Source organism: Luteimonas sp. GW821-FHT14E02, from assembly GCF_058803905.1.
In genome coordinates this window covers 1-56,225 of sequence record NZ_JBXAPK010000013.1, presented here as the reverse complement: position 1 = coordinate 56,225, position 56,225 = coordinate 1, and the positions used below count along the sequence as shown (strand labels likewise).

The 56,225-nt window shown below is 65.6% G+C and carries 56 protein-coding genes (1 of these 56 running past the window's edge); 27 read left to right on the top strand and 29 right to left on the bottom strand.

The window, feature by feature from the left end; all coding sequences use genetic code 11:
• Together AC1RNP_RS17740 and AC1RNP_RS17735 are read left to right on the top strand one after the other, a co-directional pair.
• Positions 1-382, top strand: the 3' end of a protein-coding gene (locus AC1RNP_RS17740) for a 5'-3' exonuclease (protein ID WP_493052625.1). The gene continues 572 nt to the left of window position 1, outside the view; 382 of the gene's 954 nt are visible here — the last part of the coding sequence; the start codon falls outside the window, past its left edge; the stop codon is at positions 380-382.
• A 31-nt stretch (positions 383-413) separates the two neighbouring features.
• The gene (locus AC1RNP_RS17735) at positions 414-959 is read left to right on the top strand and encodes an NUDIX hydrolase (protein WP_226470350.1); all 546 of its coding nucleotides are present in this window, start codon (positions 414-416) and stop codon (positions 957-959) included.
• Between the two features lie 111 nt (positions 960-1,070).
• Here the strand turns inward: AC1RNP_RS17735 and AC1RNP_RS17730 are convergent, their stop codons facing one another.
• The 4 genes from AC1RNP_RS17730 to AC1RNP_RS17715 all read right to left on the bottom strand — a co-directional run bounded on the left by AC1RNP_RS17730 (position 1,071) and on the right by AC1RNP_RS17715 (position 7,248).
• Positions 1,071-2,486, bottom strand: a complete 1,416-nt coding sequence (locus AC1RNP_RS17730; RefSeq protein WP_493052624.1) for a sugar porter family MFS transporter — start codon at positions 2,484-2,486, stop codon at positions 1,071-1,073.
• Positions 2,487-2,598: 112 nt separating this feature from the next.
• Positions 2,599-3,540: a prolyl aminopeptidase gene (gene pip, locus AC1RNP_RS17725; RefSeq protein WP_493052623.1), complete on the bottom strand. Its 942-nt coding sequence runs from the start codon at positions 3,538-3,540 to the stop codon at positions 2,599-2,601.
• Between the two features lie 145 nt (positions 3,541-3,685).
• The gene (gene prmC / locus AC1RNP_RS17720) at positions 3,686-4,537 is read right to left on the bottom strand and encodes a peptide chain release factor N(5)-glutamine methyltransferase (RefSeq protein ID WP_493052667.1); all 852 of its coding nucleotides are present in this window, start codon (positions 4,535-4,537) and stop codon (positions 3,686-3,688) included.
• Between the two features lie 14 nt (positions 4,538-4,551).
• Positions 4,552-7,248, bottom strand: a complete 2,697-nt coding sequence (locus tag AC1RNP_RS17715) for a M1 family metallopeptidase (RefSeq protein ID WP_493052622.1) — start codon at positions 7,246-7,248, stop codon at positions 4,552-4,554.
• Positions 7,249-7,715: 467 nt separating this feature from the next.
• On the opposite strand from AC1RNP_RS17715, the gene ahpC reads away from it, so the two are divergent.
• The 3 genes from ahpC (at position 7,716) to AC1RNP_RS17700 (ending at position 11,024) form a co-directional block, all read left to right on the top strand.
• Positions 7,716-8,279: an alkyl hydroperoxide reductase subunit C gene (gene ahpC, locus AC1RNP_RS17710; protein WP_226470353.1), complete on the top strand. Its 564-nt coding sequence runs from the start codon at positions 7,716-7,718 to the stop codon at positions 8,277-8,279.
• Between the two features lie 203 nt (positions 8,280-8,482).
• Positions 8,483-10,063, top strand: coding sequence for an alkyl hydroperoxide reductase subunit F (gene ahpF / locus AC1RNP_RS17705; RefSeq protein WP_493052621.1), 1,581 nt, complete (start codon positions 8,483-8,485; stop codon positions 10,061-10,063).
• Between the two features lie 28 nt (positions 10,064-10,091).
• Positions 10,092-11,024 (top strand): LysR substrate-binding domain-containing protein, encoded by a 933-nt coding sequence (locus tag AC1RNP_RS17700; protein WP_493052620.1) that lies wholly within the window; start codon positions 10,092-10,094, stop codon positions 11,022-11,024.
• A 173-nt stretch (positions 11,025-11,197) separates the two neighbouring features.
• On the opposite strand, the gene msrA is transcribed toward AC1RNP_RS17700, so the two are convergent.
• Entirely contained in the window at positions 11,198-11,848 is a 651-nt protein-coding gene (msrA, locus tag AC1RNP_RS17695) for a peptide-methionine (S)-S-oxide reductase MsrA (RefSeq protein ID WP_493052619.1), read from the bottom strand.
• 181 nt (positions 11,849-12,029) lie between these two features.
• On the opposite strand from msrA, the gene AC1RNP_RS17690 reads away from it, so the two are divergent.
• Positions 12,030-13,685, top strand: a complete 1,656-nt coding sequence (locus tag AC1RNP_RS17690; protein ID WP_493052618.1) for a peptide-N4-asparagine amidase — start codon at positions 12,030-12,032, stop codon at positions 13,683-13,685.
• A gap of 42 nt (positions 13,686-13,727) precedes the next feature.
• Here the strand turns inward: AC1RNP_RS17690 and AC1RNP_RS17685 are convergent, their stop codons facing one another.
• The gene (locus tag AC1RNP_RS17685; protein WP_493052617.1) at positions 13,728-14,651 is read right to left on the bottom strand and encodes a DMT family transporter; all 924 of its coding nucleotides are present in this window, start codon (positions 14,649-14,651) and stop codon (positions 13,728-13,730) included.
• A 134-nt stretch (positions 14,652-14,785) separates the two neighbouring features.
• Here AC1RNP_RS17685 and AC1RNP_RS17680 point away from each other — a divergent pair, with 134 nt between their 5' ends.
• From AC1RNP_RS17680 to AC1RNP_RS17660, 5 genes are all read left to right on the top strand, one after another.
• Entirely contained in the window at positions 14,786-16,567 is a 1,782-nt protein-coding gene (locus AC1RNP_RS17680; RefSeq protein WP_493052616.1) for a glutamine--tRNA ligase/YqeY domain fusion protein, read from the top strand.
• A gap of 201 nt (positions 16,568-16,768) precedes the next feature.
• A complete protein-coding gene (locus AC1RNP_RS17675) occupies positions 16,769-17,182 on the top strand; it encodes a hypothetical protein (RefSeq protein WP_493052615.1) in 414 nt (137 codons plus the stop codon).
• Complete coding sequence (locus AC1RNP_RS17670; RefSeq protein WP_493052666.1) at positions 17,182-17,757, top strand: nucleoside deaminase; 576 nt, start codon at positions 17,182-17,184, stop codon at positions 17,755-17,757. The genes AC1RNP_RS17675 and AC1RNP_RS17670 overlap by 1 nt, the downstream gene beginning before the upstream one ends.
• A 76-nt stretch (positions 17,758-17,833) precedes the next feature.
• Positions 17,834-18,910 (top strand): 23S rRNA (cytidine(2498)-2'-O)-methyltransferase RlmM, encoded by a 1,077-nt coding sequence (gene rlmM, locus AC1RNP_RS17665; protein WP_493052614.1) that lies wholly within the window; start codon positions 17,834-17,836, stop codon positions 18,908-18,910.
• A 138-nt stretch (positions 18,911-19,048) separates the two neighbouring features.
• Positions 19,049-19,444, top strand: a complete 396-nt coding sequence (locus AC1RNP_RS17660; protein ID WP_493052613.1) for an EF-hand domain-containing protein — start codon at positions 19,049-19,051, stop codon at positions 19,442-19,444.
• A gap of 148 nt (positions 19,445-19,592) precedes the next feature.
• Here the strand turns inward: AC1RNP_RS17660 and AC1RNP_RS17655 are convergent, their stop codons facing one another.
• Both AC1RNP_RS17655 and ubiH read right to left on the bottom strand, forming a co-directional pair.
• Positions 19,593-20,825 carry a UbiH/UbiF family hydroxylase gene (locus AC1RNP_RS17655; RefSeq protein ID WP_493052612.1) on the bottom strand — a complete coding sequence of 411 codons (1,233 nt, stop codon included), beginning with the start codon at positions 20,823-20,825 and terminating at the stop codon, positions 19,593-19,595.
• A gap of 101 nt (positions 20,826-20,926) precedes the next feature.
• Complete coding sequence (gene ubiH / locus AC1RNP_RS17650) at positions 20,927-22,129, bottom strand: 2-octaprenyl-6-methoxyphenyl hydroxylase (RefSeq protein WP_493052611.1); 1,203 nt, start codon at positions 22,127-22,129, stop codon at positions 20,927-20,929.
• Positions 22,130-22,211: 82 nt separating this feature from the next.
• Here ubiH and AC1RNP_RS17645 point away from each other — a divergent pair, with 82 nt between their 5' ends.
• From AC1RNP_RS17645 to AC1RNP_RS17595, 11 genes are all read left to right on the top strand, one after another.
• Positions 22,212-22,811: a hypothetical protein gene (locus AC1RNP_RS17645; protein WP_493052610.1), complete on the top strand. Its 600-nt coding sequence runs from the start codon at positions 22,212-22,214 to the stop codon at positions 22,809-22,811.
• Between the two features lie 87 nt (positions 22,812-22,898).
• Positions 22,899-23,465 carry a cob(I)yrinic acid a,c-diamide adenosyltransferase gene (locus tag AC1RNP_RS17640; RefSeq protein WP_493052609.1) on the top strand — a complete coding sequence of 189 codons (567 nt, stop codon included), beginning with the start codon at positions 22,899-22,901 and terminating at the stop codon, positions 23,463-23,465.
• Between the two features lie 59 nt (positions 23,466-23,524).
• Positions 23,525-24,436, top strand: a complete 912-nt coding sequence (locus AC1RNP_RS17635; RefSeq protein ID WP_493052608.1) for a histone deacetylase family protein — start codon at positions 23,525-23,527, stop codon at positions 24,434-24,436.
• Between the two features lie 148 nt (positions 24,437-24,584).
• Entirely contained in the window at positions 24,585-27,221 is a 2,637-nt protein-coding gene (gene lptD / locus AC1RNP_RS17630; protein ID WP_493052607.1) for an LPS assembly protein LptD, read from the top strand.
• Entirely contained in the window at positions 27,218-28,585 is a 1,368-nt protein-coding gene (locus AC1RNP_RS17625; RefSeq protein ID WP_493052606.1) for a peptidylprolyl isomerase, read from the top strand. The genes lptD and AC1RNP_RS17625 overlap by 4 nt, the downstream gene beginning before the upstream one ends.
• A gap of 4 nt (positions 28,586-28,589) precedes the next feature.
• Positions 28,590-29,558 carry a 4-hydroxythreonine-4-phosphate dehydrogenase PdxA gene (gene pdxA, locus AC1RNP_RS17620; protein WP_493052605.1) on the top strand — a complete coding sequence of 323 codons (969 nt, stop codon included), beginning with the start codon at positions 28,590-28,592 and terminating at the stop codon, positions 29,556-29,558.
• A 129-nt stretch (positions 29,559-29,687) separates the two neighbouring features.
• Complete coding sequence (locus tag AC1RNP_RS17615) at positions 29,688-30,026, top strand: tRNA-binding protein (RefSeq protein ID WP_493052604.1); 339 nt, start codon at positions 29,688-29,690, stop codon at positions 30,024-30,026.
• 4 nt (positions 30,027-30,030) lie between these two features.
• A complete protein-coding gene (gene rsmA / locus AC1RNP_RS17610; RefSeq protein WP_493052603.1) occupies positions 30,031-30,816 on the top strand; it encodes a 16S rRNA (adenine(1518)-N(6)/adenine(1519)-N(6))-dimethyltransferase RsmA in 786 nt (261 codons plus the stop codon).
• A gap of 44 nt (positions 30,817-30,860) precedes the next feature.
• Complete coding sequence (apaG, locus tag AC1RNP_RS17605) at positions 30,861-31,244, top strand: Co2+/Mg2+ efflux protein ApaG (RefSeq protein ID WP_493052602.1); 384 nt, start codon at positions 30,861-30,863, stop codon at positions 31,242-31,244.
• Between the two features lie 14 nt (positions 31,245-31,258).
• Positions 31,259-32,104, top strand: coding sequence for a symmetrical bis(5'-nucleosyl)-tetraphosphatase (locus tag AC1RNP_RS17600; protein ID WP_493052600.1), 846 nt, complete (start codon positions 31,259-31,261; stop codon positions 32,102-32,104).
• Between the two features lie 10 nt (positions 32,105-32,114).
• Positions 32,115-32,777 (top strand): DUF1287 domain-containing protein, encoded by a 663-nt coding sequence (locus AC1RNP_RS17595; protein WP_493052598.1) that lies wholly within the window; start codon positions 32,115-32,117, stop codon positions 32,775-32,777.
• Here the strand turns inward: AC1RNP_RS17595 and AC1RNP_RS17590 are convergent.
• From AC1RNP_RS17590 to AC1RNP_RS17545, 10 genes are all read right to left on the bottom strand, one after another.
• Positions 32,774-33,262 carry a dihydrofolate reductase gene (locus tag AC1RNP_RS17590; RefSeq protein ID WP_493052597.1) on the bottom strand — a complete coding sequence of 163 codons (489 nt, stop codon included), beginning with the start codon at positions 33,260-33,262 and terminating at the stop codon, positions 32,774-32,776. The two genes, AC1RNP_RS17595 and AC1RNP_RS17590, sit on opposite strands and share 4 nt — an antisense overlap.
• 10 nt (positions 33,263-33,272) lie before the next feature.
• Complete coding sequence (locus AC1RNP_RS17585; protein WP_493052595.1) at positions 33,273-34,391, bottom strand: hypothetical protein; 1,119 nt, start codon at positions 34,389-34,391, stop codon at positions 33,273-33,275.
• A 29-nt stretch (positions 34,392-34,420) separates the two neighbouring features.
• Positions 34,421-35,215: a thymidylate synthase gene (locus tag AC1RNP_RS17580; protein ID WP_493052593.1), complete on the bottom strand. Its 795-nt coding sequence runs from the start codon at positions 35,213-35,215 to the stop codon at positions 34,421-34,423.
• 7 nt (positions 35,216-35,222) lie between these two features.
• Positions 35,223-36,110, bottom strand: coding sequence for a prolipoprotein diacylglyceryl transferase (lgt, locus tag AC1RNP_RS17575; RefSeq protein ID WP_493052591.1), 888 nt, complete (start codon positions 36,108-36,110; stop codon positions 35,223-35,225).
• A gap of 115 nt (positions 36,111-36,225) precedes the next feature.
• Positions 36,226-36,720, bottom strand: coding sequence for a TPM domain-containing protein (locus AC1RNP_RS17570; protein WP_493052589.1), 495 nt, complete (start codon positions 36,718-36,720; stop codon positions 36,226-36,228).
• Entirely contained in the window at positions 36,720-37,625 is a 906-nt protein-coding gene (locus tag AC1RNP_RS17565; protein ID WP_493052587.1) for a TPM domain-containing protein, read from the bottom strand. The genes AC1RNP_RS17570 and AC1RNP_RS17565 overlap by 1 nt, the downstream gene beginning before the upstream one ends.
• Before the next feature lie 58 nt (positions 37,626-37,683).
• Entirely contained in the window at positions 37,684-38,319 is a 636-nt protein-coding gene (locus AC1RNP_RS17560; protein WP_493052586.1) for a LemA family protein, read from the bottom strand.
• A 135-nt stretch (positions 38,320-38,454) separates the two neighbouring features.
• Positions 38,455-39,204 carry a TerC family protein gene (locus AC1RNP_RS17555; RefSeq protein ID WP_493052585.1) on the bottom strand — a complete coding sequence of 250 codons (750 nt, stop codon included), beginning with the start codon at positions 39,202-39,204 and terminating at the stop codon, positions 38,455-38,457.
• Positions 39,195-39,353, bottom strand: coding sequence for a hypothetical protein (locus AC1RNP_RS17550; RefSeq protein ID WP_493052583.1), 159 nt, complete (start codon positions 39,351-39,353; stop codon positions 39,195-39,197). The genes AC1RNP_RS17555 and AC1RNP_RS17550 overlap by 10 nt, the downstream gene beginning before the upstream one ends.
• A complete protein-coding gene (locus AC1RNP_RS17545; protein ID WP_493052581.1) occupies positions 39,341-39,724 on the bottom strand; it encodes a diacylglycerol kinase in 384 nt (127 codons plus the stop codon). Before AC1RNP_RS17545 ends, AC1RNP_RS17550 begins: the two co-directional genes overlap by 13 nt.
• A 248-nt stretch (positions 39,725-39,972) precedes the next feature.
• Between AC1RNP_RS17545 and AC1RNP_RS17540 the strand changes: the two genes are divergently transcribed.
• A complete protein-coding gene (locus tag AC1RNP_RS17540; protein WP_493052580.1) occupies positions 39,973-40,683 on the top strand; it encodes an SGNH/GDSL hydrolase family protein in 711 nt (236 codons plus the stop codon).
• 73 nt (positions 40,684-40,756) lie between these two features.
• Positions 40,757-41,191, top strand: coding sequence for a hypothetical protein (locus AC1RNP_RS17535; RefSeq protein WP_493052579.1), 435 nt, complete (start codon positions 40,757-40,759; stop codon positions 41,189-41,191).
• 40 nt (positions 41,192-41,231) lie between these two features.
• Here AC1RNP_RS17535 and AC1RNP_RS17530 read toward each other — a convergent pair whose 3' ends face one another.
• Positions 41,232-42,233 carry an isoaspartyl peptidase/L-asparaginase family protein gene (locus AC1RNP_RS17530; protein WP_493052665.1) on the bottom strand — a complete coding sequence of 334 codons (1,002 nt, stop codon included), beginning with the start codon at positions 42,231-42,233 and terminating at the stop codon, positions 41,232-41,234.
• A 322-nt stretch (positions 42,234-42,555) separates the two neighbouring features.
• Here AC1RNP_RS17530 and AC1RNP_RS17525 point away from each other — a divergent pair, with 322 nt between their 5' ends.
• Entirely contained in the window at positions 42,556-45,033 is a 2,478-nt protein-coding gene (locus AC1RNP_RS17525) for a CmcI family methyltransferase (RefSeq protein ID WP_493052577.1), read from the top strand.
• Positions 45,030-45,923 (top strand): class I SAM-dependent methyltransferase, encoded by an 894-nt coding sequence (locus tag AC1RNP_RS17520; protein ID WP_493052575.1) that lies wholly within the window; start codon positions 45,030-45,032, stop codon positions 45,921-45,923. The genes AC1RNP_RS17525 and AC1RNP_RS17520 overlap by 4 nt, the downstream gene beginning before the upstream one ends.
• 82 nt (positions 45,924-46,005) lie before the next feature.
• Here AC1RNP_RS17520 and AC1RNP_RS17515 read toward each other — a convergent pair whose 3' ends face one another.
• The 6 genes from AC1RNP_RS17515 to AC1RNP_RS17490 all read right to left on the bottom strand — a co-directional run bounded on the left by AC1RNP_RS17515 (position 46,006) and on the right by AC1RNP_RS17490 (position 52,916).
• Positions 46,006-47,061: a phytanoyl-CoA dioxygenase family protein gene (locus AC1RNP_RS17515; RefSeq protein WP_493052574.1), complete on the bottom strand. Its 1,056-nt coding sequence runs from the start codon at positions 47,059-47,061 to the stop codon at positions 46,006-46,008.
• A gap of 120 nt (positions 47,062-47,181) precedes the next feature.
• Positions 47,182-48,417, bottom strand: a complete 1,236-nt coding sequence (locus AC1RNP_RS17510) for an ABC transporter permease (RefSeq protein ID WP_493052572.1) — start codon at positions 48,415-48,417, stop codon at positions 47,182-47,184.
• On the bottom strand, positions 48,414-49,130 hold the full coding sequence (locus AC1RNP_RS17505) for an ABC transporter ATP-binding protein (protein ID WP_493052571.1): 717 nt from the start codon (positions 49,128-49,130) through the stop codon (positions 48,414-48,416). The genes AC1RNP_RS17510 and AC1RNP_RS17505 overlap by 4 nt, the downstream gene beginning before the upstream one ends.
• On the bottom strand, positions 49,127-50,650 hold the full coding sequence (locus AC1RNP_RS17500; protein WP_493052569.1) for an efflux RND transporter periplasmic adaptor subunit: 1,524 nt from the start codon (positions 50,648-50,650) through the stop codon (positions 49,127-49,129). The genes AC1RNP_RS17505 and AC1RNP_RS17500 overlap by 4 nt, the downstream gene beginning before the upstream one ends.
• Positions 50,651-50,854: 204 nt before the next feature.
• Positions 50,855-52,153: a sensor histidine kinase gene (locus AC1RNP_RS17495; protein ID WP_493052568.1), complete on the bottom strand. Its 1,299-nt coding sequence runs from the start codon at positions 52,151-52,153 to the stop codon at positions 50,855-50,857.
• Positions 52,154-52,202: 49 nt separating this feature from the next.
• Positions 52,203-52,916 carry a response regulator transcription factor gene (locus AC1RNP_RS17490; RefSeq protein WP_493052567.1) on the bottom strand — a complete coding sequence of 238 codons (714 nt, stop codon included), beginning with the start codon at positions 52,914-52,916 and terminating at the stop codon, positions 52,203-52,205.
• A 196-nt stretch (positions 52,917-53,112) separates the two neighbouring features.
• On the opposite strand from AC1RNP_RS17490, the gene AC1RNP_RS17485 reads away from it, so the two are divergent.
• Complete coding sequence (locus tag AC1RNP_RS17485; protein WP_493052566.1) at positions 53,113-53,460, top strand: DMT family protein; 348 nt, start codon at positions 53,113-53,115, stop codon at positions 53,458-53,460.
• 19 nt (positions 53,461-53,479) lie between these two features.
• Here AC1RNP_RS17485 and AC1RNP_RS17480 read toward each other — a convergent pair whose 3' ends face one another.
• The 4 genes from AC1RNP_RS17480 to mazG form a co-directional block, all read right to left on the bottom strand.
• Positions 53,480-54,469, bottom strand: a complete 990-nt coding sequence (locus AC1RNP_RS17480) for an XVIPCD domain-containing protein (RefSeq protein WP_493052565.1) — start codon at positions 54,467-54,469, stop codon at positions 53,480-53,482.
• A gap of 64 nt (positions 54,470-54,533) precedes the next feature.
• Positions 54,534-54,836: an Mpo1-like protein gene (locus tag AC1RNP_RS17475; RefSeq protein ID WP_493052564.1), complete on the bottom strand. Its 303-nt coding sequence runs from the start codon at positions 54,834-54,836 to the stop codon at positions 54,534-54,536.
• Positions 54,837-54,848: 12 nt separating this feature from the next.
• On the bottom strand, positions 54,849-55,220 hold the full coding sequence (locus AC1RNP_RS17470; protein ID WP_493052563.1) for a hypothetical protein: 372 nt from the start codon (positions 55,218-55,220) through the stop codon (positions 54,849-54,851).
• Between the two features lie 48 nt (positions 55,221-55,268).
• Positions 55,269-56,096, bottom strand: a complete 828-nt coding sequence (gene mazG / locus AC1RNP_RS17465) for a nucleoside triphosphate pyrophosphohydrolase (protein ID WP_493052561.1) — start codon at positions 56,094-56,096, stop codon at positions 55,269-55,271.
• Between the last annotated feature and the right edge of the window lie 129 nt (positions 56,097-56,225).

Sequence of the window (56,225 nt, the reverse complement as noted above, 5' to 3'; positions counted from 1 at the left end):
CGTCGACAACATCCCAGGCGTCCCCGGCATCGGCGCCAAGACCGCGGCCGTGCTGCTCGCCCATTTCGGCAGCCTCGACGCCCTGCTCGAACGCATCGACGAGGTGCCGTACCTGCGGTTCCGCGGCGCCGCGCAGGCGGCGATCAAGCTGCGGCAGCATCGCGAGCAGGCATTGCTGTGCCGGCAGCTTTCCACCATCGCGCTCGATGCCCCCCTGACCGGTTTCATGCCGCCCGCTTCTGGGCCACTTTTCCTGCGTAATCAGGCCGATGCCGCCACCCTGATCGCGCTCTGCGAAGCGATGCGTTTCGGCCCGCTGACGCGCAAACGATTGCAAGCCGTGACGGACGTCGACTTAACGGCGTCATCGAATCCGTCGTAGCATCACGCAACCAAATTTTGCGCGACATCCCATGACCGACACCCCTGAAATCCTCTACCAGGGCGAATGGCTTCGCCTGGTGAAACGCGACCACTGGGAATCCTGCGAACGCACGCACGGCAAGGACGGCCTGGCCGTGCTCGTCATCGCGGTGACGCCGGATGACCACGTCCTGTTCGTCGAGCAGTACCGCGTGCCGCTCGGCGCCAGAACCATCGAGATGCCGGCCGGACTGGTCGGCGACGACGACGCCGAGGACACGCTGGAAGACGCCGCCCGCCGCGAACTGGTCGAGGAAACCGGCTGGGAGGCCGGCCGCGTCGACGTCCTGCTGATCGGCCCGACCTCGGCCGGCATGAGCAACGAGCGCATCGCCTTCGCGCGCGCCCGCGACCTGAAGAAAGTCGGCGAAGGTGGCGGCGTCGGCAGCGAGAACATCACCGTGCACAGCGTGCCGCGCGCGAGCGCGCCCGCGTGGCTGATGCGCAAGCACGCCGAAGGCTTCGAGCTGGACCTCAAGCTCTGGGCCGGACTGTGGATGATCGAGCACAATCCGGATGGATCGCCCGCGATCTGAAGCGGTTAGTGTCGCGAGTCTACCGCCGCGTTCACGTCGACGTGGGAGCGCCGGAGAAGGCCGCTCCCTGAAGTCGGAACCGTTGTCTCAACGAAGGGATGCCGGCCCTGTTCAATTGCGCATTTCTTCCAGCTCCATCCCCTTCGTTTCCCGCACAGCGGCAAGTACGAATCCGAATGAGAGCAAGGCGAACGCCGCGTACAGGCCGTAGGCGAAGCTGAGACCGATCTCGGCCAGCTGCGGGAACGTAGCGGTGATCGCGAAGTTGGCCAACCACTGCGCAGCCGCTGCCACCGCGAGCGCGATGGCGCGGATGCGGTTGGGGAACATCTCGCCGAGCAACACCCATACCACCGGCCCCCAGCTCACGCCAAAGAAGATGACGTAGAGATTGGCGGCGACGAGGGCGACAGGCCCCCACGGATGCGGCAGCTGGATGTCGGCGCCGCCGCCCGCCGCCTGCGAGAAGCACCATGCCATCACCGCCAGCGTGATCGTCATGCCGGCCGAGCCGATGACGAGCAGCGGCTTGCGGCCGATGCGATCGACCAGCGCGATCGCGACCAGCGTCACCAGCACGTTGGTGATCGAGGTGGCGACGGTGATCTTGAACGAGTCGGCTTCACTGAAGCCAACCGAATGCCACAGCGTCGACGAGTAGTAGAAAATCACGTTGATGCCGACGAACTGCTGGAACACCGACAGCAGGATGCCGATCCACACCACCGGCAGCAGTCCGCCACCTGCCTTGCGCAGATCGCTCAGGCGCGGACGATGCTCCGAACGCAGGCTGGCATCGATCTCGTCCACCTTGTGATGGAGCGCCTCGTCGTCGGATAGGCTCAGCACCTGGCGCAACACGCCGGCGGCAGCCGTCTTCTCGCCCTTCGCCACCAGATAGCGCGGCGATTCCGGAACGCGCAACACCAGCAATCCGTACACCACCGCCGGCAGCGCGGCGACGAGGAACATCCATCGCCACGCATTCAGACCGAACCACAACGGCTGCGCCGCGCCACCGGCCAGATGCGCGAGCAGCGCATCCGAAGCCAGCGCGACGAAGATGCCGAGCACGATGGCAAGCTGCTGCAACGAGCCGAGCCGTCCGCGCACGTGCGCGGGAGAGATTTCGGCGATGTATGCCGGCGCGATCACCGAGGCGATGCCCACGCCCATGCCGCCGACCAGCCGCCAGAACACCAGATCCCAGACGCCGAACACCAGCCCCGAGCCCACCGCGCTCACGGTCAACGCCACCGCCGCCACCTGCATGGTGCGCACGCGCCCCCAGCGGTCGGCGAGCGGTCCGGCATACCAGGCGCCGATGGCCGAACCCAGCAGCGCGCAAGACACCGCGAAGCCGATCAGCGTCGCGTCGAGCTTGAAATCACCGCGGATCGCGTCGACCGCGCCGTTGATGACCGCGGTATCGAAACCGAACAGGAATCCACCGAGCGCCGCGACCGCGGCGATGGCGACGACGCGAGCATTGGTCCGCGCCGGGGGCGATGTCGCAACTGCATTCACGGTGATTCTCCTACGGGCCTCGGCCCACTGAGAACGCCACCTGCGTTCGCGCCGAACGTTACCGGGTTATCGGCCGGACGTCATCGCATACGTATGCGCCGCGGGCAGGCGGTCACGCAAACCGGTCGGTCGCCCTGACCAGCGCGTCGATGTTCTCCGCCTCGAAAGCGGAATGGCCGGACGCGGATGTAATGGTCAACTGCGACTTCGGCCACGCTTTGTGCAGCTCCCAGGCGCTTTGCACCGGGCAGACCACGTCGTAGCGGCCATGCACGATGACGCCGGGGATGTCGGCGATCTTGTGCGCATCGCGCAGCAGCTGATCCTCCACCTCGAAGAAGCCGCCGTTGACGAAGTAGTGGTTCTCGATGCGGGCGAAGGCGAGCGCGAATCTGGCGTCCTCGTGTCCCGTGACGAAATCCTCATCGACGTGCAGGAAGGACGTCGCGCCCTCCCACACGCTCCAGGCGCGCGCGGCGGCCAGCCGCGCGGATTCGTCATCACTGGTCAGGCGGCGGTGGAAGGCGGAAATCAGGTCATGGCGCTCGACCGAGGGAATCGCGGCGATGTAGTGCTCCCACGCATCCGGGAACAGCCGCGACGCACCTTCCTGGTAGAACCATTCCAGCTCCCAGCGGCGCAGCATGAAGATGCCGCGCAGCACCAGCTCGGTCACGTGCTGCGGATGCGTCTGCGCGTAGGCGAGCGCCAGCGTCGATCCCCACGAGCCGCCGAACACCTGCCAGCGTCCGATGCCGAGCTTGATACGCAGCTTCTCGATGTCGGCGACCAGATCCCACGTGGTGTTGTCGACGAGATCGGCATGCGGCGTCGAACGGCCGCTGCCGCGCTGGTCGAACAGCACGATGCGGTACTTCGACGCATCGTGGAAGCGGCGCATCTTGGCGCTGCAACCCGCGCCGGGACCGCCATGCAGCAGCACCACCGGCTTGCCGTTCGGATTGCCGCATTGTTCGTAGTAGAGCGTGTGGCGATCGTCGACCTGGAGCGTTCCAGTATCATAGGGTTCGATGTCGGGGTACAGGTCGCGCATGCGGCACCTTCGATCAGGGATCGTTGAAGTGTAATGGATGGCAGGTAACGGAGGGAAAAAGCCCGAATATCTCCGGCTCGTCATTCCCGCACAGGCAAGCAATGACGCGCGGAAGAGATGTCCGCCGACTCTTTTCGCCGACGGATCAAGCGCTGATTCGCCCCAGCGTCACTCGTTCACGCCCTTCCAGATCTCGCAACGTGGCGACATCGGAGAACCCGACCGCGACCAGCAGATCGCGCACGGGCGCGCCCTGCTCGAACCCATGTTCCAGCAACAGCCATCCACCCGGCCGCAGATGCATCGGCGCGTCATGGGCGATGACGCGAATGGCATCGAGGCCGTCCGCGCCCGAAGACAGCGCGAGCTGCGGTTCGTAGCGCAGATCGCCTTCGCGCAGATGCGGATCATCTTCCGCGAGATAAGGCGGATTGCTGACGATGACATCGAATGTTTCACCGACCAGCGACGAGAACCAGTCGCCGCGACGGAATTCCACGTTGTGGATTTCGTGGCCCTGCGCATTGGCGAGCGCCAACGCCAACGCGTCTTCGCTGACGTCGATCGCGATCACGCGCGCGAGCGGGCGCTCGCTCGCCAGCGCGAGTGCGATCGCACCCGTGCCGGTGCCGAGATCGGCGATGCGCGCTTCGCGATCCGCCGGGATCCGTTCGAGCGCGGCCTCGACCAGCAATTCGGTTTCCGGGCGCGGGATCAAGGCCGAGGCGGTGGTTTCCAGTTCCAGCGTCCAGAAACCGCGTCGGCCCGTCAGATAGGCGACGGGTTCGCCGGCTTCGCGTCGCGACAGCAATGCCTGGAAGCGCTCCAGCACCGCCGCACCGATCGGATCATCGCCATGCGTGTAGAGCCAGGCGCGATCGTAGGCACGCGCCCGGTCATGACCGCGCAGCGCGTGCAACAACAACAGCTCCACCTCGGCGGGCTCGATGCGTGCACGCGCTTCGCGCAGGCAGGCGGTGATCGTCGGCGTCGCGATGTGCCCGCCCTCGTTTACTTGCCCGCGAACGTCGGCGCCTTGCCGGCGCGCGCGTCCACCTGCGCGGCGCAAAGCTGCACCGCCTCGATGGCCTGCGTCAACGCACGCGGGCCGCCTTCGATGGTTTCCATGCGCTTGGCGAACTTGGTCTGCAATTCCTGCGCCTCGTCGCGGCTGCACATGCCCATCGCGTAGAGATCGAGCAGACGCGCGCCCGCCGGCGCCAGCTTGGCTTCCAGTGTCTTGAAATTGCCGTCAAGCCACTGCCGCAGCGCGACGCGGGTTTCGGGCTTCTCGCCCTGGCCCATGAGAATGTCGGGAATCTCGTTCCTGCGCAGCAAGCCTTGCTCGAGCGCCAGCGTGCGTGCGCGTTCGGCCAGCTGCGGATCACGCGAGCTGCCGAGCGCGGCGGCCAGATCGCCGCGCAGTTCGGGATCCTGTGTCGCGCGCAGATGCTGCTCGGCGGAATCGAACGCCGCTTTGCCGCCGTCCTGCACCGCCACGGTGATGGCGAGGCCGCGGATGTCGCGCGGCGCGGCATCGGGCTTCAGCTTGCCGTCGCCGTCCAGGCCGAGCACGGCACGCCCTTGCGTGGCGAGCTGCTTGCGCACCGCCGCATCGTCGAGCGTGCGCGCGAAGAAGCCGATCAGTCGGCTGCGCAGGATGCGGGTATCGTCGGCTTCCTTGCTCTGGAACGTCGTTCCCAGCTTCTCCAGGCGCGGCCGGTAGATCTCGGCGATACCGGCACGGAACGCCTTGCGCGAAGCCTCGTCCTGGAACAGGTACTCGTCCATCCACCTGACCTCGCCCATGCCCGTCGTCACCGTCTGGCGCACGTCGGCGTTCGCGAACTGCGGCAGCGTCTTGACCAGATCGCTCGGCGTGAGGTCGCCCGCGTCGTAAGCGGCGATGGCCGAGTCGGCGAACATGCGCTGCTCGCGTTGATCGAGCTTCGCGAAGGCGCCGGACAGCGCCTGCTGCAGTTTCGGCGCGAGCGAGAAACGGTAGTAGCCATCGCCGTGTGCGTTCGGCATCACCCAAGTCGGGCAGCTTTGCGCGCGCTCGAGTTCGACGCGCGTCTGCGCCTCGGTCACCAGCGTGCATTCCTCGCGCACGGCCTTGCCGTCGGCGTAGCGCACGCACAGGGGAATGCCCCATGTCTGGTCACGGCTCGCGCTCGAACCGAGCGGCAGGTAGCGCTGCTGCTGCACCGTGATCGCGGGCTTGCCATCGCCGCAGGCCAGATCGATCTTCACGAACGGCACGCCTGGCTGATCGATGAAGCTGGTGAAAGCCTTGGCGACGCGCTCGGGTTCCTTGCTCTGTTCGGCCACCGACTGGATCAGCTCCGCGCTGGTGGCGTTGCCGCGCGCATGCGCCTGCAGGTAGTTGCGCACGCCATCGCGGAATTTGTCCTCGCCGATGTAGTGCTCGAACATGCCGAGTGTGGCCGCGCCCTTCTGATAAGTGATGCCGTCGAACGCGGACTGGATGTCGGTGAAATCCTTGATCGGCTCGTGGATGCGGCGCGTGGTGGCGAGCCGGTCGGCGTCCATGGCTTCGATCACGCCCTCCAGCAGATCACGATCGATGTGCGATTCCGGCCGGAGCTGGCCGTGGATCTTGTTGCCCATCCAAGTGGCGAAACCTTCGTTGAGCCAGATGTCGTCCCACCAGCGCATCGTCACTAGATCGCCGAACCACTGGTGCGCGAGTTCGTGCGCGCTGACGCCCCAGTAGGCCTGCAGCAGTCTCGCGCTGGAATTCTCGTCCGGGAACATCAGCACGTCGCGATAGACGATCAGCCCGGCGTTCTCCATCGCACCCGCCCAGAAATCCGGCGCGGCGACATTGTCGAGCTTGTCGAACGGATACGGGATGCCGAAATAATCCTCCAGCCCCTTCACGATCGCCGGCGTGTGCTTGAGCGAATACGCCATGCGCGCGCCCTGTCCCTTCGCGGCGATGCCGCGCAGCTTCAGCGGCGTGGTGCGCGAGCCATTGGGCGCGATGTCGGGACCGACGGGAACATCCCAGGGACCGACCGCGAAGGCGATCAGATAGCTCGGCAAGGCTTCGGTGCGGCGGAATGTCACCTTCTTCCAGCCATCAGCCAACTGCTCGGTCTTCTCTTCGGCCGTGTTCGCGACGGCGACGTCGTCCTTCGGCACGATCAACGTGATGTCCCACGGCTGCTTGAAGCTCGGCTCGTCGAATCCGGGGAACGTGTTGCGCGCGCCCAGTGGTTCCATCTGCGTGACCACGTAGTCGCTGTCGTCCGGCTTGACGCGGTAGGCGCCTTGCAATTCACCGAAGGGAGCGTCGTATGCAATCTCGATGGTCGCCTTGCCGGCCGGAATCTTTTCGCCCGCGCTGAGCTTGAGCACACCGGAAACGTCGGCGTTCTCCGTCTTCAGCGCGATGCGCTTGCCATCGGCGAGCACTGCCTCGGCCTTGTCGATCTTCAGATCGCGGCCGTGCATCCAGATCGTGTCGGTTGCTTCCGCCACGTTCGCTTCGATGCGGGTCTTGCCGCTGAAGCGTTGCTGTTTCGGATCGAGCTTGAGTTCCAGCTGCACCAGCGACGGCACCACCGTGCGTGGCAGCGGTCCCTTGGGCACCTGATCGGCGGCATGGGCGATGCCGGCGCAAGCCAGCAATGCACTCGTCAACGAACTGATTCGGAACGTCTTGCTGCGAAGCGGGTGCATGGGCTGGCCTCGGCCGGAAAAAGCGCGAGCGTACGTCGGACGAGGGGATGCGGCATGTGTCGTTAGTTACATCGCATCCGCATCGTGGACTGCATGACCCGATCACGCCATGCATCAGCCGCACATCCTCTTTGTCGCTTCGCTCCTCAACATCCAACAGGTCTGCGAAGCAGGCATGTCGACAAACAGCGGCATTGCGATCGACCGCGATCAGGGTTCGGCCCGCGTGGCACGCCCGCGCCCTTCGACGCGCCACCTCGCGCGAATAGGGCCCGGCCGGGCGGTTCAGCCCTTGCCCCGGGCCGAATGTGCGAAAGCACATCCCGATTGTATCAATAGGCAAAACCTATTGATAGTATATCTACTATCAATTTCACATATCGATAGGCGCCGCCTAAGCTACTTCAACGCCGCGGCCAGACCCGCTGCCTCTCCCTCCCCCTTCACCCACCTGTAAAGGAACCTCGATGTCCCTGATCAATACCGAAGTGCAGCCGTTCAAGGCCACCGCCTACCACAACGGCGAGTTCGTCGAAGTCACCGATGCCTCGCTGAAGGGCAAGTGGTCCGTGTTCGTGTTCTACCCGGCCGACTTCACCTTCGTCTGCCCGACCGAGCTGGAAGACCTCGCCGACCATTACGACGAGTTCAAGAAGCTCGACGTCGAGGTCTACGGCGTTTCCACCGACACCCATTTCGCCCACAAGGCTTGGCATGACACCTCCGACGCGATCGGCAAGGTGAAGTATCCGCTGGTCGGCGATCCCACCGCCAAGCTGGCGCGCGCCTTCGACGTGCTGATCGAGGAAGAAGGCCTGGCCCTGCGCGGCACCTTCATCATCAACCCGGAAGGCGTGATCAAGACCGCCGAAATCCACGACAACGGCATCGGCCGCGACGCCAGCGAGCTGCTGCGCAAGATCAAGGCCGCGCAGTACGTCGCCTCGCATCCGGGTGAAGTCTGCCCGGCCAAGTGGAAGCAGGGCGAGAAGACCCTGAAGCCGTCGCTGGATCTGGTCGGCAAGATCTAAACCTGCAACACCGTGGCCGGAGCACGCTCCGGCCACGGACTCGCACCCAGCCCCTCAGGTGCGAGTGAAGAGGCGCGAAGGCGGGCCGGTGCCGTCCCCTCCCCCGCATCCCGCTCGTTCTTCGCCCCTCTTCACTCTCTCCTATCGCTTCGCGGCATCATCCCCCAGCCAGTCGAAGCCAACGCAAGATGGAATTCACGCCCATGCTCGACGCCGATCTCAAAACCCAGCTCAAGGCCTACCTCGAAAAGATCACGCAGCCGGTGGAACTGGTGGCCGCGCTCGATGAGAGCGAGAAATCGCACGAGATGCAGGCGCTGCTCGACGATCTGGTGGTGCTGTCGGACAAGATCACCCTGGTCGAGCATCGCGGCGGCGACGTGCGCATTCCGTCGTTCTCGATCTCGCGTCCCGGTGAGGATCTCGGCATCCGCTTCGCCGGCATTCCGCTCGGCCACGAGTTCACCTCGCTGGTGCTGGCGCTGCTGCACGTCGGCGGACATCCGTCGAAGGCGAGCGCTGAAGTCATCGAGCAGATTCGTCATCTCGAAGGCGAGCACGTCTTCGAAACCTATATCTCGCTGTCCTGCCAGAACTGTCCGGACGTGGTGCAGGCGCTCAATCTGATGTCGGTGCTCAACCCGAACATCCGCCACGTCACCATCGATGGCGCGCTGTTCCAGGATGAGGTCGATGCGCGCGAGGTGATGTCGGTGCCGACCGTCTACCGCAACGGTGAACCGTTCGGCCAGGGCCGCATGGGCGTGGAGGAAATCATCGCCAAGCTCGACACCGGCGCGGCCAGGCGCGAAGCGGCGAAGATCGACGCGCGCGATCCCTTCGACGTGCTGATCGTCGGCGGCGGCCCGGCCGGTGCCGCGGCTGCGGTGTACGCCGCGCGCAAGGGCATTCGCACCGGCATCGCCGCGGAGCGTTTCGGCGGCCAGGTGCTCGACACGCTCGGGATCGAGAACTTCATCTCCGTGCCGGAGACCGAAGGTCCGCGGATGGCGGCACAGTTGGAGCAGCACGTGCGCCAGTACGACGTCGACATCATGAATCTGCAACGCGCGGAAGCGCTCGTGCCCGGCCCGGACTACACGACGGTGAAGCTCGCCAACGGCGCGTCACTGAAAGGCAAGACCGTGATCCTGTCCACCGGCGCGCGCTGGCGGCAGATGAACGTCCCCGGCGAGGAGCAGTATCGCAACAAGGGCGTAGCCTACTGTCCGCATTGCGACGGCCCGCTGTTCAAGGGCAAGCGCGTGGCGGTGATCGGCGGCGGCAATTCCGGTGTGGAAGCGGCGATCGATCTCGCCGGCATCGTCCACCATGTCACCCTGATCGAATTCGACGCCCAGCTGCGCGCCGACGAGGTGCTGCAGCGCAAGCTCAAGAGCCTCGGCAACGTCACCGTGATCACGTCGGGACAGACCACCGAGGTGCTCGGCGATGGCCAGCGCGTCAACGGCCTGATCTACAAGGACCGCGTCGGCGGCGATTCCCATCGTCTGGAACTGGAAGGCGTGTTCGTGCAGATCGGCCTGCTGCCCAACACCGAATGGCTGAAAGGCACGGTGGCGCTGTCGACGCGCGGCGAGATCGAAGTGGACACCCACGGCCGCACCTCGGTGCCCGGTGTGTTCGCGGCGGGCGATGCCACCACCACGCCGTACAAGCAGATCGTGATCGCGATGGGCGAAGGCTCCAAGGCGGCGCTGAGCGCGTTCGATCACCTGATTCGCACCACCGCGCCCGCGGAAACGGAAGCGGCGGCCGCCTGAACGTAACACGCACCGGAGGGATGCGGTTATGAATCTGCGCGATCTCAAATATCTCGTCGCCCTTGCCGATCACAAGCATTTCGGCAAGGCGGCGGCGGCGAGCTTCGTCAGCCAGCCAACGCTGTCGACGCAGATCCGGAAGCTGGAAGAAGAACTCGGTGTGGCGCTGGTCGAACGCGCGCCACGCAAGGTGATGCTGACGCCGGCCGGACGCGACGTCGCCGAACGCGCGCGGCGCATCGTCGCCGACGTCGAACAGATGCGCGAGGCGGCGCGGCGCAGCCAGGACCCGGAAGCGGGCACGGTGCGCCTGGGCATCTTCCCCACGTTGGGCCCCTATCTGCTGCCGCATGTGGTGCCGCTGATCCGCGCACGCTTCCCGCAGCTTGAATTGCTGCTGGTCGAAGAAAAGAGCGACGTGCTGCTGACGCGGCTGCGCGAAGGCCGCCTCGATGCCGCGCTGCTGGCACTGCCGCTGCACGACGATCAGCTGCACACCGAATTCCTCTTCGAAGAACCGTTCCTGCTCGCGGTGCCGGAATCACATCCGCTGGCGCGACAGGATTCACTGCTGCTGAAGGAACTGGCCAACCAGCGTCTTTTGTTACTCGAAGACGGCCATTGCCTGCGCGAGCAGGCGCTGGATGTCTGCCATCTGTCCGGCGCCACCGAGAAGAGCGAATTCCGTGCCACCAGCCTGGAAACGCTGCGGCAAATGGTCGCCGCCAATGTCGGCGTTACGCTGCTGCCGACGCTGGCGGTGAAACCGCCGGTAGCCCGATCGGAAAGCATCCATCTGCTCGGTTTCCGCGATTCCCATCCCAGCCGCGAGATCGCGATGATCTGGCGCAAGAGTTCGGCGATGGATGCGTTCCTGCGGCGACTGGCTGAAGTCTTTCGCGAGTTGCCGAAGGACTTGCTCGAAGAGCCGATGAAAGCGCAGCCAGGACGCGCGGCTTAAAGCGCCGTCATTCCGCGAAGCGGGATGGGCGAATCCTCATCCTTCGTTCGTCATTCCGGCGAAAGCCGGGTTTTTAATAGCCGGATGGCTGGTCATCCCGCTTTATCGGGTTTCAAGCGCAAGGGCTGGATCCCGGCTTTCGCCGGGATGACGAGCAAAAAGCGACAAGCAGCTCAAGCTTCCAAGCCGATCTGACAACTCACGCCCGTACCGCCCAATCCGCAGTAACCATGCGGATTCTTCGACAGATATTGCTGATGGTCGTCCTCGGCGTAATAGAACGTCGGCGCGGGGAATACGATCTCCGTCGTGATCTCGCCATAGCCGGCTTCACGCAGTCTGCGCTGATAGGCCTCACGACTGGCGACGGCCGCGTCGTACTGCGCCTGCGTGTCGCAATAGATCGCGGAACGATACTGGGTGCCGGCGTCATTGCCCTGGCGCATGCCCTGGGTGGGATCGTGGTTTTCCCAGAACACCTTGAGCAGGTCATCGAAGGACACCTTCGCTTCGTCGTACACCACCAGCACCACTTCGGCGTGGCCGGTTTCGCCGCTGCACACTTCGCGGTACGTGGCGTTCGGGGTATAGCCACCGGCATAGCCGACGGCCGTGGTGTCCACGCCCGGGATCGACCAGAACTTGCGCTCGGCGCCCCAGAAACAACCCATGCCGAACTGCACACGTTGCAGGCCAGCGAAATCGCCACGTAGCGGGCGGCCATGAATGTGGTGGGCGTTGTGCAGCGGCATTTCACTGCTGCGTCCCGGCAGCGCCTTGTCGGGTTGCGGCATGCGCTGTTTGTAGGCACCAATTCCGAACATGGTCAGCTCCGCGATGGGGGACGAACACAATCTGCGGCTGCGAACGCAGGATTCAAGATGTCGCGCCCCGGTTGTGCGGGTGCATCAGGACGATCCGAGCCGCTCTTGTAACCTAGCCGCGTCAGGGTATGCGGGGGGCGTGCCCGGGCCGCAACGCTGCCATCCAGCCCTGGAGTCCGCCATGCCCACCGATCCGTTGTTCCGCCCGCTCCCCCGCCTCGCCGCCGGCCTGCTCGTGCTCGGCGCGCTGCTGGCCCCCGCCGTCCATGCCGCGGACGAATTCGGCACCGATTGGGATGATCCGCGCACCGCCGATCCCACCGTCGCGCGCCCGGATACGACATCCTGCTCGGTGCAGATCGTCGACCACGGCTTCGACAATTTCGATCCCTATCTCAGCAACATCGCGCCGCCGCCCGGTTGCCCAGGCCCCTGGAACAAGATCGTGCTGGAGATGGACGGCGCGGTGAAGGGCGTGCAGTACGACCGGATCTCGCACCTGGAGATCGGTGGCATCACCGTGTTCCGCACCAGCACGCCCGAGCCCTCGCGCGAGGGCATCCAGTGGCATGTGGAGAAGGACATCACCGCCTACGCGCCGCTGCTGGAAACACCGCAGCCCACGGCGATGTATCTCGGCAACGTCGTCAACGATACCTACACCGGCGTGATCTACGTGAAGGCGCGCGTGGTGTTCTACCAGGCCGACCGCAAGCATCCGGCCGCGCAGACGGCCGACGCGGTGCAGCCGCTGTCGGCGCCGCGCCGCGATGGCGCGGATCTGATCGGCGATTACGTGCTGCCGGTCGACGCCGAACGCTGGCAGGCCGAGGTCTACGCCACCGGCTCGGGCGGTGGTTGCGAGGAGTTCTGGTACTTCATCGCGCCGGCGAGCACCGGCTATTCCTGCCCGGGTCCGGGGCCGTATCGTGAGGTGCAGGTGCTGATCGACGGCCGCGTCGCCGGCATCGCCATGCCCTATCCGCATATCTACACCGGCGGCTGGTCGAATCCGTTCCTGTGGTACGTGATTCCCGCGCCGCGCGCCTTCAACATCGAGCCGATCCGCTACGAACTCACGCCCTTCATCGGACTGGTCAACGACGGCAAGCCGCACGAGATCCGCTTCCGCATCGCCGGGCTCGATCCCGGCGCCAGCGGCTGGGAGATGCAGCCCAACCTGCAGGTCTGGCGCGATCCGCACGGCCGGCGCACACAGGGCGGCCTGCTGACCTACAAGCTCGGCGACATGCAGAACGCACCGGTGTTCAGCACCCTGCCCGACGGCCGCTCGCAGGTGGCCACGCGCGGCGGGCATCGGCTCGAAGTAACCGGATGGCTGCGCGGCACGCGCGGCTACCGGCTCGTCAGCGTCAAGCGCACCGTCGGCAACACCAACACGCACACCTGGGACGAAGGCGAATACCACGACGGCGTGGTCGGCGACTGGAACGACACGTCGGTGGTCACCACCACCTCGCCGGGACGGTTGCCGGAAGTCTCGACAAACGCGCAGTCCTTCGGCTTCGACGGCATGATCAGCTTCGAACCCGTCGCGGGCCAGAGCTACTACCGCATCACCACCCGGCTGAAGATCCACGACAAGGCCAACGCCCTGGCCCTCGGCGGCGCGTCCGCGCTGCCGCGCTGGCTGATCAAGGACAACAATTTCGACGGCGAGGCGGGCTGGAACTACGGCGTGCCGCGCGACCAGCGCCATGCCGTCGGGCATTCCACCCAGCGTCACCGCCACAGCAGCAATGCGCTGCCCTGCTACGACCGCACGATCTCGCAGCAGAACGGTTTCGTGAGCACCGACAGCAACGGCTGTCGCTGAGGGACCCTCGCCCGCTCCCACACACGGGAGCGCGGCCAGGCCCTACGTCGGCTGCTCGGGCAACCGCGAGCGCCCCTTCAAGCTGGCCAGGAAGATCCCGGCCAGCGTGAAAGCCAGTCCCAGCCATTCGCGCGACGTGGTGGCGCGATCGAACAGCCCCACATCGAGCAGGAAGGCGACGATCGGCTGCAACAGCAGCATCAGACCGATCACCGCCACGCGCAGGTGCGACATCGCCTTGGAGATCAGCACCCAGCTCAGGCAGTGCCCGATGCCCGCCAGCGCGAGCAGCACCAGCAACGACTTCAGCGACGGAATCGCGAACGATGTTCCCTCCGCCACACCGGCCATGCCAAGCGCCGCCGCCCCGATCAGTGACACGATCCCCAGCACCTGCGCCACCGGCGCCGGGCGCGACGGATCGACATGCGCCTCCTGCTGCGTGCGCTTCAGCCCGAGATTGAAGATGGCGTAGGACAGGCCGGTCGCCAGCCCCATCCACACGCCCCAACGGTACGCGGGCGGCAGCGTCGCCCAACTGCCGCCCAGCATCAGCCACAGGCCGAAGAACGACAGCAGGATGCCCATCAGGAAGCGCGGCCCCAGGCGCTCCCCGAACAGCAGCACGCCGGCCAATGCCATGAAAAACACCTGCGCGTTCGCCAGCAGCGTCGACAACCCCGGCCCGATCAGCAGGATGCTGCGGTGCCAGAGCCACAGATCGCAGGCGAAAATCGCGCCCGGCAGCAGCGCCCACAGCCAGACACGGCGCGGCAGCGACTGCCATTGCCGCGTGGCGCGTGCGTAGAGCAGCACCAGCACGCCGCCGAACAGCAGGCGCCAGAAGGCGGACACGGTGGGCGGCGTTTCCGCGATCCGGACCATCAGTCCGTTGGTGCCGATGATGATCGCGCCGATCGCCATCCACACCAGCGCTCGGGATTCGGTCTTGTGGGGGGCTTGCATGGGGGAACTTAGGTGGCCGCGAACGGCGGCAAGCGCGCACGCTAACACGAGCGGGCGTTTCCTGGCCGGATGACGCGCGCGGGCACGCGCCGCCTCGGCTAAACTGGTGGTTTCCCCACAGCGTCCCTGCCGCGATGAGCCATCCGTCCCGCCCCGCCACCGTCGATCCCGCCGCCGTCCTTGCGACGACGGTGCAAGACGCGACGCCTGCGAAGCAGGACTTCATTCGTCAGATCGTTCGCGACGACCTGGCCAGCGGCAAGCACCACGCCATCCGCACGCGATTCCCGCCCGAACCCAACGGCTACCTGCACATCGGCCACGCCAAGGCGATCTGCCTGGACTTCGGCATCGCCGAGGAATTCGGCGGCATGTGCAACCTGCGCTTCGACGACACCAATCCGGCCAAGGAAGACCCCGAATTCGTGCAGGCGATCCAGGACGACCTGCATTGGCTCGGCTTCGACTGGGCCAACCTGCGCCACGCCTCCGATTACTTCGAGGTGTACTACCTCGCCGCGGAAAAACTGATCCGCCAGGGCGACGCCTTCGTCTGCGACCTCAGCGCCGAACAAGTGCGCGAATACCGCGGCACGCTCACCGAGCCCGGCCGCAACTCGCCCTACCGCGATCGTTCAGTGGAAGAGAACCTTGATCTGTTCCGCCGCATGCGCGCGGGCGAGTTCGCCGACGGCGCACGCACGCTGCGCGCCAAGATCGACATGGCCAGCGGCAACATCAACCTGCGCGATCCGGCGCTGTACCGCATCAAGAAGGTCACGCACCAGAACACCGGCGACGCCTGGCCGATCTATCCGATGTACGACTTCGCGCACGCGCTCGGCGATGCCGTCGAAGGCATCACCCACTCGCTGTGCACGCTGGAGTTCGAGGACCATCGTCCGCTCTACGACTGGTGCGTGGACAAGGTCGACTTCGTCGGCTCGCCGGAACTGTTGCAGCCGCTGCTCGCAAGCGGCCTGCCGAACGAAGCCGCCAAGCCGCGCCAGATCGAATTCTCGCGCCTGAACATCAACTACACCGTGATGAGCAAGCGCAAGCTGGTGGCGCTGGTCGGCGAGAAGCTGGTCGACGGCTGGGATGACCCGCGCATGCCCACGTTGCAGGGCCTGCGCCGCCGCGGCTACACGCCAGCCTCGCTGCGTCTTCTGATCGATCGCGTCGGCATCAGCAAGCAGAACTCGGTGATCGATTTCTCGGTGCTGGAAGGCTGCCTGCGCGAGGACCTCGACGCGCACGCGCCGCGCCGCATGGCGGTCATCGATCCGCTCAAGCTCGTGCTGACGAATCTGCCGGAAGACCACGTCGAGACGCTGACGTTCCCCAACCATCCGAAGGACGAGTCGGCGGGCACGCGCGGCGTTCTGTTCTCGCGCGAGTTGTGGATCGAGCGCGAGGACTTCGCCGAAGTACCGCCGCCGGGCTGGAAGCGGCTGGTGCCGGGCGGCGACGTGCGCCTGCGCGGCGCCGGCATCATCCGCTGCGATGAAGTGATCAAGAACGACGCCGGCGATATCGTCGAACTGCGCGGCACGCTCGATCCCGAATCGCGTCCCGGCATGGAGGGCGCCAACCGCAAGGTCAAGGGCACCATCCATTGGCTCAGCGCCGCGCACGCGAAGGCGGCGGAAATCCGTCTCTACGATCGCCTGTTCGCCGCTGTCGATCCGGACGACGAATCCGATGGCAAGACCTATCGCGATCATCTCAATCCCGACTCCAAGCGCAGCGTGCGCGGTTACGTCGAACCCGCCGCCGCGGAAGCCGCGCCGGAGACGTCGTTCCAGTTCGAGCGGCTCGGTTATTTCGTGGCCGATCGGCGTGACCACCATAGCGATGCGCCCGTGTTCAATCGCAGCGTCGGATTGCGCGACACCTGGACGACGAAAGGCTGAGATCGTTAAACATACGGAACGTGTGAAATTCTCACTCGTTCCGCGCGCTCCAAGGCTTTCTCCATACTGATACGTCGATGCAATTCAGTGCCGGCGCGTCAAATCGGGCACGCGTCCGGAGCAAGCTAACGGCACGAAAGGTAAGATTCCCACTCCCGTCAGCGTCCTGCCGACTGGCGGCCGTCCTCGCGGAGTCTCCTCATGAACAGAATCGCGATCCTGCTCTGCCTCGCCCTGTCGGCCTTGCTATCGACGGCTTGCGCGTCGTCCTCGGCCGGCGATCCCGCAGGACAGACCACGCCACCGCCGATGAGCACACCATCGCCACCGGTCCGCAACGCCACGCCGGCGCTGGATATTTCCTGCCGCACCAGCGACGACTGTGCGGTGAAGAACGTCGGCAACTGCTGCGGCGCCATGCCCGCCTGCGTGAACAAGGACAGCCCGACCGATCCGGCCGCCATCAAGGCGCAATGCACGCGCGAAGGCCGCAAGAGTGTATGCGGCTTCCGCGACATCAGCTCATGCCAATGCAATGCGGGCCGCTGCGAGCCGTCGCAGGCATCGCGCGAGAAGACACTCATCCCGTTGGAATCCAAGGAGCCAGTCCAATGATGTTGTACGCACAAGTCCACCTCACGCTTCCGGTCTGGGTGCAGGATGCCGTCGATGCCGGACGCCCCTATCCTTCCGACCACGACAAGGTCGCGCTCGCGGTCGACCTCTCGCGACGCAACATCGAAGCCGGAACCGGTGGCCCTTTCGGCGCGGTGGTCTTCGGTCCCGAAGATCGCATCGTCGCCATCGGCGTCAACGTGGTTCTGCCACAACACACTTCGCTCGCGCACGCCGAGAACATGGCCTACATGCTCGCGCAGCAGCGCCTGCAGCGCGCGCGCCTGAACCTCAATGAGCAGGGCGAACGCGACGGTTTCTACACCTTGGCGACGTCCTCGCAGCCGTGCTGCCAGTGCTACGGCGCGACGGTCTGGGCGGGCATCGATCGCCTGCTGATCGGCGCGCGCGCCGAGGACGTGATGGCACTGACCGAGTTCGACGAAGGCCCGCTTCCGGCCGACTGGATCGGCGAGCTGGGCAAGCGCGGCGTCGAGGTCACGCGCGACGTCGCGCGCGAGGCCGCATGCGATGTATTGCGCGAGTACGGCGCGCGCGGCGGCGCGAAGTATTGATCCGGCATCGCGAGGCGAACGCATCCGGCCGTCTTTCCCATGGAGATGCGACTGACATGGAAGGACTGAGCATTCGATGATCGGATTGCTCTGCTATTGCCGCGCCGGCTTCGAGCCGGAGCTCGCCGCCGAACTCACCGCGCGCGCCGCCGAAGCCGGCTTCCCGGGCTATGCGCGGACCGAACGCAATAGCGGCCATGTCTGCTTCATCTGCGACGATGCCATCGCGTTGTCGCGCGCGCTGCCGTGGCGCGATCTGATTTTCGCGCGGCAGAAACTCGTCCTGATCAGCGAACTGCGCGGGCTCGATCCGCGCGATCGCATCACGCCACTGCTGGAAGCGCTGCCGCCGTCTGCTTCGGAATTCGGCGCCCTGCTCGTCGAACATCCCGACAGTGACGACGCCAAGCCATTGGCCGGACTCGCGCGCGCCTTCGGCAACGCCTTGCGCCCTGCCTTGCGCAAGGCAGGACGACTGACCGCCGCCGATCGTCCTGCATCGCCACGCTTGCACATCTGTTTCACGGCGGGCGATCACGCCTTCCTCGCACAGGCCGACCCCGCCGACAGCGCTCCCTGGCCGCTCGGCATTCCTCGCCTGCGCCTGCATGCCGATGCGCCTTCGCGCTCGGCGTTGAAGCTGGAGGAAGCGCTGCTGACACTGCTCGATATCGAGCCGCGCCGTCAGCGCGGCGAGAGCTCTGAAGGAAATTCAGTATTGCAGTCCGGCATGCGCGCCGCCGATCTCGGCGCCGCTCCCGGCGGTTGGACCTGGGTGCTGACGCGCCACGGTTTGCACGTGAGCGCGATCGACAACGGCCCCTTGCGCCAGCATGTGCTCGACACCGGACTGGTCGATCACCTGCGCGCCGACGGTTTCCACTGGCAACCCTCGACGCCGCTCGACTGGATGGTGTGCGACATGGTGGAGCAGCCGCGCCGCGTCGCCGAACGCATGGCAACTTGGTTCCGCGAAGGCTGGTGCCGACATGCGATCTTCAACCTGAAATTGCCGATGAAGAAACGCTGGGACGAGACGCAGCTGTGTCTCGATCTGTTCGCCACGCAGGCACAACGGCCGTTGCGGATTCGTTCACGCCAGCTGTATCACGACCGCGAAGAAATCACGGTTTTCGCGACTACGCGCCAATAAGGGCACGCTCGATCGCGCGTAGCGCGGATCGCCATCGTGAATTCCTTCTGAGTGTTATCTCCAACGTATTCATAATTTTACGTCCGCTTGATGATTCCGCGCCCAGGATGCGCATGTCCTCTCAAACAAGGGCACGTTATGAACACTCTCAAGCAATGCACGCTCGCGCTCGCACTGTTCGCGACTTGCACCGGCTCGGCCATCGCCTTCGCCCAGGATGCGACCACGCAACAGGATCAGGTGCCGCCCGCTGAACCGCAGACGCAACCGATGCCGCAACAACCGGCGCAAACCACGCAGATGCCACCTCCTGCTGCCACGGCGACAGGGCAGGTCACGGTGAAATCGGTCGAACCCAACTCGATCGTCGGCGACTACAAGATCGATTTCGACGCACTCGACAAGAATCACGATGGCTGCATCAGCCGCGCCGAGGCCAAGTCCAATGCGACGCTCACGGCGGAATTCCGTGCCGTGGACGAAAAGCACAAAGGCTGCCTCGACAAGGAGGCGCTGGCCGGCTGGATCATGTGATGCTGTGCTTTCCTTCTCCCTCCGGGAGAAGGTGGCGCGAAGCGCCGGATAAGGGTGGGAGAATGAATAGCTAAGTATGTTCTTTGGTCAGTGATTTCCCGCCCTCATCCGCCCCTTCGGGGCACCTTCCCCGGAGGGGGAAGGAAAATCAAAGCCTAGCGGCGCGGCGCCACAGCGCCGCCGTCACCGGCGGCAGTTTTCCGGCAAGGCCGAGCAGTTGGCCGCGCAGCAGCGTGCGATGCATGCCGTCGCTGGAGAAGACGCGATTGATGCCATCGAACGTCCACGCGGCGACCGCGTTCTCGCTCTTGCGCGTGCGCGCCCAGCGCGCGAGGCGCGAAGGGGATGACCAGTCGGCGTTGCGCGCGAGCGCAGCGGCCATCGCATCGCGAAGCCCGGCGACATCCCGCAATCCGAGATTGACGCCCTGCCCCGCAAGTGGGTGTACGACGTGCGCGGCATCGCCGATCACCAGCACACGACCCGCCACGTAACGATCCACCAACTGCCGGCGCAGCGGAAACGCGACACGGCGCGACGCCGGACGCACTTGCCCGAGGCGCGCATCGAAGGCACGCGTCAGCGTCTGCGAGAAAGCGGCATCATCGAGCGCCAGCACTTCGGTGGCTTGCGCTTGCGGCAGGGTCCACACGATCGAACTTTGTCCGTCGGCGAACGGCAGGAAAGCGAGCGGCCCGCCTGGCAGGAAGCGCTGCCATGCGGTGTCTTCATGCGGACATTCCGTCTCCACGAATGCCACCACGCCACGCTGCGCGTAATCGTGCGCGGAAACTTCGGCACCGGCGAGATTGCGCAGCACGGAGTCGGCGCCATCGGCGGCGATCGCCAGCCGGGCTTCGAGCCGGCTGCCATCGTCGAAACGCAAGGTGACGCCCGCGTTTCCCGTGCTCTCGCCTCCCGTGTCTTCGCCGTCCTGCTCCAGCCCCTCCACGCGCAGCGGCGCACGCACGTCGACGCCCGCCTGCGGCAGCGCCGCCCAGAGACGATCGACCAGCAGGCCGTGCTCGACGATCCAGCCGAGCTCGCGTCGTCCGAGCGCATCCGCGTCGAAATGCAGTTCACCGCCGCCCGCGGCATCCCACACGCGCATGTGACGATAGGGCTGCACACGCGCGGCACGCACCTGCGGCCACACGCCGAGGGCGTCGAGCAGCGCCGCATTGTCGGGGGCGAATGCATAGACGCGCAGATCCGGTGAGGCGGCGGACCAGGCCGATGGCTCGGCCGCTTCCACCAGCACGACATCGAGCTCCAGTCGCGCCAGCGCCAACGCGCAAGCGGCACCGACCACGCCGCCGCCGACCACGACGGCATCGACGCGCCTGCTTCGGGAACGCTTGCGGTTGGAAGTAGTACTCACCCTCTTCTCCTCAGACAGTTCACGTCATCCATGACGCCACATCGCAGGCTTCGGAAACACCTGCCCGAACATCCCTGACTGGGCTTCGGGGCCGCGGCCACTCACCCTCTACACAGCGCCGGCACGTCGCCGCGATAGCCCATCGCGCCGCCGACCAGCAATGCCTGCGCGGACGGAATGCGATCCGCGGCCAGCATGCCCAGGCTGCGCAGCGGACGCAGCAGCGGCGCGTCGTTGGCAGTGAGTTTCGCCAGGCCATCGGTCATCGCCAGGGTGCGTTCGCGATCTTCACGGCGGCGCCTGGCGTAAGTGTCGAGCAAACCGGCGTTGCCAGGATCACCGCCAAGCGTCTCGATCAGCTCGGCCAGCGTCAGCGCATCACGCAGACCAAGGTTGAAGCCCTGTGCGCCGATCGGGTGCAAGGTCTGCGCGGCATTGCCCACGACGATGGCGCGGCTCGCGGTCGTGCGTTGCGCGACCACGCGCACCGCGTCGTACACGCTGCGCGCGCCCACGGAGAGGAAGCGCCCCGCGCGCCACCCGAAGGCGCGCTGCGCACGCGCGAGGAAGGCTTCGTCGGAAAGGGCACGCACATCCGCGGCATCGCCGCGCGCGACGCCATGCACCAGGCCATAGTGGCGATCGGCACGTGGCAGCAATGCGGTTGGGCCGTCGTCGCCGAGCCGCTCGAAAGCGGTGCCATCCGGCGCGCGCTCGGTGCGCAACCGTGCGACGAACAGCGTCTGCCCGTAGTCGTGTTCCTCCGCCGCGATGCCGAGTGCGTCGCGAACGCCGCTGCGTGTGCCGTCGGCGGCCACCAGCAGTTTTGTGCGCAGGACGTGTTCGCCGGCATCGTCGGCCATGCGGACGATGCGCTCGCCATCCCCATCAATGTCGGTGCCGACGAAGCGGGCGGGGCGGAAACGCGTGAAGCGGACCAGCTCCTGCAATCGCGCTTCGAGCGCTTCGCCGAAATCGCGCGCGACCACGACCTGCCCGAACGCCTCGCGGCCGTAATCGGCGGCCTCCAGCTTCACGCGTCCAAAGTCGCCGCGGCGGCTGGCATGAATGCGCCGGATCGGCGCGCCGGGTATCCGCAGCTTCGCCAGCACGCCCAACGCCGTCAGCGCATTGATGGTGGCGTCGGCGAAACTGAGGTTGCGTTCGTCGAACACCGCCGGCAGCGCGCCGGCCGGGGTGGCCTCGACCATGGCCACGTCCAGGCCGAGGCGGTCCAGGGCGATCGCCAGGCTGGCGCCGACCAGGCCGCCACCCACGATCACCACGTCGTAACTTGCCTTCATCACGACATGATAAAGCCCCGGGCAGGTCCAGTCCGCTAGAATGGCGGCCTGAACCATCGCCGCGTCCGGAGCTTCCCGCCTCATGAACACCACCCTGCAACGCGCCATCGTCCTGTCGCTGCTCGTGCTGCTGATGGGGGCGACCCGGAGCCACTATTTCTCGCACTTCGCGCCGGTGCCGGACGCTTCGTGGGCGATCTTCTTCATCGGCGGCTTCTATCTGCGCGCCTGGACGCGCTGGGCGTTCCCGCTGCTGATGGCGCTCGCCGTGGTCATCGACTGGGTTGTGATCACCGGTCAAGGCATCGGTTTCTGGGAGCACTACTGCATGTCCCCGGCCTACTGGTTCCTGATCCCCGCGCATCTGACGATGTGGCTGGGCGGCATGTGGATGCGCCAGCATTACCAGGGCGCCAGCTTCCCCGCGCTCGGCCGGCTCGCGCTGAGCGTGGTCGCCGCCACCGCGCTGTGCCATCTGCTCGCGCAGGGCAGTTTCTACTGGATCAGCCGCAACGTCGCCGAGCCGAGCTTCGCCGGCTGGTGGCAGAATTACGCCGAATGGTTCCTGCCCTACCTGCAGAGCACCGCGACCTTCGTCGGTGCGGCGGCGGTCGCGCAGGCCGTGTCGGAGCGGATCGTCAAGACGTCCCACGCCGAAACGCGGGACGCCAAGCACCACTGATCAAGCGCTGCCGATCACGCACTGCTGATTCCTGCGCGCGGGCATCCCTGCCCGCGTCGTCGCGCTTCGGACACCAGGCCTAACTCCATGGGCAACCGGCTCTCAAAGATCTACACCAAGACCGGCGACGACGGCACGACGGGCCTCGGCGACGGCACCCGCACGCCGAAGGATTCTGCGCGCGTGGCCGCCTACGGCACGGTCGACGAGGCCAATTCGACGATCGGCCTGCTGCTCGCGGCTTCCGAGGTGCCCGATGACATCCGCGAGCTGCTCACCACGGTGCAGCATCAGCTATTCGATCTGGGCGGCGAGTTGTGCATTCCCGGCCATGCCGCCATCGACGATATCGACGTCGAACGCCTGGAACAGCATCTCGATCATTACAACGAAGCCCTGCCACCGCTGAAGGATTTCATCCTCCCCGGCGGCGGCGAAGCGGCGGCGCGCTGCCACATCGCGCGCACCGTGGTGCGCCGGGCCGAACGCGAAACGGTCACGCTGTCCCGCCTGGAAACGGTGCGGCCGCAGGCGATCCGCTATCTGAACCGGTTGTCCGACCTGCTGTTCGTGCTTGCGCGCGTGCTCGCCCGCGCCAGCGGCCATGGCGAGGTGCTGTGGGCGCACGAACGACGCAAACGTACCCGCAACTGACGCGGCCACGACTGAGCCAGGAGTAACATCCGGCCGGAACTCCCCGCCCGGCCCTGCTCTTGCGCATTTACACCCATTCCGCGTGCCTGCTGCACGACACCGGCCCCGGCCATGCGGAGCGGCCACAGCGACTCGGCGCGGTGATCGAAGCGCTGCGTACCGGCTTCGACGATCTCGACTGGTGCGAGGCGCCACGCGCCACGCGCGGGCAGCTGCTGCGCGCGCACGACGAACGCCTGCTCGCCAGCGTGCTGGAAACCAAATCCGATCATCGCGTCCAGCTCGATCCGGACACCGTGCTGTCGCCGGCTTCGGCCGAAGCCGCCCTGCGCGCCGCGGGCGCGGCCGTTGCCGCGGTGGACGCCGTCCTCGCCGATGCCTGCGCCACCGCGTTCTGCGCCGTGCGCCCCCCCGGCCACCACGCCACGCCCGAGGCGGCGATGGGCTTCTGCCTGTTCAACAACGTCGCCGTGGCGGCCATGCACGCCCTCGACAAGCATGGGCTGTCGCGCGTGGCGATCGTCGATTTCGACGTCCATCACGGCAACGGCACGCAGGCGATCTTCGACGCGGAACCGCGCGTCCAATATTTCAGTTCGCACCAGATGCCGCTGTATCCGGACACGGGCGGCGTGCGCGAGCGCGGTGTCGGCAACATCTTCAACGCGCCGCTGATACCGGGCACCGGCAGCCGCGGATTCCGGGATGCCTGGAGCGAACGCCTGCTCCCCGCCCTGGATGCATTCGCGCCGCAGCTGCTGCTGATCTCGGCGGGCTTCGACGCGCACTGGCGCGATCCGCTCGCGCAGTTGCAGCTCGATGCCGAGGATTACGCCTGGATCACCAGCGAACTGCGCACGTTCGCCGACCGCCACGCGCAGGGCCGTATCGTGTCCACGCTGGAGGGCGGGTACGACCTGCAGGCGCTGCGCGAGTGCAGCGTGGCGCACGTGGGCGTGCTGCACGGCTGATCCGCCGGCCTCCACCGCGCCCCGCCCGCGCTTTGGCGGGCATCGGGCCCGGATCATTCAGCTAGCGTTTTGCGGGGAGCGCCCGTGCATTGCCGCTGCGCGGGGGATGCGTCAAGCTAGCGGTCGTTTTGGCTGAACGGATGCCTGCGTGCGCCGAGTTTTCCGACTGCTGCCGTTGCCGTTGTGCATCGCCTTCTCGCTCACCGCGCAGGCTGCCGACGACCCGCCCGAGGACTACTCCCTGTGTCCGGTGGACGATGCGGTGCCGTTCTTTCCCGACGCGCAGCCGCCGGTCGGATCGCCCGAAGACCGCACCAACCTGCCGACCGACGTCAAAAGTGAAGGCGCCCAGGGTGTCAGCGGCGAGACGGTCACATTCCAGGGCAACGTCTCGCTCAAGCGCGGCGACCAGTTCCTGGGCGCGGACAACCTCAGCTACAACCAGCAGACCGATCAGTACGTCGCCGAAGGCAATGTGCGCTACCAGGATTCCAGCATGCGCATGCTGGCCGACCGCGCCACGGGCAACCAGGACCAGGACAAGCACAAGATCGACCAGGTGCGTTACCAACTCACTTCGCGCCGCGGCAACGGCGGCGCGAAGGAGATCCAGATGGATGGCACGCACGGCAAGCTGATCGGGTCCTCGTACTCGACCTGCCCGCCCAACGATCGCCGCTGGGAACTGCGCGCGCCGCAGATCGATCTCGACACCGAGGAAGGCTTCGCCACGGCCCGCCACGCCACGGTGCGCATCGGCAAGGTCCCGGTGCTGTACATGCCCTGGTTCAAGTTCCCGATCGACGACCGGCGCCATACCGGCTTCCTCATGCCGAACCTCGGCCAGTCGGGCCGCAATGGGTTCGATTACCGGCAGCCGATCTACTTCAACCTGGCGCCGAACTACGACATGACGCTCGAACCGCGCATCATGACCAAGCGCGGCGTGTCGCTCGGCACCGAATTCCGCTATCTGACGCGCACCGGCAAGGGCACTTTCAACTTCGACTTCCTGCCCTCGGACGATCTCACCAAGCGTGAGCATGACGAGGAACTGGACGATTTCACGCGTGAGGGCTATTCGCTCGAGAATCGCCGCAAGAGCGATCGCGGCCGCTTCTTCTTCGTCGGCTCGCAGAACATCACGCGGCAATGGCAGGCGCTGGCGAACCTGAAGTGGGTGAGCGATCCGCGTTACCGCGACGATTTCTCCAACAGTCTCACCAACCAGTCGTCCTACAGCTCGTCCAGCGATCTCGGTCTGTACGGTCGCGGACGCTATTGGGACGCCAGCATCACGGCGTCCTATTACCAGCTCACCGACTACACGCTGACCGAGGCCGCCAACCTCCCGTACAACCGCATGCCGCGGCTCAACTTCAATTGGGAGCAGCCCTTCAGTCGTTGGATGATCGCCGGCCTCAATTCCGAAGCGACGCGTTTCGAGCACACGGGCGATGGGTCCACCGACGTCTTCCGCACGATCACCGCCAGCGAAGCCGCGTGCACGAGCAAGGGCAGCACTTATCGTCCGGGCGACATTCTCGACAACGGGGTCGAGTGCCTGCGGACCGTGAAAAACAGCAGGCCGGGCGGCAGCCGCCTCGACTTCAAGCCGTATGTCAGCTTCCCCATCGGCGGCGCCGGCTGGTTCATCACGCCGACGCTGGCATGGCGCTACACCGCGTATCAACTGGAAGACGAACTGGCCTCGCAGATGGCGCGGCAGCGTGCCAACAGCTATGTCGCCAGCACGCCGGAAAACGACGGTGTCACACCCGCCCTGATCTCGCGTTTCTACGACGACAAGCCAACCCGCAGCCTGCCGATCGGTTCGCTCGACGCCGGCCTCTACTTCGATCGCTCCACCTCCTGGGGTGGCGAGAGTTTCCTGCAGACGCTCGAACCGCGCCTGTTCTATCTCAACGCGCCCTACCGCAATCAGGATGGCCTGCCGCTCTTCGACACCGGCGATCTCACCTTCAGCTGGGGCCAGCTGTTCCGCGACAACCGATTCTCCGGCGCCGATCGCCAGACCGACGCCAATCAGCTGACCCTGGCGGTCACCAGCCGCTGGCTGCGCGAATCCGACAGCCGCGAAAAACTTTCGCTGAGCTTCGGACAGATCATCTACTTCGAGGATTCCGAGGTCCTGCTCGCCCCGAACAGACAGCCGATCGAGAAGGGCAAATCCGCGTGGGTGGCCGATGCCAATTACGCGATCAACGATCGCTGGACGATCGGCGGTTCCTACCAGTGGGATCCGAAGGACAGTGCCAAGGATTTCGTCAGCCTGCGCACGCGCTATCTGGTCGGCGACAAGGGCATCATCAATCTCGCCTATCGCTATCGTCGCAATCTCGGGTACAACCCGGACAGCCCCGATGAAGACACCCGCAATCCCGACCTGATCGATCAGATCGATTTCTCCTTCCTGTATCCGATCACGCAGTCCTGGAGCATCGTCGGCCGCTACTACTACTCGATGCGCGACAACCAGCTGCTCGAAGGTATCGCCGGCATCCAGTGGGACAGCTGCTGCCTGGCCGCACGCCTGGTGGGCCGTCGTTACGTGCGCAATCGCGAATCGGAGATGAACAGCTCCATTCAGTTCGAACTTGAACTGAAGGGCCTTGGCTCGGCCGGCCAGAAGACAGAGAACCGCCTACGCCGTGCTATTCTCGGCTACTACCGCGACGACCTCTATCTCGTTCCGCCGGCCCAGATCAGCAACGATGGCGTCGACAACAACGACGTCGATCCCACCGACACTCTCATCCCATGAAAAGACTGCTCGCCTCCTTCCTCGCCGCCGCCGTCTCGCTCGGCGCCATGGGCGCGTATGCCCAATCGGAACAGCCGCTGGATCGCATCGCGGCCGTCGTCGATGAGGACGTGATCCTGCAAAGCGAACTCGATCGCGCGCTCAACAACGTGCTCGCGCAGTACGCCAACCGTCAGGACCAGCTGCCGCCGCGCGACATCCTGCAGCGCCAGGTGCTCGAGCGCCTGATCCTGGTGAAGCTGCAGACCGCCGACGCTGCCCGCACCGGCCTGCGCGTCAGCGATCAGGAAGTCGACAACGCCATCAACAACATCGCCAGCCAGAACAAGCTGACGACCGATCAGCTGCGTGCGCAGCTCGCGCGCGACGGCATGTCGTTCGAGGATTTCCGCAGCTCGCTGCGCGATGAGATCCTGACCCAGCGCGCGCGCCAGCGCTTCGCGCAGACCCGCATCAGTGTCAGCGAGAGCGAAGTCGACGCCGCCGTCGCGGCACAGGCCAAGGGCGGCACGCAGTACCACCTCGCCCACCTCCTGATCTCGCTGCCGGAAGGCGCCACGTCGGAACAGATCGCCACAGGTCAGCAGAAGATCGACGGCATCAAGGCCCTGATCGACAAGGGCGAGATGACGTTCAACGCCGCCGCCGTGCGCTATTCCGACAGCCCGAACGCGCTGGAAGGCGGCGATCTCGGCTGGCGCAGCGCCGACGAGATTCCCAATGCCTTCTCCAGCACCATCACCAGCATGCAGCCGGGCCAGGTGCTTGGCCCGCTGCGCGGCCCGAGCGGCTTCCAGCTGGTGCAGCTGATCGAAACCCGGCAGGCCGACCAGACCGCGAGCCAGACCGTCACCCAGTACCACGCCCGCCACATCCTGGTGCGTGGCGACGACGACAAGGCCAAGGCAAAGATCGACACCCTGCGCGCGCGCATCATCGGCGGTGCCGATTTCGCCAAGACCGCCCAGGAAGATTCCGACGACACCACCACCAAGACCAAGGGTGGCGATCTCGGCTGGTTCACGCAGGACCAGTTCGGCCCGGAATTCGGCACGCAGGTCAACGCGTTGCAGGACGGCCAGGTATCGCAGGCGTTCAAGACCCAGGCCGGCTGGCACATCGTGCTGCGTGAAGGCACCCGCCAGACCAACGTAACCGACGAGAACCGTCGCGCCCAGGTCCGCGAGAGCATCGGCCAGCGCAAGCTGGAAGACGAGTGGAACCGCCATCTGCACGAACTGCGTGGCGAGGCTTTCGTCGACATCCGCACCGCAGGCGCCACGGCGCCGGCTGGCGATGCGACTGCGCCCGCTCCCGCAGCCCCGGCCACCACCGAAGCCGCACCGCCCAAGAGCGGCAGCTGAAGAGATGACACCCGCCCGGTTGGCGCTGGTCCCGGGCGAGCCGGCCGGCGTCGGGCCGGAACTGTGCGTGCGCGCGGCCCAGCAGCCGCGCGAAGATTGCGGCATCACCGCGTTCGCCGATCCGCAGACCTTGCAGATGGCCGCGGACGCACTGGGATTGCCTCTGCGACTGCTCGATCCCGGTCAACGCCCGCAACGCCCCGGTGATTTGCCGCTGATCCCCGTCGCGAACGCCGTTTCCGCCACGTTCGGAACGCCCGATCCTCGCAATGCCGCCGCGGTGGTGGGCGCTTTGCGCAAAGCCGCCGATGCCTGCCTGTCCGGCGCCTTCCATGGCATGGTCACCGGCCCCACCCACAAGGCCACCATCAACGCCGGCGGCATCGCCTACAGCGGCACCACCGAACTGCTTGCCGAACACGCCGGCCGCGACGTGGTGATGATGCTGGCCAACGACATCGTTCGCGTCGCTCTCGTCACCACGCACCTGCCGCTGCGCGCCGTGGCCGACGCGATCACGCCCGAGGCACTCGAACGCTGCCTGCGCATCGTGCACGCGTCCCTGCGCGAGCGTTTCGGCATCGCCGATCCCGCGATCTGCGTGCTCGGGCTCAATCCGCATGCCGGTGAATCCGGACATCTCGGCCGCGAGGAAATCGAAGTCATCGAACCGACGCTCGCACGCCTGCGCGCCGAAGGCATGCGCCTGCACGGCCCGCTGCCGGCCGATACCGCCTTCCTGCCAGCGAAGCTGGCCGGATTCGACACGGTCGTGGCGATGTATCACGACCAAGGCCTGCCGGTGCTGAAGTACAGCGGCTTCGAACGCGCCGTGAATCTCACTCTGGGCCTGCCCTATCCGCGCGTCGCGGTCGATCACGGCACCGCGCTCGATCTCGCCGGCAAGGGTGTCGCCGATGCATCGAGCCTGTTCGCGGCGATCAAGACCTGCGCGAGACTGGCACATCGGTAGCCATCAGGCTCGTCATTCCGGCGAAAGCCGGAATCCAGCCCTTCGGAAAAAAAAGCTGGATTCCGGCTTTCGCCGGAATGACGGGCAAAAACGGTTACGCTTTATCAAATGACAAATCCCGAATCCCATATGCAAGAAATCGCCTGGGACGACTTCATGAAAGTGGAACTGCGCGTTGGCCGCGTGATGTCGGCCGAGCCGTTCCCGCAGGCGCGCAAGCCGGCCTTCATCCTGCAGGTCGATTTCGGCCCCGAACTCGGCGTGCGCAAATCCAGCGCGCAGATCACGGCCTTGTATGCGCCGGAGCAACTGGTCGGCCGCCTCGTCGTGGCGGTGGTGAATTTCCCGAAGAAGCAGATCGGCCCGCTGATGTCCGAATGCCTGGTGACCGGCTTCCACGATGCCGAGGGCCGCGTCACCCTGTGCATGCCCGAGCATGAAGTGCCGCTCGGCACGCGGTTGCTGTGATCGCATGAGCCTCCACTTCCGCGAACCGGCCAAGAAGTCTCTCGGCCAACACTTCCTGCACGAGCGCGGCATCGTCGAGAAGATCCTGCTCGCGGTCGATCCGAAACCCGGCGACCGCCTGGTGGAAATCGGCCCCGGCCAGGGCGCGATGACCTTCCCGCTGCTCGACCGGCACGGCGCACTCACCGCGATCGAATTCGACCGCGACCTGCTCGCGCCGCTGACCGAACAGGCGCGGGCACATGGCGCGCTCACGCTGATCCATGCCGACGTGCTCAATGTCGATTTCACAGACCTGGCCGGCGACGGCGGCCCGATCCGACTGGTCGGCAACCTGCCCTACAACCTGTCCTCGCCGATCCTCTTCCACGCTCTCGATCACGCCGCGGCGATCCGCGACATGCATTTCATGCTGCAGAAGGAAGTGGTCGACCGCATGGCCGCCGGCCCCGGCAGCAAGGTCTATGGGCGCCTCAGTGTGATGCTGCAGGCGTATTGCGAGGTGTCGGCCCTGTTCACCGTCGCGCCCGGTGCGTTCCGGCCGCCGCCGAAGGTGGATTCGGCAGTGGTGCGACTGGTGCCGCGACCAGCGGCGGCGGTCGGCATCCGTGATCGGCGCCGGTTCGCCGACCTGGTGCGCGCCGCATTCGGACAGCGCCGCAAGACCCTGCGCAATGCCCTGCAGACACTCTGCGACAGCGATGCGATCACCGCGGCCGGGATCGACCCGCAAGCGCGCGCCGAGCAGCTTCCCGTGACCGATTTCATACGTCTGGCGAACCAAATCTGAGCTGCGTAGTCCAAGTATTCAGACATTGCGCTTACACTTCCGACATGGACGAGACATCGGACTACACCCTCGAGATTCAGATCTCGACCCGCTACCTCGACGAGGAATCGGCACCCGAGGACGATCGTTACGTCTTTGCCTACACGATCCGCATCCGCAACCTGGGCCGCCTGCCGGCGCAGCTGCTCTCGCGCCACTGGGTGATCACCGATGCCAACGGCCGGATCGAGGAAGTGCGCGGTGACGGTGTGGTCGGCGAACAGCCGCGCATCGAGCCCGGCGAGCAGTTCACCTACACCTCGGGCGCGGTCCTCGCCACCGCTGTAGGCACCATGCAAGGCAGCTACGACATGATCGGCGACGACGGCACGCATTTCGATGCGCCGATCCCGCCGTTCACGCTGTCGATGCCGCGCACGTTGCATTGAGGCGGCCCTGACGCATGGCTGTCTGGGCAATCGGTGACCTGCAGGGCTGTTACGCCCCCACGCAGAAACTTCTCGAGAAAATCGCGTTCGATCCCGCGCAGGACAAACTCTGGTTCTGCGGCGATCTCGTCAACCGCGGCGGCGAATCGCTGGAAACGCTGCGGCTGGTGCATTCGCTGCGCGCGAACGCCGTCTGCGTGCTTGGCAACCACGACCTGTCGTTGCTCGCGATCGGCGAACGCCAGGAAAACGAGCAGCGCAAGGTCAACCCCGACTTGCAGCGTGTGCTCTTCGCCGAGGATCGCGACACCTTGCTCGACTGGCTGCGCCAGCAGCCGCTGCTGCATGCCGACCGCGATCTCGGCTGGATGATGGTGCACGCCGGCCTCGCGCCGAAATGGACCACGCAGCTGGCCGAGCAGTACGCGCGCGAAGTCGAGCAAAAGCTGCGCGGCGACAGTTTCCGCAAGCTCTTCAAGCGCATGTACGGCGATCGCCCGCATTGGGCGCCGAACCTCACCGGCCTCGATCGCGATCGCGCCATCATCAATGTGTTCACCCGCATGCGCTACTGCACGCCGCGCGGGCGCATCGCCTTCGAGGAGAAGAATGCGCCGGGCTCGCAGCAGCCCGGGCTGTATCCGTGGTACGAAGTGCCCGGTCACGCGCCGCGCGATCTGAAGATCGTCTGCGGCCACTGGTCCACGCTCGGCTTGTTCATCGGCCACGGCGTGCACGCCATCGATACCGGTGCGGTCTGGGGCGGCAAGCTCACAGCGCTGCGGCTCGACGGCGAAGACCTGCGCATCGTGCAGGTGCCGGGACGTCCGGTGCCGCCCCCCGTTCCGCGAACGCCCTGAGCTCCGCGACATGCTGCAACGGATTTGCGGCTTCGCGCTCATCGGCGGCATCGCGCTTGCGGCCTGCACGCCGGATCGGCCGCAAGGCGATACGGCTGTCGCGAAAAAACCGGCGGCGGCGCAAAGTCCCGCCACGACGGCCACGCAGTCTCCACCACTGGTCCGCGCCGCGCGCAGCCAGATCGGGGCGACCCGCGTCTACGATCCCGCCTACGTCCGCCTCGCCTACCCCGGCGGCGATGTCCCGTTCACGCGCGGCGTCTGCACCGATGTGATCATCCGTGCGTTGCGCACGCAAGGCATCGACCTGCAGCAGCGCATCCACGAGAATCGCCTCGCGCATCCCGGGCTCTATCCGGCGCGCTGGCGCGGGCTCGCAGCCGATCGGAACATCGATCATCGCCGCGTGCCGAATCAGATGGTCTGGTTCGACCGGCAAGGCTGGCGGCGGCCTATCACGGCTCGGGCTTCCGACTATCACCCCGGCGACATCGTCGCCTGGGATCTCGGGCGCGGCGTGCTGCACATCGGCATCGTCTCCGACCGCACCACGCACGACCGGATTCCCTTGATCCTGCACAACATCGGCAGTGGAACGCAGGAAGAAAACCTGCTGTTCGGCTACGAGATCATCGGTCACTACCGACCGATGTTGTCCACTGTTTCCGGCTAAGCGCGCTGGTATTCCACGAACTCGAACGCGAACGCATGCTTCGCATCGGCGGCGCGCGGCTCGCGCGACATCACGCGCCAGGCATCGCGATCGAACTCAGGAAAGAACGCATCCGCGCCTTCGACAATCGTGTCGACATGAGTCAGATGCAGCACGGTCGCCACCGGCAACGTCAACGCATAGATTTCGCCGCCGCCGATCACGCACAACGCCTCGGCATCCCGCACGGCGATCCGCGCCTCCTCCAGCGAAGCGACCGCTTCCATGCCCTCGAACGGTATTTGCCCGGATCGCGTCAGCACCAGATTGCGACGTCCCGGCAGCACGCGCCCCAGCGACTGTGCGGTCTTGCGCCCCATCAGCACCGGCTTGCCCAGCGTCAGCGCCTTGAAGCGCTTCAGATCGTCGGGCAGATGCCAGGGCAGCGTGTTGCCCTTTCCGATCGCGTTGTGACGGTCGAGCGCCGCAATCAGGACGAGCTTCATCTAAGTTCCGTCATTGCGCCCGACGCGCGCCGAATTGCAGGCCAAGCTGGCACATCGGCGGGGCCGTCTGCAGTTGTCCGATCAATATTTTTTCGACCGGGGAACCATTCAGACGAACGACCGCCACGCGATACAAAGTCCCGTCCTTCTGCGCCTGCCAACGTTTGACGGCCAAGCTACGCAGCACGTTCACCTTCTCACCCTTGGCGCTCACCATTTCCGCGGGCAATCCCGCGAGAGTGGCGGGCTGCGGTGCCGACACATTCGTATAGCGCTCCTTGTCTTCCTCGTCCTCGTCTTCGCCGTCCTTCTTCTCGTTCATCGACAGGAAGCTGCGACGCTCGTCTTCGTCGAGGGCGCTTTCGCGACCACAACCGACCGACACGCCGAGACTCTGCATCGTCCAGAGTCCGGCCTTGAAAAGCGCGAAGTTGCGGGACCGATAGAGGGGAGCCCCATCGGCACCGGTCAGCACCGTACTGTTGGACAGGCGGGCACGCGTATCTTTATCCAGCTCGATACGGCTGAGAGGCGTATCGAGCGTGTCGTCGACCACCGCGAGCTTGGCTTCTTCCTCGAATTCGGGCTTGATCTTGAGCAGCCTGACATAGTCGATCTTCGCCGATTTCAGCCTGCCGGCGAGTTCCGCGGTCAGGAACTGCTCTCCCGGCGCAAACAAAACAAGGCGATAGACGGCGCCGTTGATCACGCCGTAGAGCGACATGCGCTGCGGATATTTCTTGTTGTCGATCGGCCCATCGATGAAATGGAAGGGAAACCCGTCAACCTTGAGACTGGCGGATTCGCGGACGCCCTTCTCCGCCGCGGCTTCGCTGGCGTCCTTGTCCATGAACTCCTCCAGCGCGGCATTGGAGACTCGCGCGGAGGTGACATACACCGCGAACAACATCACCTGATGTGTCTTGCCCGCCTCGTCGCGGATCTCCAGTTCTTTTCGCTGACTGGCCGAGAATGCACTGCCCGAATTGCGCGCGTCTTCCGTGCTCAAGACCGTGAACTCGAACGGCAGATCCACCTGGGCGCCCAGAATGTCGATGGGCTTCGCCTCGGCCGCCAGCGCCGCGGCGAACAAGGCCAGGATTCCCCAGGCTTTCTTCCCTATGCTCATGAGCCGCCCCCCGCGCTCGTTGTCAATGATCAAACCGCCACGGGCGCCTTGATCGCCGGCAGCGGGTCGTAACCGTGAATCTCGATGTCGTCGTAGGTGAAGGCGAACAGATCGGACACATCGGGATTCAGATGCAGCTTCGGCAGCGGTCGCGGCGTGCGCGTGAGCTGCTCGCGGGCCTGCTCGAAATGATTCGAATACAGATGCGCGTCGCCCAGCGTGTGGACGAAATCGCCCACACGCAGCCCCGTCACCTGCGCCACCATGTGCGTGAGCAGCGCGTAGCTGGCGATGTTGAAGGGCACGCCGAGGAAGATGTCGCCGCTGCGCTGGTAGAGCTGGCAGCTGAGCCGGCCATCGGCCACGTAGAACTGGAACAGCGCGTGGCAAGGCATCAGCGCCATCTGCGGCAGGTCGGCGACGTTCCAGGCCGAGACGATCAGGCGGCGCGAATCGGGATTGCGCCTGATCTCCTCCATCACCCACTTGATCTGGTCGATCTCGCCGCCTTCGGCTGTGGCCCAGCGGCGCCACTGCTTGCCGTACACCGGTCCGAGTTCGCCGCGCGCGTCGGCCCACTCGTCCCAGATGGTGACTTTGTTGTCGCGCAGGTAGGCGATGTTGGTGTCGCCCTTCAGGAACCACAGCAGCTCATGCACGATCGAGCGCAGATGCAGTTTCTTGGTGGTGACCAGCGGGAACCCTTCCTCGAGGTCGAAGCGCAGCTGCCAGCCGAACACGCTGCGCGTGCCGGTGCCGGTGCGGTCCGATTTTTCCGTTCCGCGCTCGAGGACGTGTCGCAGCAGGTCCAGGTATTGCTTCATGACGATCTCAGGCTTTTTCGGCGGCGGCCGGCGGCTGTGGCTGCAACGTCGGCGCGCGATGCGATTTCCACAGCCAGAACAGGCCGATCAGGATCAGCGGCACGCTCAACAGCTGTCCCATCGTCAGCCAGCCGAAGGCAAGATAACCCAGGTTCTCGTCCGGCAGGCGCACGAATTCCACCGCGAAGCGGAACACTCCGTACAGCAGCGCGAACAACCCGGAAATCGCATAACGCGGGCGCGGACGGCTCGAGTACCACCACAGGATCACGAACATCGCCACGCCCTCGAGCGCGAACTGGTACAGCTGCGAGGGATGACGCGCATACATGTTCAGCGCGCCGGATTCGAACTGCGCGCGCAGCATCGTCGGATCCAGGATCAGCCTGGAGACTTCCGGGTCCTGCGGGAACACCACGCCCCAGTTGCCGCCGGTGGCCTTGCCCCAGAGTTCGCCGTTGATGAAATTGCCCAGGCGCCCGAAGCCCAGTCCCGGCGGCACGAGCGGCGCGACGAAATCGGCCACGTCGAAGAAATGCAGCTTGTGGCGCCGCCCCCACCAGAACATCGCCACCACCACGCCGAGCAGGCCGCCGTGGAAGCTCATGCCGCCTTGCCAGATCTTGAAGACCTGCAGCGGATGCTCGATGTAGGTGCGCAGGTCGTAGAACAGGATGTAGCCGATGCGGCCGCCCAGCACCACGCCGAGCATGGCGTAGAACATCAGATCGCCGTAGGCGTTGGCATCCACGCCCGGCAGACGGCCGGCACGCACGCGGCTGCGCCCGAGGTACCAGGCCGCAATGAATCCCAACAGATACATCAATCCGTACCAATGCACGGCCACGGGACCGATCCGGAACGCGATCGGGTCGATCTGGTGCAGATAAAGCATCGGGCGAGGCACTCCTGGTCAATCCAAGGGGCCTATTGTGCCTGTCGGAGCGGTGGCCGGACACCGAACCACGGTCAGATCCCTCAAACGGGCATGCTTCGCTCGAACGAGCGCGCTAGTCGAGCAGATAGGGCCGATCCGGCAGCTCGTTCTCGTCCACGTCGCCCGGCGCGCGTGGGAAGTGCACCGCGAGCAGGTCTGATGCGGCAGCCACGCCCGCGATCACCGCGTCTTGTGCGTCACCGGCCTTCAGGCGTTCCTCCATCAGCTGGCAGACGCCGCGCCATTGTTCGTCGCTGACCAGGCCCTTCAGGCCGCGATCGGCGACGATCTCGATGCGATGGTCGGCGAGCAGCAGGTAGAGCAGGACGCCGTTGTTGGCCTCGGTGTCCCAGACGCGCAACTGTCCGAAGACCTGGTGGGCGCGGTCGCGCGCCTGCATGCCGCGCAGCACCGCCATCGCCGGCAGTCCGGCTTCCACCGCGAAGCAGACCTCGCCGCGATGCCGGTCTTCTCCCGCCTTCACCGCGTCGGCGATGCGGTGCAGACCGTCCTCCGGGAACAGACGGCGCGAGGAAGGCGGGAACAGATGGCGCAACAGGCGCTTCATCACCAGCCTCCCGAGGCGCCGCCGCCTCCGCTCATGCCGCCGCCGCCCGACCAGCCGCCGCCGCCGGAAGAGCCGCCACCCCATCCTCCACCACCGCCACCCCAACCACCGCCGCCGAAGCCGCCCCAGTCGCCACCGCGCGCGAAACTGCCGGCCGGCAGCTTGATCAGGCCGTAGAGGAAACCGAAGAAGGCGGCCACGCCGCCCAGGACCAGGAACGAGGAGATCAGCCAGGCCACACCGCCGGCGGCAGCGCCCGTCAGCAGCCCGCGAATGCCCGAGGGCGTGCGCCCGAACAGGCCGCGGGCGATGTTGGCGACGATGAAGGCTGCGAACAGGGCGAAGATCCAGCTGCCGCCGTCGCCCTGCCCGCGTCCGTTCGCATGCGTGTCCGCCATCGGCTCCGGCAAGGGCTCGCCGTCGATGAGCTTGGTCAGCGCCGCGGTGGCGTCGAGGATGCCGCCGCCGTAGTCCCCGGCGCGGAATTTCGGCACCAGATACTCCTGGATGATGCGCCCGGCGGTGATGTCGGGGATCGCACCTTCCAGGCCGTAGCCGACTTCGATGCGTACCTTGCGATCGTTCTTGGCGATCACCAGCAGCACGGCGTCGTCGACGCCCTTGCGCCCGATCTTGTACTGCTCGAAAGCGCGCACGGCGTACTGCTCGATGGTTTCCGGCTGCACGCTCGGCACCATCAGCACCTGCAATTGGCTGCCCTTGCGCTGCTGCAGCGCGAGGGCCTGCTGTTCGAGTTGCTGCTTCTGCGCGGCATCGAGCGTGCCGGTGGTGTCGACGACTGGCGAATCCAGCGCCGGGATCGGCGCCAACTGCTGCGCCCAGGCCAGCGCGCAAGGCAGCAACAGCAGCAATACGAACAGACGGATGGCGGTCAGCCGCGGCAAATCGAACTCCCGGGGCGCCGCTTCCGCAACGGCGGAAGCGGCTTTGGCCCGATCAGGCTCAGTTGGCCGGCTGCGGCGCGGGCGCCTGCTGTGCCGGCGGCTGCGAATTGCCGAAATCCACGCTCGGCGCGTTCTGGATCTGCGCTTCGTTCTCGACCGTGAAGTTAGGCTTCACCGCGTAGCCGAAGATCTTCGCGATCACCACCTGCGGGAACGAGCGGATGTAGGTGTTGTAGTCCTGCACCAGTTGGATGTAGCGGCCGCGCGCCACGGTGATGCGGTTCTCGGTGCCTTCCAGCTGCGTCTGCAGGCCGATGAACTGCTGGTCGGCTTTCAGGTTGGGATAGTTTTCCGTCACCACCATCAGTCGCGACAGCGCCTGCGACAGATCGCCCTGCGCCTTCTGGAATTGCGCCAGCGACGCGGCATCGTCCGCCTTGACGTTGATCTGGCTGACCTTGGCGCGCGCCTCGGTCACCTGCGTCAGCACCTGCTGCTCGTGCGCGGCATAGCCCTTGACCGTTTGAACGAGGTTGGGGATCAGATCGGCGCGGCGCTTGTACTGGTTCAGCACCTCGGACCAACCGGCTTTCACGGCCTCGTCCTTCTGCTGGATCTCGTTGTAGCCGCATCCGGACAGCAGGGCGGCGAGCAATGCGATCAGGACGATCCGCATGGGCGAAAGGATACGCATGGGCGATTCTCCAGCTTGTTGAGCGGGCTTGTTGAGCGGCACTTTACGCACATCTGGGGCCGCTGCAGCCTGAATTCCAGCATCCGGCGGGTGACGACGCAATCACATGCGGCCGTCACCCGTGGCCGAAAACGATTACCACTCGCCCGCGCCGGGCACATGGTGCTGGGAGGCGCGGCGGCGCATCAGCAGGTTCAGCCACTCCACCAGCACCGAGAAGCCCATCGCGAAGTAGATGTAGGGCTTGGGCACGTGCACGCCGAAACCGTCCAGGATCAGCACCGCGCCGATCAGCAGGATGAAGGCCAGCGCCAGCATCTTCACCGTCGGATTGGAGTCGATGAAGCGGCCCAGCGGATTGGCCGCCAGCAGCATGATCGCCACCGCCAGCAGGATCGCGAACACCATGATCGGAATGTGCTGAGCCATGCCGACCGCGGTGATCACCGAGTCCAGCGAGAACACGATGTCGATCACGGCGATCTGCGCGATCACCACCCAGAACACCGAGGAAGTCTTGGTGGTGCGCGGATCCTCGTCGTGGCCGCCGCTGATCAGCTCGCGGATCTCCATCGTGCCCTTCACCAGCAGGAACACGCCGCCCAGGATCAGCACCAGGTCGCGGATCGAGATACCCATGCCGAAGATCGTGAACAGGTCACGCTCCATGCGCGCCAGGAAGGCGAGCATGACCAGCAGCATGATGCGCGTGATGCAGGCCACCGCGATGCCGATCTTGCGCGCGATCGGGCGCCGGTGCGCGGGCAGGCGTCCGACCGCGATCGAAATGAAGACCAGATTGTCGATACCGAGCACGATCTCGAGCGCGCTCAAAGTCACCAGTGTCAGCCATGCATCGGGGGAAGCGAGGAAGCTCAGATCCATTCTTTTCTCTTCATTTCTTGGATTGTCAGAAAGCGTTGTGCTGCGCGAAGGCGCGTTGCCTTATCCTGGCGCGGACGTATCCCATCCATGGCCGGGCGTTCGCCGACGCTGCGCGGCATGCCGCGCAAGGCGCGCGTCAGCTCACCCATCGAGGCAGCAGGATCGCGCCCCAGACCACGGCCACATTCAGCAGCAGCACGAACACCGCGGCCGATCCCATGTCCTTGGCGCGTCCGGCCAGCTCATGGTGTTCCGGGCCATAGCGTTCGATCACCGCTTCGATCGCGGAGTTCAACAATTCGATGCTCAGCACCAGCAACACCGAACCGATCATCAGCGCCCGCTCGACACCGTTCTCGCCCAGCCACACGCCTAGCGGCGCCAGGATCGCGAACAGGTAGACCTCGAGCCGGAACGAGGATTCGTGCAGCCATGCCGCGCGCAGCCCCTGCATAGACCACTTGGCCGCGAGCAGGATCCGCGCCGGGCGGCGTGGCAGGTGGCCGAATTCATCCGCCATCGCGCAGCCGCCGGTTCAGCGCCGCGCCCGCGCGATGGCACGCGACAGCGGAGTCACGTTCTCGGCGGGGGTACGGCGGTGGGCGGAGGCCAGCGCGTCGGTCGGTGGCATGCGGGAGGATCGGTGCGGCCGGCGGCCGGATTGCGCATTTTGCCACAGGGCGGCCACCGGTACGTTTGCAATCGCGGCGATGTCCTGTTATCCACGGACTGCTTTCCACCAGCATCCCCGCCACTGCCCGAGACGCCATGCGCCCGCATCGGTTCTTCCTCGTCCTGCTGGTCGCATCGCTGCTCGCGACTGGCTGCGCCTCGCCCGCGGATATCGGGCGTCCCGAAGCGCCCGCCAAGACCGCTCTCGATCCCGTGTCCTCCCCCGAGTGGACCGCGGACATGAACCGTTTCGCCGAGCAGGACGCGGCGAATCCGCCACCCTCCGCGCCGGTGGTCTTCACCGGCAGTTCCTCGATCCGCCTGTGGACCACGCTCGCCGATGACTTTCCCGACTTGCCGGTCCTCAATCGCGGCTTCGGCGGCTCGCAGGTGCGCGATTCGGTCTGGTACGCGGATCAGGTGGCCATTCGCTACCAGCCGCGCCGCATCGTGCTCTACGCCGGCGACAACGACATCAATGCCGGGCGCACGCCGCAGCAGGTGTCGTCCGATTTCCGCGCCTTCGTCGCGCGCATCCGCCGCGATCTGCCGAAGGTTCCGATCGTCGTGCTCTCGATCAAGCCGAGCCTCGCGCGCCTGGCGCAGCTGCCGCAGCAGCGCGAGGCGAATGCCCTGCTGAAAGCGGATGCGGCCACCCTGCCCGGCGTCACCTTCGTCGACATCGCCACGCCGATGCTCGATGCCAACGGGAAGCCGCGCGCGGAGCTGTTCGGCGAGGACGGCCTGCACATGAACCGGCAGGGATACGATGTGTGGCGGACCATCGTCGCGCCGCACTTGCATTGATCGCGACGTGGAGCTGGCGCTCGCGGTGAAACCAGCTGCCAAAAAACAGTTTGCCGATAAATCAGGAGATGTCATGAGCAATACCGACATCGCGCCCCGGACACGCGATCGCGAGCACCTGCGCCTGCTCGCGATCTTCCACTATGTCTTCGCCGGCCTGTCGCTGTGCGGCCTCGGCTTCATCGTCGTGCACTTCGCGATCATGCGCACGGTCTTTTCACCGGAGCATTGGCAGCCATCCTCCGGCGAGCCGCCACCGCCGGAACTCATGTGGATCTTCTTCTGTTTCTATCTCGTGATCGGCACGGTCATCCTGGTCGTCGGCATGCTCAACCTGCTGGCCGGAAATTTCCTGCGTGCCCATCGCAACCGCACGTTCTGCCTCGTGGTGGCGGGAATCAACTGCCTGCAATTCCCGTTCGGCACGGTGCTCGGCGTGTTCACGCTGACCACGCTCACTCGCGATTCGATGCGGGACATCTTCGCGCAACAACCGGTGACGCACTGACCGCGACGCGTCAGTCGCGGGCACTTCAGTCACCAGCACTTCAGTCGCGGAAGATCGCCGTCCCGCGCGAGCCGTCCGGCCGGACCCAGCCGCGATACATCCCCGCCGTGTTGAACGGCATCGCGATGTTGCCGTCCGCATCGAGCGCGATCGCGCCGCCGTCGCCGCCGAGCGCGGGCACGGCCTCCATGATCACCGCGTCGGCCGCCGCCTGCAGACTGTCGCCGCGATAGGCGACGCGCGCGGCGATGTCGTGCGCCACCGCGCAGCGGATGAAGAACTCGCCCCAACCCGTGCCGGACACGCCAATGCGCGCATCCGCCCAGGTGCCGGCGCCGATCAGCGGCGAATCGCCGACGCGTCCCCAGCGCTTGTTGGTCATGCCACCGGTGGACGTCGCCGCGGCGATACGCCCGTGCGCATCGAGCGCCACCGCGCCGACGGTGCCGAAATACTTGCCCTTCAGATTCTCGCCCGCCCCCGCGTCCTCGCGCTCGCGTGCCTGCGCCTGCTGCCATTCGCCGCGGCGGTGTTCGGTGTCGAACCAGGTGTTCGGGACGCGTGCGATCTCGCCGCGGGTATCGGCGAACGCCTCCGCCCCCGCACCGATCAGCAGCACGTGCGGCGAGTGCTCCATCACCGCGCGCGCCAGCGAAATCGGATTGCGCACCGTCGTGACGCCCGCCACCGCGCCGGCGCGGCCGCTGTGCCCTTCCATCAAGGACGCATCGAGTTCATGCCGGCCTTCCGCATCGAAAACCGAACCCTTGCCGGCGTTGAAGCGCGGCGAATCCTCCAGCACGCGCACCGCGGCCTCCACCGCGTCGAGCGCGCTGCCCGCGCGCGACAGGACCGCATGGCCGGCATCCAGCGCCGCGTCGAGATCCGCGCGGATGGCCAGCTCCTGCTCGACCGACAGCCGGGCGCGCTCGATGACGCCAGCGCCTCCGTGAATCACGAGTGCCGTGGGTCTGGTGGTTGCGGTCATGGTTGAAATCGGTTGCTGAACGGTTGCGCAGGATACCGTCTCCCGCGCCGTCACCGCCCGCATGGTGAAACGACTCGCGCTGCACGATCTAAACAAGCCTCCGCAAGTGCCTTCAGACTGACAGAAATCGTCCTCGTCCGACCCGAGCTTGGCCGATGATGCAATGCGGCAAAAGACTTCCGGCCGTCCCTTCAACCGGTGGAACGATGCGGAGCGCGCCGTAGTCGAATCTCGGAGTGCGTCCTGGGTCAACATTCTGTATCGTCGCCCCCTACGCAGGGGAACGGCGACCGAACGCCTCGTTCGGCACCGGGACGATGCGAATCGCAGGAAGCGTATTCGCATCGCCATCGGATAACCCGTTTTGGGAGGACGTGTGACAGACAGTGTCGAACAGGTGCTGAAGCAGCCGCATGGCGATTCCGGAGACCCGTCGCCTCCCGCGCCATCTTCTTCCGCGCCGCTTTCCGATTCGCTGGAGAACGCGACGGCCGCGCCATTCTTCGAAGGCTTCGTCGACGGCGTCAGCGAAGGCGTGATCCGTGGCTGGGCCTGGTTTCCGCAGCATGCCGGCCATCGCGTCGTGGTGGAGGCGGTGATGGAAGGTGCTGTCGTCGCCACCACGACCGCTTATCGATACCGATCCGATCTGGAGAGCGCGGGCAAGCACGACGGCTATTACGCCTTCTCGCTCCCCTTGCAACACCTCGCCCATACCGACGCGCCTGTTTCACTGCACGCACGGCACCCCGACGGCCGCAGCATCGAACTTTTCGGCAGCCCGCTTCCAAGCACGATGCTCAGCGACACGGCCGCCGCACGCGCGCCCGACAAGCCACCGATCGCCTTGTGCAACGCCGAGTTTTTCGGCTATCTCGACACGACCTCGCACAACAGGATCGGCGGCTGGATTCACAGGGCCGACGGCGCGCCGCAACGCGTCTCGCTGGCGGTTTACGAGGGCGATCAGTGCCTCGCCACTTTCGATGCCGATTTGTGGCGAAGCGATATCGCCGATCTGCAGCAGGGCAATGGCTTCTGCGGGTTCAGCGTCCCCACGCCCGAGTCGCTGCGCGATGGCGAACTCCACGAGATCGACATCTGCATCGCGGACACCCGCCAGCCCCTCACCGCCCGCCCGATCCGCATCCGGGAAAACAAGCGTACCGTCGCCGCGCAGCGCACCGCGCTTGCTCCCATCGCCAGGGAGGCCGTCGCGCCGGAAGTCGACATCACCTTCATCGTCAACTTCTACAACATGCGCCGCGAGGCGGAGCGCACGCTCACTTCGTTGAGCCGCCGCTACCAGCGCGGCGTCGACGATGTCACCTACGAAGTGCTGTGCATCGACAACGGCTCCAACCCGCCGCTGGACAAGGCATGGGTGGAGAGCTTCGGGCCGGAATTCAAACTCTTCCGCCCGAACCAGCTCCTGCCCTCGCCTTGCGCCGCGATCAACGAGGCCGCGCGCCAGGCACGCGGCGCGCATCTCGCCATCATGATCGACGGCGCCCACGTGCTGACGCCAGGCGTGATCCGCGAAGCGATTGATGCGTTCTCCGCGGATCCGCATGCGATCGTGGCGGTGCGCCACTGGTTCATCGGTGGCGATCAGCGCTGGCTTTCCGCGGTCGGCTACACGCGTGAGATGGAGGACAAGCTGTTCGAGCGGATCCACTGGCCCGCGGACGGCTACCAGATGTTCTTCATCGGCGACCCCATCGGCGAAAATCCGGAGCCTTGGCTCAATGCGCTGATCGAGAGCAACTGCCTGTTCCTGCCGACAGGCCTGTACGACCGCATCGGCGGCATGGACGAAGGCTTCAGCGAGCCCGGCGGCGGTTTCGCCAATCTCGATCTGCTCAAGCGCGCCGCCGCCGGCATGACGGGCGAGATCGTGTCGCTGATCGGAGAGGCGACTTTCCATCAGTTCCACGGCGGCACCACCACCAATGTCGACGACGACGAAAAGGATTTCCGCGTCCGTACCTACCAGCACAACTACCGGCAGCTGCGCGGGGAGGAATTCCAGGCCATTCCGCGAGATCGCATCCGCTTGCGCGGCCGCATCCGCAACGACTCGTCGGTGTCGGTTCGACAGCGTCCACTGCTGCCGCTGCGGCTGGGCATCACCGATAGAACGCGTCCCGGCAACATCGAGGCGCATTTCGATCGTGGCGCGCAAGTCTATCTGCAAGCGTCCTACGCCGAATCCAACCTGCATCGGAAGACCACGTGGCTGGGCAAGCCGGTCGGCGTGTCTCCGGCGGATCTGGTCAACTTCCAGGAGATCATCCGGACCGAACGCCCGCAGTGCATCGTGACTACGTGTTCCGAGCACGGCCTGATCCTGTTCCTGGATTCGATGCTGACGATGTTCGGCCTGGAGGATTCCAGGGTCATCGTCGTCACGGACGAATCGCTTCGCACGCAACTTCCGGCCAGAGTGCATCTCGTCGTCGGGGATGCCTACGCCGGCGACACCCTGTCCGCGATCCGCGATCTGATCGGCGCCGATGAAACCAGCCTCGTGCTTTTTTCGCCGCGCAAGGAGGATTTCATTCCGGTGGAGCAGTTGCGCGCATACGCGCAGTTCGTCTCGTTCCGCTCCTACCTCATCTTCCTCGGCTCGGTGTTCGGCCAGCCCTGGCTGGGCTATTCCTCCTATTGGTTCCAGAGCGCGATCAACGGCTTCGTCGCCTCGTCGGCATTCGTCATCGACAAGACATGGAACCAGCATCTGATTTCCACTTCACCGAACGGCTATCTCCGCCGTGTCGGCGACGTCGGCCCCTTCGACGCCTACGACGCGTCCCTGGACAACTTGGATTCGCAATCAGGTCACGCCCCATGAACCGTTTCTGGTATCGCCACATTCAACCCATCATCGAAACCGTGCGGCCCAGCCGGATCATGGAAGTCGGCGCGGATCGGGGCTGGAACACCCAGCACATCCTCGAATACTGCCGCCAGCACGATTGCCACGTCGACATCATCGATCCGGCGCCGCAGCCTTCGCTGCATGAAGTCATGGCCCGCTATGGCGACGAGTACACCTACCATCCGCTGCGCAGCGTCGAGGCCATCCCGCTGGTGGCGACTCCGGACATCGCCCTGCTGGATGGCGACCATAACTGGACCACCATCTACAACGAACTGACCCTGATTTTCGCTGGCGCCGCCGAAGCGGGCGTCAAGCCGCCGATCATCCTCGCGCACGACTGCGCATGGCCCTACGCGCGCCGCGACATGTACTACAAGCCCGACGATCTCGACCCCACGGAGCGGCACCCTTACGCCTACCGCGGCATCCTGCCGGGCGTCTCCGAACTGGTCGAGGAAGGACTCAACGGCATCCTCGCCAACGCCACGCATGAAGGCGGCCCCCGCAACGGCGTCCTGACCGGCATCGAGGATTTCATCGCATCCTCCCCGCACCCGATCCACGATTTCATCCTGCCGTTCTTCAACGGCCTGGGCATCTTCGTGCCCGAATCGCGCATGACGCCGCAATTGCGGGCACTGATCGACAGCTTCTTCACCGCCGAAGCATTGCTGCAGGCATGCATCGCGATCGAGAACGACTCCATGCACCTGCGCGCGGTGCTGCAGCAGACCGAAGGACGGCTGACACGTCGCACGGATGCGCTCAAGCGCGCGCGCGAACTGCTTGCCCAGCAGGCTGCATTGATCGAGAAACTACAGGCTCGCGTCGACGACGCGGATGCCGTCCTCGCAAGCTGACGCTTCCCCGCTTCTCCTCCAACGGCCCGTCGCATGAGCACGATGCGAGCGGGTCGTTTTCATGCAGCGCACGCCAATTTTTTCAGATGACCAGCGGTCCTTGCTGCACCGGATAGCTGGAGGGCGCGAAGAACCAGGACTCGATCGCCCAGCGATCCTTGGTGCGGCCAGGTGGCAGGCCGGTGCGGTGCAGGAACAGATGATCGAACAGCAGTGCATCACCGGCCTGGAATTCCGGTGTCGTGATCGGCGTGTCCTGCGCGGAAATCTCGGCCAGGCCATGTCCCACCGACCACGGAAAGTAGGCGCCATGAGTGCCGGTTTCGAGGATGTGCGGAATGCGGCGCGGAACTACGTCCAGCCCGGAAGCATCGACGCCGCAAGGCGTGAGCGCGACCCAGACGTTCATGCTGCGCACGTCCGCACCGAGGAACGCGCCGTCCTGGTGCCAGTCGGTATGGCTCAAGGAGGCCGCGACGCGGCGCAGCGTCGACTTGCCCATCGACAAGGCGGGCCGCTCGCCAAGGTATTGAGTGATGAGGCTGACGATATTCTTGCGCTCGAACAGCTCGATCAGATCGAACAGATTGCGCGGCGAATCTGCGGTCCAGACAGCGCCCGAGGATTCCACCCATTCCCGGGATTTCTCCAATTCGGTCCCTTCCGGATGCGGGTACGGCGTATACCAGGCCGCCTCCTCATCCGAGGCATGTCCACCGAGCACGGCATCGCGCGCCGCCATCGCCCGATCGATGCCGGCCGCGTAACGTTCCGCCTCCTCGCCCGAGAACAACCCGCGCACGAGAACATGACCGTGATGCAGGATGCCGCCGGCCAGCGTCTGCAGATTCAGCTGATCCGGCGTGATTTCATACAGTCCGCCCACATCCGGGCGCGGATCGTCAGCGTAGGGAGGCCATTCCAGCCGCGGCCGCGACTTGTCCAGATCGGCGAAGGCCGCGCTGCGCCATTGCACCAGACGCGATTCCAGCATCGCGTCGCGCTGATAGCGGTTTTGTTCAACGGCGCGGTCGATCGCCTCCAGATAGCGACCCGACGCAGCCAGCCGCTCGGCTTCGCCGAACACCTGTCGTTCCGCTTCGGGCGCGATGCGATCGCTTTCCAGGAAAGTTGACATGACCTCTTTCCGTTCCGAGACGAGACAAGGATAACAGTTCAACGGTGACGGGCAGAGACTTCACGACATCCCCGCTTGCCACGTCATCCGTGTTCATATCCATGATGCCGCAATGCGGCATCACTGCTGCCGCAATGCCTCGATCGGATCCAGCTGCGAGGCCTTCCGCGCGGGGTAGTAGCCGAAGAACAGCCCCGTCGCGATCGAGAACGCCGCCGCGAGCCCGACGACCTGGACGTTCAGCGCCACGGGCAGCTCGCTGAACTTGCCCACCAGCAGCGCGCCGACAATGCCGATGGCGATGCCGATGACGCCGCCGATCAGCGAGATCAGCATCGCCTCGGCGAGGAACTGCCGGCGCACGTCGCTCGGCGCGGCGCCGACGGCCATGCGAAGGCCGATCTCGCGGATGCGCTCGGTCACCGAGACCAGCATGATGTTCATGATGCCGATGCCGCCGACGATCAGGCAGATGGTCGCCACCGCGCCGAGCAGCTTCGACATCAGGTCGGTGGTGGCGGTGCGCGTCTTGACGATCTCGCTGATGTTGCGGACGTTGAAGTCATCGTCGTCGCCCGGCTTGATCTTGTGGCGCTGGCGCAGCAGCGCCTCGATCTCGGTCTGCACGTAGGCCAGGTCCTTGGCATCGGCGACGGTGAGCGAGATCTGCATCACCGCGCTCGGCGGCAGGCCCATCATGCCCATCAGGCGGCGGCGGCCGGTTTCCAGCGGCACCATCACCACGTCGTCCTGGTCCTGGCCGAAACCACCCTGTCCCTTTGGCGCCAACGTGCCGATCACGGTGAACGGCACGCGGCCGAGGCGGATGGTCTGTCCGATGCCGTCGTCGTCACCAAACAACGTGCGGCGCACGGTATCGCCGATCACCACTTCCTTGGCGGCGCTGCTGTAGTCCTGCGCATCGAATAGATCGCCGTTGGCCACACTCCAGCCGTTGATGTCGAAGAAATCCGGCTGCACGGCCTGCCAGTTGGTCGCGGCGTTGTTTTCCGCGTACACGACCTGGGTGCTGCCGCGCAGCGCGCCGGCCGTGTACTGCACTTCCGGGATTTCGGTGCGGATCGCCTCGACATCGCCCTCGGTGAGCGTGAAGAAACTGCTCGCGCTCATGCGCACGCCGCCAGCGCCACGTCCCGCGCCGGGGTTGATGTCGAGGCGCTGCGATCCGAGGCCGGACACCAGCTTGTCGATCTCCCGCTGCGTGCCCTGTCCCACCGAGACCATCACGATCACGGCGGCGATGCCGATGATCACGCCGAGCGAGGTCAGCGCGCTGCGCATCCAGTTGCCGCGCAAGGCGTAGATGGCGGTGCGGAGGATGTCGGTGAACTTCATGCCGCCGCTCCCTCGGGATGCAGTTCGCCATCGTGCATGACGTAGATGCGATCGGCGTGCGCGGCGACGTCGGCATCGTGGGTGATCAGCACCACGGTATGGTCCTCGTCACGCAAGCTCTTGAACAGCGACAGGATTTCCTCGCCGGTGCGGCTGTCAAGCGCACCGGTCGGTTCGTCGGCGAGCAGGATCGGCGGCCGGTTGATCAGGGCGCGCGCGATCGCCACGCGCTGCTGCTGGCCGCCGGACAGTTCGCTGGGACGATGGTCGGCGCGTTCGGACAGACCGACCGCGGCCAGCGCCTCGCGTCCGAGGCGCAGACGCTCGTGCGGCGGCACCTGTGCGTAGGCCAGCGGCATCGCCACGTTCTCCAGTGCATTCATGCGCGGCAGCAGATTGAAGCCCTGGAAGACGAAACCGATCTTCTCGCGGCGCAACATCGCCAGTTCCTCGGAATCGAGGCTGGCCACGTCGATGCCGTCGCAGGCGTAGCGTCCGGTACTGGGCGTGTCGAGGCAGCCGATCAGATTCATCAGCGTTGACTTCCCGGAACCCGACGGTCCCATGATGGCGACGAAATCACCGCGCGCGATGCGCAGGTTCACGCCCTTGAGCGCCACCACTTCCGCCTCGCTGCCGGGCGAATAGATCTTGCCCAGATCGTGCGTCTCGATGACCGCCGTAGCTTCCCGGCTTGTGACCGCCTCGCTCATTGCGCGGCACGCTCGCCGGTGACGACCTGGTCGCCCTGACGGACATCGCCGGAAATCTCGGTGCTGGTGCCGTCGCTAACGCCCACGCGCACCATGATCCGCTGCGGCTTGCCATTGACGAGTTTGAACAGCGGCGCGCGCTTGGCACCGATCAGCGCCGAGATCTGCGCGTCCCATTTCTTCTGCTGGTCCGCATTGAGCGTGGCGCGGAAGGCGGCGAACTGCTGATTCATGCGCTCAACCATGCGCTGGCGCATCTGTCCCTGGGCATCGCCACTGCCGCCCATCATGATGCGCATGCCGCCCGGCCCACCGCCACGTCCGAACAACGTGCTGCCGCCGTTGCCGACCTGCGGCGCCGTGCGCGCGGCGATGCGCTCGCGCACGGCAGCGATCGCCTTGTCGAATTCGGCCTGCTGCTGTGCATTGAGTCCGAGTTCGGCCGCGGTGCGGCCGAGATCGTCGACCATGCCGCCGCCACCGGCGGCCCGCGGCGCTTCCGGTGCCGCGTTGTCGTCCTCGGCCGGCTTGTAGCGCAGGGCCGCGTTCGACACCTTGAGCACGTTGCTGCGCTTGCTCACTTCGATTTCGGCATTGACGGTCAGGCCCGGCAGCAGCGTGCCATCGGTGTTGTCGACCCGCACGATGACCGGATAGGTAACGACGTTGTTGGTGGTGGTGGCGGACAGGCGCACCTGCTCCACCGTACCCTTGAACTGCCGATCGGGGAACGCGTCGGCGGTGAAGGTGACGGCCTGTCCGACCTGGACCTGGCCGATGTCGGATTCGTCGACGGCCAGCTCGATCTTCATCTTGCTGAGGTCCTCGGCGATCTTGAACAGTTCCGGCGTGTTCAAGCTGGCCGCCACGGTCTGGCCGGGTTCGATCGAACGCGTGAGCACCACGCCGTTGACCGGCGAGCGGATCACGGTGCGTTCGAGGTTGATGCGCGTGGTCTGCGTGGAGGCGGTCTGCGAGCGGATCGTGGCCTGCGCGGCGTTCACCTGCGCCTGCGCCTGATCGCGCGCGGCGCGCGCGAGGTCGACGTCGCTCGCGGCGACCAGTTGCTGCTGGACCAGTTCGGACTTGCGCTGGAAATCGAGTTCGGCGTTGCGCAGCGTCGCCTGCGCCTGCCGCAGCGTGGCCTCGGCGTTGGCGATCTGCGCCGCGCCCTGCGTGATCTGCGCCTCGTAGCTGCTGGGATCGATGCGGGCGATGATCTGGTCCTTCTCGACCTTGTCGTTGTAGTCGACCAGCACATCGGTGACCTGCCCTGAAATCTGGCTGCCGACGGTGACCGTGGAGATCGCGCTCAGGGTGCCGGTCGCGGAAATCGCCACGCGGATGTCGCCGCGTTCCACCGGCGTCGTGCGCCAGGCGCCCTCCTCGGCCACGGCCTTGTGTTTCTGCCAATACCAGAGCCCCGCCCCGGCGAGGGCGAGAACCACCACGACGATCACGATACGGCGCAATGTGCGCGAGGACGATTTGCGTGCGGCTGACTGACGTGGTGTGCTCATGCGGTCGCTATGGTGAGAGCCGATGCCCATCAACGCGTCAGGCCGGCCTTGGTTGACAGGTGCGTAGCGTGCGTATTTCGAGGGAGGGTTCGGGCTGGGTCAATGGTGACCGCCCGAAAGCGGGATGGAGCGCCGTAAGCAGGATCGCATGCTGTGGCGAAAGCTCCCGATTGCGCCAATTTTCGTTTCGGCACCGGTGGGGTGTTATCCGATCAGGTGCCGCGTGAACCCGATTGTCGCCGTGGTGCCAACGCCCGGCGCACTGTCCAGCGTGACCTGCCAGCCGAAGCGCTCGCCCAGCCGGCGCACGATCGACAGGCCCATTCCCTTGCCCCCGCGCCCGAAGATGTCGGCGCGGTAGAACGGGTCGTAGGCCTTGCTGAGGATTTCCGGCGACATGCCGATGCCAGTGTCCTGCACGATGATGCGATCGTTCTCGAGGATCACCTCCACGCGGCCCTGGTCGGTAAAGGTGCAGGCGTTGTCGAGCAGCTTGTCGAGGATCACCGCCAGCGCGCGCGGCGAGGCATACAGGCGCGGCGAGGCATACGCGGTCACCACCAGTTCGACCGGCTTGTTGCGCAGGCGCGCGCGCGCCTTCTCGGCTTCGTCGTCGACCACGGCGCTGACGTCGAAATCCTCCAGCAGCGCGCTGTCGCCGTCCTCGCGCGCGAGGATCAAGAAAGCGTCGATCACCGCTTCCATGTCGCGGCCGGCGCGCTGCATGCGCGACAGTGCACGCTGCGATCGCGGCGAGGTTTCCGGATCGGCGATCATCATGTCGGTGGCGACGCGAATCACGGTGAGCGGCGTGCGCAGTTCGTGGCTGGCGTCGCGAGTGAAATCGCGCTCGCGGCGGACGAAGTCGTGCACGCGCTCGACCAGCCCGCGCAGTGCGGCGCTGAGCTGTCCGACCTCGCTGCGGTCGTCGTCCGGGACACGGTTGCGCGCCAGCAGATTGGCCATGGCGCCGGTGTCCGGATCTCCAGGCTGCCAGCGCGAGACCTGTTCGGCCAGCCAGTTCACCGGCGTCACCAGGCGCTTGGAGATGCGATAAGTGATCCAGGTCGCGGCGACGACCGCGAGCAGCGCCAGCACGATCGAGATCACGGCAGTCCAGATCACGGTCGCATCGGTCACGGGAAAGGACATGACGATGTACAGCCGCCCCTGCGGCCGTTGCTCGAGCAGGACCTTGTAGCGCGTCCCCGGCAATCTCGACACGCCGGGCTGGATGCCGCGCAGTTCCTGCGGCAATGCATTGGGCGAGGCGCCGGGCGCCAGGAAATAGCTGCGCACGGTCGAGGTCGTCGGCAGCGGGAAATGCGGATCGACCGCGCGGCCGACCCAGTAGTACTGAGCCTCGGAGCGCAACCGCTCCACGCTCGCCAACTCGCGGACGATGGCTCCCGCGACGACGATACCGATGACGATGGCAAGACTCATCAGCACCGCCTGCAAAATGAAGGCGTAGCGAAGCTTGCGTGGCAACCCCTGGGGCATGGCGGGACCGTGCGGAGGGCTCGCAAGCTTACATCAAGACTCCCTCCCGTCAGGAGGGGGGGTGCTCGATGTCCGCGATGCGATAGCCAGCGCTCTGCACGGTGTGCAGGAGCTGCTTGCCATAGGGCTTGTCGATGGTCTTGCGCAGGTTGTAGAGGTGGCTGCGCAGAGTGTCGGAATCCGGAAGGCTGTTACCCCAGATCTCGCGCTCGATCTCCTGCCGGTTGACCACCCGCGGCGACTCGCGCATCAGGATGGTCAGCAGCTTCAGCCCGATCGGCGAGAGCTGCAGTTCGACCCCGCCACGCGTGGCGCGCAGGGAGGCCGGATCGAGCACCAGATCTGCGACCTTCAGCACCTCCGAGCCGACCTGCCGGCGCTCGCGGCGGATCAGCGCACGCAGGCGCGCCTCCAGCTCCTGGATCGCGAACGGCTTGGTGAGGTAGTCGTCGGCCCCGGCGCCCAGGCCGGTGAGCTTCTCGTCGAGAGTGTCGCGGGCGGTCAGCATCAGCACCGGCGTCGACTTGCGCGCCTCCTCGCGCAGGCGCTTGCAGACCTCGATGCCGTCCAGGCGCGGCAGCATCAGATCCAGCACGACCACGTCGTAGCTGTTCTCGGATGCCAGCCGGTAGCCGTCGAGCCCGTCGGTGGCATAGTCGACCTCGAAACCACGCCCCTCGAGGTACTCACCCACCATCTCCGAAATATTGCGGTTGTCCTCGACGATCAGGACAAGCCCGCTTGGTTCTTGTGATCCGCGCATACCTGCTCCTGAGTCCCGAGACTGTGCAAGACGATTTCGCCAGCGTTCCCGCTTTCACGACCATCCTGATGCCCCGGAACCCAATCGTTAATGAAGGCCCCTTCAGCTTTGTGAAGGGTGGGGGGCCGCGGGTGGAGAAAGCGTGAAGGCGGTTAACCTTTTCACCCCATCCCGCCCCTGATTGTGACTTTTCGCCATGCCGAGCCTCTCCGAACGCCTCCTGCCCGTCATTCTGCTGATCGGCTCGAACGTCTTCATGACGTTCGCCTGGTACGGTCACCTGAAGTACAAATCCTCGCCCCTGATGCTCGCGGTGCTGGTGAGCTGGGGCATCGCCTTCCTCGAATACTGCCTGCAGGTGCCCGCGAACCGCCTCGGCAGCGCCGTGTACTCGGCGCCGCAGCTCAAGGGCATGCAGGAAGTGATCACGCTCATGGTGTTCGCCATCTTCTCGGCGGCCTATCTGGGCCAGGCGCTGAAGTGGAACCACTGGGCCGGCTTCGCGCTCATCGCGGTGGCGGCGTGGCTGATCTTTCTGGAATGACTTCCTGGAATGACGGTGCTCAGGGCGCCGCGGCGAGCGCCTCGAGCTTCTTGAAGGTCTCCGCCGCCGACACCCCCACCGCCGACCCGGTATCGGTATGCGCGCGGCGGTGCGACCACGAGTGGTAGTCGTTCTGCACCACGAACACGTTCTGCCCGCGCGTCACGTAATCGGTCTTGATGCTCAGGATCACATGGTCGATGCGATCGAGCCCGGCCTGCTTGGCGACCAGCAGCATGCTCGCGGCCAGCCGTTCGCTGGCCTCGTCCGGCGTCCGGCCCAGGCTGGCGTCGAGCTTGTGCACGGCGGCCAGGCTCTGCCGGTACAGATTGTGGTCCGGATGCGTGGCGCTGGTGGGATCGAACGACGGCGGCCTGGGAGGTGAAGCCGCAACACGCGCCCCCATCCGCGGCCCGGGCTCGCTCGGCAGCGCTTCCGGTGTCTCCGCATCTTCGCGCGGCCCTTCGAAACGGAAGCGGAAGGCATCGATCTGCTTGGGATCGAGCATGCGCAGCGCGACGCCCGGCGCATCCCCGTCCTCGAACACGTGCACTTCCACGCCCATGATTTCGCCGAGCGTGGCGTATACGCTGTTGTCGTCGACCCCTTCCTCGCCCGCGTCCGGATAGTCGGCGTCCTGGCGATTCAACAACGGCAACAGCGAAGCCGCCGAATTCCATCGCAGCAGCGCCTCGGTCGCGTCACCGACGAACACCGCCAGCGTCTTCTGCCCTTCCCAGTACAGCGCGCTGTCGTTGAACTCGGTGCGCTCCGGCGCCATCCACAGCCCTTCCACCGGCGCATGGATGTAGTGCCACGCCTGCAACGCATGCCCGTCCTTCGCGTCGAGCCCGAACTGCAGCGCCGCACCGTTGGCACGGTCGGTGATCAGGCCGTGCAGTTCCGCGAGGGGCGTTCCCGTCGACAGATCCCGCAGCAACCAGTAGTTGTGACTGACCGATAGTTCCTTGACGCGGTACAACCGCGCCTCGATCGAATATTTCGCCATTGCGGTGGTGTCTTCTTCCGTGTTGTCGCTGCTTGCGGGTAGAGGGCGGATTAAAAAGCGCGGGTTAGAACTTGATCTTCCCGGCGATGATGTCCTTGAACATCACCCAGTCGCCGATGAAGGAATAGATCGGATGCTTGAACGTCGCCGGACGGTTCTTCTCGAAGAAGAAATGCCCCACCCAGGCGAAACCGTAGCCGCACAACAGCGCGGCCAGCAGCCACCAGCCGTTGCCCAGCACGATCGCGGCGACCACCAGCCCCAGCACGCCGCAGCTGCCGATGAAATGCAGGCGCCGCGAGGTGCGGTTGCTGTGTTCGCTCAGATAGAACGGATAGAACTCTCGGAAATTGGTGAAGCGTGACATGGCGGCATTCCTCTAACGAATCGCTCTCGCCCACATGCGGTTGCGCGCAAACACGGCCAGCGCCGCCAGCAACCAGAGCAGGCCGAAAGTGCCGGTGAACCAGTAATCGCGGCCACTCTGGTATTCCAGCCATGCCGAATACAGGAAGACGCCGCCCATGACCGCGATCAGCAGCGGCGCCGACCACAGATAACGGCGGCCCGCCGTGTAAGCCGCGCCTGCCTTGTGGTTCAAGGCCTCGATGTGACCGATGCGGATGCTGCATTCGCCGCCGCAGGACAAGCCGAAGCCCAGATCCTCGGCGCAACCCTCCGCGCAAACCCCTTTGCCGCAGCCCCGGCAGACGCCCACCGCGGCACGATCATGGTGCTTGTAGCACTGCATGGAACCTCCCGTTCTCGATTCAGGAATCTCAAGGCAATACGAGATTGCTCAGCTTCCCTGGACCTTCTCCTTGGCCTTGGCCCGGTCCCAATACGCATCCTGCACCGTCAGCGGCAGTTTCTGCAACTCGACGCCATCGCCCGCCGCCAGCGCCTCCATCGTCCGAAAGCGGCGCTCGAACTTGAGATTGGCGCGGCGCAGCGCACTGCCGACATCGACCTTGGCGTGACGCGCGAGATTGACGCAGACGAACAGCAGATCGCCGATTTCGTCCTCCAGCCGATCGCGCGCGCCTGCATCCTGCGGATCGGCCGCGATGGCGGCGAATTCCACGCGCACCTCGTCGATTTCCTCATGCAGCTTCTCGATCACCGGCTCCGGCCCGGGCCAATCGAAGCCGACCCGCGCGGCGCGATTCTGCAGCTTGATCGCACGCTGCCACTCCGGCAGCCCGCGTGAAATACCGGCCAAGGCGGAAGTGTCGCTTTCGCCCGCATCACGGCGTTCCGCCTGCTTGATCTGCTCCCACGCCAACTTCACCGCATCGGCATCATCGTGCGTCGCATCGCCGAAGACATGGGGATGGCGACGCAACATCTTCTCGCTGATCGCATCGACCACGTCACCGAAAGCGAACGCGCCCAGCTCCTTCGCCATCTGTGCGTAGAAGACCACTTGCAGCAGCAGATCGCCGAGTTCGTCCTTGAGCGCTGCCAGATCGTTGCGATCGATGGCGTCGGCGACTTCGTAGGCTTCCTCGATCGTGTATGGCGCGATCGTGGAGAAATCCTGCTCGAGGTCCCAGGGGCAGCCGCCGTTGGGGTCGCGTAGGCGGGACATGATGTCGAGGAGGTTTTGGATGTTGTGTTGGGGCACGGAATTCTTCCGGGATCGTCGTTGTTACTTGGTCGAGAACCTTAAAGCAAAAGCGTTTCGTCCGCTGCGCGGCCGAGTTCATTTCTTTTGGTAAGCCCCAAAAGAAACGAACCAAAGAAAAACGCTTTT

Bases quoted from the DNA above. Each gene is read 5' to 3' on its own strand.
- AC1RNP_RS17735 (WP_226470350.1), top strand. From the start codon at position 414: ATGACCGACACCCCTGAAATCCTCTACCAGGGCGAATGGCTTCGCCTG.
- pip (WP_493052623.1), bottom strand. From the start codon at position 3,540: ATGCGCGACCTGTACCCCGACATCGAACCCTATGATACTGGAACGCTC.
- AC1RNP_RS17715 (WP_493052622.1), bottom strand. From the start codon at position 7,248: ATGCACCCGCTTCGCAGCAAGACGTTCCGAATCAGTTCGTTGACGAGT.
- ahpC (WP_226470353.1), top strand. From the start codon at position 7,716: ATGTCCCTGATCAATACCGAAGTGCAGCCGTTCAAGGCCACCGCCTAC.
- ahpF (WP_493052621.1), top strand. From the start codon at position 8,483: ATGCTCGACGCCGATCTCAAAACCCAGCTCAAGGCCTACCTCGAAAAG.
- AC1RNP_RS17700 (WP_493052620.1), top strand. From the start codon at position 10,092: ATGAATCTGCGCGATCTCAAATATCTCGTCGCCCTTGCCGATCACAAG.
- msrA (WP_493052619.1), bottom strand. From the start codon at position 11,848: ATGTTCGGAATTGGTGCCTACAAACAGCGCATGCCGCAACCCGACAAG.
- AC1RNP_RS17690 (WP_493052618.1), top strand. From the start codon at position 12,030: ATGCCCACCGATCCGTTGTTCCGCCCGCTCCCCCGCCTCGCCGCCGGC.
- AC1RNP_RS17685 (WP_493052617.1), bottom strand. From the start codon at position 14,651: ATGCAAGCCCCCCACAAGACCGAATCCCGAGCGCTGGTGTGGATGGCG.
- AC1RNP_RS17680 (WP_493052616.1), top strand. From the start codon at position 14,786: ATGAGCCATCCGTCCCGCCCCGCCACCGTCGATCCCGCCGCCGTCCTT.
- AC1RNP_RS17675 (WP_493052615.1), top strand. From the start codon at position 16,769: ATGAACAGAATCGCGATCCTGCTCTGCCTCGCCCTGTCGGCCTTGCTA.
- AC1RNP_RS17670 (WP_493052666.1), top strand. From the start codon at position 17,182: ATGTTGTACGCACAAGTCCACCTCACGCTTCCGGTCTGGGTGCAGGAT.
- rlmM (WP_493052614.1), top strand. From the start codon at position 17,834: ATGATCGGATTGCTCTGCTATTGCCGCGCCGGCTTCGAGCCGGAGCTC.
- AC1RNP_RS17660 (WP_493052613.1), top strand. From the start codon at position 19,049: ATGAACACTCTCAAGCAATGCACGCTCGCGCTCGCACTGTTCGCGACT.
- ubiH (WP_493052611.1), bottom strand. From the start codon at position 22,129: ATGAAGGCAAGTTACGACGTGGTGATCGTGGGTGGCGGCCTGGTCGGC.
- AC1RNP_RS17645 (WP_493052610.1), top strand. From the start codon at position 22,212: ATGAACACCACCCTGCAACGCGCCATCGTCCTGTCGCTGCTCGTGCTG.
- AC1RNP_RS17640 (WP_493052609.1), top strand. From the start codon at position 22,899: ATGGGCAACCGGCTCTCAAAGATCTACACCAAGACCGGCGACGACGGC.
- AC1RNP_RS17625 (WP_493052606.1), top strand. From the start codon at position 27,218: ATGAAAAGACTGCTCGCCTCCTTCCTCGCCGCCGCCGTCTCGCTCGGC.
- pdxA (WP_493052605.1), top strand. From the start codon at position 28,590: ATGACACCCGCCCGGTTGGCGCTGGTCCCGGGCGAGCCGGCCGGCGTC.
- AC1RNP_RS17615 (WP_493052604.1), top strand. From the start codon at position 29,688: ATGCAAGAAATCGCCTGGGACGACTTCATGAAAGTGGAACTGCGCGTT.
- rsmA (WP_493052603.1), top strand. From the start codon at position 30,031: ATGAGCCTCCACTTCCGCGAACCGGCCAAGAAGTCTCTCGGCCAACAC.
- apaG (WP_493052602.1), top strand. From the start codon at position 30,861: ATGGACGAGACATCGGACTACACCCTCGAGATTCAGATCTCGACCCGC.
- AC1RNP_RS17600 (WP_493052600.1), top strand. From the start codon at position 31,259: ATGGCTGTCTGGGCAATCGGTGACCTGCAGGGCTGTTACGCCCCCACG.
- AC1RNP_RS17595 (WP_493052598.1), top strand. From the start codon at position 32,115: ATGCTGCAACGGATTTGCGGCTTCGCGCTCATCGGCGGCATCGCGCTT.
- AC1RNP_RS17590 (WP_493052597.1), bottom strand. From the start codon at position 33,262: ATGAAGCTCGTCCTGATTGCGGCGCTCGACCGTCACAACGCGATCGGA.
- AC1RNP_RS17585 (WP_493052595.1), bottom strand. From the start codon at position 34,391: ATGAGCATAGGGAAGAAAGCCTGGGGAATCCTGGCCTTGTTCGCCGCG.
- AC1RNP_RS17580 (WP_493052593.1), bottom strand. From the start codon at position 35,215: ATGAAGCAATACCTGGACCTGCTGCGACACGTCCTCGAGCGCGGAACG.
- lgt (WP_493052591.1), bottom strand. From the start codon at position 36,110: ATGCTTTATCTGCACCAGATCGACCCGATCGCGTTCCGGATCGGTCCC.
- AC1RNP_RS17570 (WP_493052589.1), bottom strand. From the start codon at position 36,720: ATGAAGCGCCTGTTGCGCCATCTGTTCCCGCCTTCCTCGCGCCGTCTG.
- AC1RNP_RS17560 (WP_493052586.1), bottom strand. From the start codon at position 38,319: ATGCGTATCCTTTCGCCCATGCGGATCGTCCTGATCGCATTGCTCGCC.
- AC1RNP_RS17555 (WP_493052585.1), bottom strand. From the start codon at position 39,204: ATGGATCTGAGCTTCCTCGCTTCCCCCGATGCATGGCTGACACTGGTG.
- AC1RNP_RS17550 (WP_493052583.1), bottom strand. From the start codon at position 39,353: ATGGGTGAGCTGACGCGCGCCTTGCGCGGCATGCCGCGCAGCGTCGGC.
- AC1RNP_RS17545 (WP_493052581.1), bottom strand. From the start codon at position 39,724: ATGGCGGATGAATTCGGCCACCTGCCACGCCGCCCGGCGCGGATCCTG.
- AC1RNP_RS17540 (WP_493052580.1), top strand. From the start codon at position 39,973: ATGCGCCCGCATCGGTTCTTCCTCGTCCTGCTGGTCGCATCGCTGCTC.
- AC1RNP_RS17535 (WP_493052579.1), top strand. From the start codon at position 40,757: ATGAGCAATACCGACATCGCGCCCCGGACACGCGATCGCGAGCACCTG.
- AC1RNP_RS17520 (WP_493052575.1), top strand. From the start codon at position 45,030: ATGAACCGTTTCTGGTATCGCCACATTCAACCCATCATCGAAACCGTG.
- AC1RNP_RS17515 (WP_493052574.1), bottom strand. From the start codon at position 47,061: ATGTCAACTTTCCTGGAAAGCGATCGCATCGCGCCCGAAGCGGAACGA.
- AC1RNP_RS17510 (WP_493052572.1), bottom strand. From the start codon at position 48,417: ATGAAGTTCACCGACATCCTCCGCACCGCCATCTACGCCTTGCGCGGC.
- AC1RNP_RS17505 (WP_493052571.1), bottom strand. From the start codon at position 49,130: ATGAGCGAGGCGGTCACAAGCCGGGAAGCTACGGCGGTCATCGAGACG.
- AC1RNP_RS17500 (WP_493052569.1), bottom strand. From the start codon at position 50,650: ATGAGCACACCACGTCAGTCAGCCGCACGCAAATCGTCCTCGCGCACA.
- AC1RNP_RS17495 (WP_493052568.1), bottom strand. From the start codon at position 52,153: ATGCCCCAGGGGTTGCCACGCAAGCTTCGCTACGCCTTCATTTTGCAG.
- AC1RNP_RS17490 (WP_493052567.1), bottom strand. From the start codon at position 52,916: ATGCGCGGATCACAAGAACCAAGCGGGCTTGTCCTGATCGTCGAGGAC.
- AC1RNP_RS17485 (WP_493052566.1), top strand. From the start codon at position 53,113: ATGCCGAGCCTCTCCGAACGCCTCCTGCCCGTCATTCTGCTGATCGGC.
- AC1RNP_RS17480 (WP_493052565.1), bottom strand. From the start codon at position 54,469: ATGGCGAAATATTCGATCGAGGCGCGGTTGTACCGCGTCAAGGAACTA.
- AC1RNP_RS17475 (WP_493052564.1), bottom strand. From the start codon at position 54,836: ATGTCACGCTTCACCAATTTCCGAGAGTTCTATCCGTTCTATCTGAGC.
- AC1RNP_RS17470 (WP_493052563.1), bottom strand. From the start codon at position 55,220: ATGCAGTGCTACAAGCACCATGATCGTGCCGCGGTGGGCGTCTGCCGG.